Source organism: Nocardioides gilvus, assembly GCF_003194605.1.
Lineage (GTDB): Bacteria > Actinomycetota > Actinomycetes > Propionibacteriales > Nocardioidaceae > Nocardioides > Nocardioides gilvus.
In genome coordinates, this window is record NZ_QHKY01000003.1 from 57363 (window position 1) to 112974 (window position 55612).

At 68.8% G+C, this 55612-nt stretch carries 58 protein-coding genes (2 of these 58 only partly in view); 17 read left to right on the forward strand and 41 right to left on the reverse strand.

Annotated features, from left to right (window positions below; all coding sequences use genetic code 11):
• The 9 genes from DNK52_RS09140 to guaB all read right to left on the reverse strand — a co-directional run.
• Positions 1-1372, reverse strand: the 5' portion of a protein-coding gene (locus DNK52_RS09140) for a GMC oxidoreductase (protein WP_110241172.1). 347 nt of this gene lie to the left of the window's left edge; only the first 1372 of its 1719 coding nucleotides appear in the window; its start codon is at positions 1370-1372; its stop codon lies beyond the left edge, outside the window.
• A complete protein-coding gene (locus tag DNK52_RS09145) occupies positions 1372-2985 on the reverse strand; it encodes a succinic semialdehyde dehydrogenase (protein ID WP_110240711.1) in 1614 nt (537 codons plus the stop codon). The genes DNK52_RS09140 and DNK52_RS09145 overlap by 1 nt, the downstream gene beginning before the upstream one ends.
• A 65-nt stretch (positions 2986-3050) precedes the next feature.
• Positions 3051-4709 (reverse strand): glycerol-3-phosphate dehydrogenase/oxidase, encoded by a 1659-nt coding sequence (locus tag DNK52_RS09150; RefSeq protein ID WP_110241173.1) that lies wholly within the window; start codon positions 4707-4709, stop codon positions 3051-3053.
• A 112-nt stretch (positions 4710-4821) separates the two neighbouring features.
• Positions 4822-5370: a hypothetical protein gene (locus DNK52_RS09155; RefSeq protein ID WP_110240712.1), complete on the reverse strand. Its 549-nt coding sequence runs from the start codon at positions 5368-5370 to the stop codon at positions 4822-4824.
• Between the two features lie 113 nt (positions 5371-5483).
• Entirely contained in the window at positions 5484-6287 is an 804-nt protein-coding gene (locus DNK52_RS09160) for an NYN domain-containing protein (RefSeq protein WP_110240713.1), read from the reverse strand.
• Positions 6288-6315: 28 nt separating this feature from the next.
• Positions 6316-7920 carry a DUF4304 domain-containing protein gene (locus tag DNK52_RS09165; protein WP_110240714.1) on the reverse strand — a complete coding sequence of 535 codons (1605 nt, stop codon included), beginning with the start codon at positions 7918-7920 and terminating at the stop codon, positions 6316-6318.
• Positions 7921-8077: 157 nt separating this feature from the next.
• The gene (locus DNK52_RS09170; protein WP_110241174.1) at positions 8078-9187 is read right to left on the reverse strand and encodes a GuaB3 family IMP dehydrogenase-related protein; all 1110 of its coding nucleotides are present in this window, start codon (positions 9185-9187) and stop codon (positions 8078-8080) included.
• A gap of 13 nt (positions 9188-9200) precedes the next feature.
• Positions 9201-9524 (reverse strand): hypothetical protein, encoded by a 324-nt coding sequence (locus DNK52_RS09175; RefSeq protein ID WP_110240715.1) that lies wholly within the window; start codon positions 9522-9524, stop codon positions 9201-9203.
• A gap of 3 nt (positions 9525-9527) precedes the next feature.
• Positions 9528-11030 carry an IMP dehydrogenase gene (guaB, locus tag DNK52_RS09180; protein WP_110240716.1) on the reverse strand — a complete coding sequence of 501 codons (1503 nt, stop codon included), beginning with the start codon at positions 11028-11030 and terminating at the stop codon, positions 9528-9530.
• Positions 11031-11155: 125 nt separating this feature from the next.
• Here guaB and DNK52_RS09185 point away from each other — a divergent pair, with 125 nt between their 5' ends.
• Entirely contained in the window at positions 11156-12727 is a 1572-nt protein-coding gene (locus DNK52_RS09185) for a hypothetical protein (RefSeq protein WP_110240717.1), read from the forward strand.
• 101 nt (positions 12728-12828) lie between these two features.
• Here the strand turns inward: DNK52_RS09185 and DNK52_RS09190 are convergent, their stop codons facing one another.
• The 4 genes from DNK52_RS09190 to groES all read right to left on the reverse strand — a co-directional run bounded on the left by DNK52_RS09190 (position 12829) and on the right by groES (position 16850).
• Positions 12829-13443 carry an MBL fold metallo-hydrolase gene (locus tag DNK52_RS09190; RefSeq protein WP_110240718.1) on the reverse strand — a complete coding sequence of 205 codons (615 nt, stop codon included), beginning with the start codon at positions 13441-13443 and terminating at the stop codon, positions 12829-12831.
• The gene (locus DNK52_RS09195; RefSeq protein WP_110240719.1) at positions 13443-14561 is read right to left on the reverse strand and encodes an S-(hydroxymethyl)mycothiol dehydrogenase; all 1119 of its coding nucleotides are present in this window, start codon (positions 14559-14561) and stop codon (positions 13443-13445) included. The genes DNK52_RS09190 and DNK52_RS09195 overlap by 1 nt, the downstream gene beginning before the upstream one ends.
• A 220-nt stretch (positions 14562-14781) precedes the next feature.
• Positions 14782-16413 carry a chaperonin GroEL gene (groL, locus tag DNK52_RS09200; RefSeq protein WP_110240720.1) on the reverse strand — a complete coding sequence of 544 codons (1632 nt, stop codon included), beginning with the start codon at positions 16411-16413 and terminating at the stop codon, positions 14782-14784.
• 140 nt (positions 16414-16553) lie between these two features.
• Positions 16554-16850 carry a co-chaperone GroES gene (gene groES, locus DNK52_RS09205; RefSeq protein WP_110241175.1) on the reverse strand — a complete coding sequence of 99 codons (297 nt, stop codon included), beginning with the start codon at positions 16848-16850 and terminating at the stop codon, positions 16554-16556.
• Positions 16851-17046: 196 nt separating this feature from the next.
• Here groES and DNK52_RS09210 point away from each other — a divergent pair, with 196 nt between their 5' ends.
• The 3 genes from DNK52_RS09210 to DNK52_RS09220 all read left to right on the forward strand — a co-directional run bounded on the left by DNK52_RS09210 (position 17047) and on the right by DNK52_RS09220 (position 19715).
• The gene (locus DNK52_RS09210) at positions 17047-18258 is read left to right on the forward strand and encodes a class I SAM-dependent methyltransferase (RefSeq protein ID WP_110240721.1); all 1212 of its coding nucleotides are present in this window, start codon (positions 17047-17049) and stop codon (positions 18256-18258) included.
• Between the two features lie 120 nt (positions 18259-18378).
• Positions 18379-18702: a PadR family transcriptional regulator gene (locus tag DNK52_RS09215; RefSeq protein WP_110240722.1), complete on the forward strand. Its 324-nt coding sequence runs from the start codon at positions 18379-18381 to the stop codon at positions 18700-18702.
• A gap of 5 nt (positions 18703-18707) precedes the next feature.
• Entirely contained in the window at positions 18708-19715 is a 1008-nt protein-coding gene (locus DNK52_RS09220) for a permease prefix domain 1-containing protein (protein WP_162598710.1), read from the forward strand.
• A gap of 213 nt (positions 19716-19928) precedes the next feature.
• Here DNK52_RS09220 and DNK52_RS09225 read toward each other — a convergent pair whose 3' ends face one another.
• Positions 19929-20570, reverse strand: a complete 642-nt coding sequence (locus DNK52_RS09225; RefSeq protein ID WP_110240724.1) for a hypothetical protein — start codon at positions 20568-20570, stop codon at positions 19929-19931.
• 259 nt (positions 20571-20829) lie between these two features.
• Between DNK52_RS09225 and DNK52_RS09230 the strand changes: the two genes are divergently transcribed.
• Both DNK52_RS09230 and DNK52_RS09235 read left to right on the forward strand, forming a co-directional pair.
• Complete coding sequence (locus DNK52_RS09230; protein WP_239455477.1) at positions 20830-21432, forward strand: SigE family RNA polymerase sigma factor; 603 nt, start codon at positions 20830-20832, stop codon at positions 21430-21432.
• A complete protein-coding gene (locus DNK52_RS09235) occupies positions 21429-22655 on the forward strand; it encodes a hypothetical protein (RefSeq protein WP_110240725.1) in 1227 nt (408 codons plus the stop codon). Before DNK52_RS09230 ends, DNK52_RS09235 begins: the two co-directional genes overlap by 4 nt.
• Positions 22656-22708: 53 nt before the next feature.
• Here DNK52_RS09235 and tsaD read toward each other — a convergent pair whose 3' ends face one another.
• The 9 genes from tsaD to glmS are packed head-to-tail and all read right to left on the reverse strand — an operon-like array spanning position 22709 to position 31682.
• Positions 22709-23767: a tRNA (adenosine(37)-N6)-threonylcarbamoyltransferase complex transferase subunit TsaD gene (gene tsaD / locus DNK52_RS09240; RefSeq protein WP_110240726.1), complete on the reverse strand. Its 1059-nt coding sequence runs from the start codon at positions 23765-23767 to the stop codon at positions 22709-22711.
• Complete coding sequence (locus DNK52_RS09245) at positions 23764-24264, reverse strand: GNAT family N-acetyltransferase (RefSeq protein ID WP_239455478.1); 501 nt, start codon at positions 24262-24264, stop codon at positions 23764-23766. Before DNK52_RS09245 ends, tsaD begins: the two co-directional genes overlap by 4 nt.
• Complete coding sequence (gene tsaB, locus DNK52_RS09250; RefSeq protein ID WP_110240727.1) at positions 24261-24896, reverse strand: tRNA (adenosine(37)-N6)-threonylcarbamoyltransferase complex dimerization subunit type 1 TsaB; 636 nt, start codon at positions 24894-24896, stop codon at positions 24261-24263. The genes DNK52_RS09245 and tsaB overlap by 4 nt, the downstream gene beginning before the upstream one ends.
• A 9-nt stretch (positions 24897-24905) precedes the next feature.
• Positions 24906-25841, reverse strand: coding sequence for a tRNA (adenosine(37)-N6)-threonylcarbamoyltransferase complex ATPase subunit type 1 TsaE (gene tsaE / locus DNK52_RS09255; protein ID WP_239455479.1), 936 nt, complete (start codon positions 25839-25841; stop codon positions 24906-24908).
• On the reverse strand, positions 25838-26896 hold the full coding sequence (locus DNK52_RS09260) for an alpha/beta fold hydrolase (RefSeq protein WP_110240728.1): 1059 nt from the start codon (positions 26894-26896) through the stop codon (positions 25838-25840). The genes tsaE and DNK52_RS09260 overlap by 4 nt, the downstream gene beginning before the upstream one ends.
• Complete coding sequence (gene alr, locus DNK52_RS09265) at positions 26893-28038, reverse strand: alanine racemase (RefSeq protein ID WP_110240729.1); 1146 nt, start codon at positions 28036-28038, stop codon at positions 26893-26895. The genes DNK52_RS09260 and alr overlap by 4 nt, the downstream gene beginning before the upstream one ends.
• Entirely contained in the window at positions 28035-29465 is a 1431-nt protein-coding gene (locus DNK52_RS09270; RefSeq protein WP_110240730.1) for a bifunctional ADP-dependent NAD(P)H-hydrate dehydratase/NAD(P)H-hydrate epimerase, read from the reverse strand. The genes alr and DNK52_RS09270 overlap by 4 nt, the downstream gene beginning before the upstream one ends.
• Positions 29466-29468: 3 nt before the next feature.
• Positions 29469-29822 carry a holo-ACP synthase gene (locus tag DNK52_RS09275; protein ID WP_110240731.1) on the reverse strand — a complete coding sequence of 118 codons (354 nt, stop codon included), beginning with the start codon at positions 29820-29822 and terminating at the stop codon, positions 29469-29471.
• A gap of 15 nt (positions 29823-29837) precedes the next feature.
• Complete coding sequence (gene glmS / locus DNK52_RS09280) at positions 29838-31682, reverse strand: glutamine--fructose-6-phosphate transaminase (isomerizing) (protein ID WP_110240732.1); 1845 nt, start codon at positions 31680-31682, stop codon at positions 29838-29840.
• A gap of 45 nt (positions 31683-31727) precedes the next feature.
• Here glmS and coaA point away from each other — a divergent pair, with 45 nt between their 5' ends.
• Positions 31728-32678, forward strand: a complete 951-nt coding sequence (gene coaA, locus DNK52_RS09285) for a type I pantothenate kinase (RefSeq protein WP_110240733.1) — start codon at positions 31728-31730, stop codon at positions 32676-32678.
• Between the two features lie 6 nt (positions 32679-32684).
• Here the strand turns inward: coaA and DNK52_RS09290 are convergent, their stop codons facing one another.
• From DNK52_RS09290 to rplM, 4 genes are all read right to left on the reverse strand, one after another.
• A complete protein-coding gene (locus tag DNK52_RS09290) occupies positions 32685-33161 on the reverse strand; it encodes a hypothetical protein (RefSeq protein WP_110240734.1) in 477 nt (158 codons plus the stop codon).
• 106 nt (positions 33162-33267) lie between these two features.
• Entirely contained in the window at positions 33268-34614 is a 1347-nt protein-coding gene (gene glmM / locus DNK52_RS09295) for a phosphoglucosamine mutase (RefSeq protein ID WP_110240735.1), read from the reverse strand.
• A gap of 138 nt (positions 34615-34752) precedes the next feature.
• Positions 34753-35265: a 30S ribosomal protein S9 gene (gene rpsI, locus DNK52_RS09300; RefSeq protein ID WP_110240736.1), complete on the reverse strand. Its 513-nt coding sequence runs from the start codon at positions 35263-35265 to the stop codon at positions 34753-34755.
• A 26-nt stretch (positions 35266-35291) separates the two neighbouring features.
• Positions 35292-35735 carry a 50S ribosomal protein L13 gene (rplM, locus tag DNK52_RS09305; protein ID WP_110240737.1) on the reverse strand — a complete coding sequence of 148 codons (444 nt, stop codon included), beginning with the start codon at positions 35733-35735 and terminating at the stop codon, positions 35292-35294.
• A gap of 357 nt (positions 35736-36092) precedes the next feature.
• Between rplM and DNK52_RS09310 the strand changes: the two genes are divergently transcribed.
• Together DNK52_RS09310 and DNK52_RS09315 are read left to right on the forward strand one after the other, a co-directional pair.
• Positions 36093-37427, forward strand: coding sequence for a citrate synthase (locus DNK52_RS09310; RefSeq protein ID WP_110240738.1), 1335 nt, complete (start codon positions 36093-36095; stop codon positions 37425-37427).
• A 203-nt stretch (positions 37428-37630) separates the two neighbouring features.
• Positions 37631-38902 (forward strand): S1C family serine protease, encoded by a 1272-nt coding sequence (locus tag DNK52_RS09315; protein ID WP_239455480.1) that lies wholly within the window; start codon positions 37631-37633, stop codon positions 38900-38902.
• Between the two features lie 63 nt (positions 38903-38965).
• Here DNK52_RS09315 and DNK52_RS09320 read toward each other — a convergent pair whose 3' ends face one another.
• Positions 38966-39589: a TetR/AcrR family transcriptional regulator gene (locus DNK52_RS09320; protein WP_110240739.1), complete on the reverse strand. Its 624-nt coding sequence runs from the start codon at positions 39587-39589 to the stop codon at positions 38966-38968.
• Positions 39590-39672: 83 nt separating this feature from the next.
• On the opposite strand from DNK52_RS09320, the gene DNK52_RS09325 reads away from it, so the two are divergent.
• The 4 genes from DNK52_RS09325 to DNK52_RS09340 are packed head-to-tail and all read left to right on the forward strand — an operon-like array spanning position 39673 to position 43535.
• Positions 39673-40425, forward strand: coding sequence for an SDR family oxidoreductase (locus DNK52_RS09325; RefSeq protein WP_110240740.1), 753 nt, complete (start codon positions 39673-39675; stop codon positions 40423-40425).
• Complete coding sequence (locus DNK52_RS09330; protein WP_110240741.1) at positions 40425-41261, forward strand: SDR family oxidoreductase; 837 nt, start codon at positions 40425-40427, stop codon at positions 41259-41261. The genes DNK52_RS09325 and DNK52_RS09330 overlap by 1 nt, the downstream gene beginning before the upstream one ends.
• Positions 41258-42304, forward strand: coding sequence for a phosphotransferase family protein (locus DNK52_RS09335; protein ID WP_110240742.1), 1047 nt, complete (start codon positions 41258-41260; stop codon positions 42302-42304). The genes DNK52_RS09330 and DNK52_RS09335 overlap by 4 nt, the downstream gene beginning before the upstream one ends.
• 1 nt (position 42305) lies before the next feature.
• Positions 42306-43535: an acyl-CoA dehydrogenase family protein gene (locus tag DNK52_RS09340; RefSeq protein ID WP_110240743.1), complete on the forward strand. Its 1230-nt coding sequence runs from the start codon at positions 42306-42308 to the stop codon at positions 43533-43535.
• 33 nt (positions 43536-43568) lie between these two features.
• Here the strand turns inward: DNK52_RS09340 and DNK52_RS09345 are convergent, their stop codons facing one another.
• The 3 genes from DNK52_RS09345 to truA all read right to left on the reverse strand — a co-directional run bounded on the left by DNK52_RS09345 (position 43569) and on the right by truA (position 46485).
• Positions 43569-44954: an FAD-dependent oxidoreductase gene (locus DNK52_RS09345; protein WP_204163473.1), complete on the reverse strand. Its 1386-nt coding sequence runs from the start codon at positions 44952-44954 to the stop codon at positions 43569-43571.
• Positions 44951-45586 carry a class I SAM-dependent methyltransferase gene (locus DNK52_RS09350; RefSeq protein WP_110240744.1) on the reverse strand — a complete coding sequence of 212 codons (636 nt, stop codon included), beginning with the start codon at positions 45584-45586 and terminating at the stop codon, positions 44951-44953. Before DNK52_RS09350 ends, DNK52_RS09345 begins: the two co-directional genes overlap by 4 nt.
• 71 nt (positions 45587-45657) lie before the next feature.
• Positions 45658-46485 (reverse strand): tRNA pseudouridine(38-40) synthase TruA, encoded by an 828-nt coding sequence (gene truA / locus DNK52_RS09355; protein WP_110240745.1) that lies wholly within the window; start codon positions 46483-46485, stop codon positions 45658-45660.
• A 123-nt stretch (positions 46486-46608) separates the two neighbouring features.
• Here truA and DNK52_RS09360 point away from each other — a divergent pair, with 123 nt between their 5' ends.
• The 4 genes from DNK52_RS09360 to DNK52_RS09375 all read left to right on the forward strand — a co-directional run bounded on the left by DNK52_RS09360 (position 46609) and on the right by DNK52_RS09375 (position 48975).
• A complete protein-coding gene (locus DNK52_RS09360; protein ID WP_110240746.1) occupies positions 46609-46974 on the forward strand; it encodes an ArsR/SmtB family transcription factor in 366 nt (121 codons plus the stop codon).
• On the forward strand, positions 46971-47480 hold the full coding sequence (locus DNK52_RS09365) for an SRPBCC domain-containing protein (protein WP_110240747.1): 510 nt from the start codon (positions 46971-46973) through the stop codon (positions 47478-47480). The genes DNK52_RS09360 and DNK52_RS09365 overlap by 4 nt, the downstream gene beginning before the upstream one ends.
• A complete protein-coding gene (locus tag DNK52_RS09370; protein ID WP_110240748.1) occupies positions 47480-48043 on the forward strand; it encodes a TIGR03086 family metal-binding protein in 564 nt (187 codons plus the stop codon). Before DNK52_RS09365 ends, DNK52_RS09370 begins: the two co-directional genes overlap by 1 nt.
• A gap of 155 nt (positions 48044-48198) precedes the next feature.
• Positions 48199-48975, forward strand: coding sequence for a DUF2786 domain-containing protein (locus DNK52_RS09375; protein WP_204163474.1), 777 nt, complete (start codon positions 48199-48201; stop codon positions 48973-48975).
• A 161-nt stretch (positions 48976-49136) separates the two neighbouring features.
• Here the strand turns inward: DNK52_RS09375 and rplQ are convergent, their stop codons facing one another.
• From rplQ to secY, 10 genes are all read right to left on the reverse strand, one after another.
• On the reverse strand, positions 49137-49712 hold the full coding sequence (gene rplQ / locus DNK52_RS09380) for a 50S ribosomal protein L17 (RefSeq protein ID WP_110240749.1): 576 nt from the start codon (positions 49710-49712) through the stop codon (positions 49137-49139).
• 84 nt (positions 49713-49796) lie between these two features.
• Positions 49797-50813, reverse strand: a complete 1017-nt coding sequence (locus DNK52_RS09385; protein ID WP_110240750.1) for a DNA-directed RNA polymerase subunit alpha — start codon at positions 50811-50813, stop codon at positions 49797-49799.
• A 118-nt stretch (positions 50814-50931) separates the two neighbouring features.
• Entirely contained in the window at positions 50932-51540 is a 609-nt protein-coding gene (gene rpsD, locus DNK52_RS09390; protein ID WP_110240751.1) for a 30S ribosomal protein S4, read from the reverse strand.
• Between the two features lie 47 nt (positions 51541-51587).
• A complete protein-coding gene (gene rpsK, locus DNK52_RS09395) occupies positions 51588-51983 on the reverse strand; it encodes a 30S ribosomal protein S11 (protein ID WP_110240752.1) in 396 nt (131 codons plus the stop codon).
• A gap of 73 nt (positions 51984-52056) precedes the next feature.
• Positions 52057-52428 (reverse strand): 30S ribosomal protein S13, encoded by a 372-nt coding sequence (rpsM, locus tag DNK52_RS09400; protein WP_110240753.1) that lies wholly within the window; start codon positions 52426-52428, stop codon positions 52057-52059.
• 199 nt (positions 52429-52627) lie between these two features.
• Positions 52628-52741, reverse strand: coding sequence for a 50S ribosomal protein L36 (rpmJ, locus tag DNK52_RS09405; protein ID WP_028644817.1), 114 nt, complete (start codon positions 52739-52741; stop codon positions 52628-52630).
• Positions 52742-52769: 28 nt separating this feature from the next.
• Positions 52770-52991, reverse strand: coding sequence for a translation initiation factor IF-1 (infA, locus tag DNK52_RS09410; RefSeq protein ID WP_026145687.1), 222 nt, complete (start codon positions 52989-52991; stop codon positions 52770-52772).
• A gap of 249 nt (positions 52992-53240) precedes the next feature.
• Positions 53241-54065, reverse strand: a complete 825-nt coding sequence (gene map, locus DNK52_RS09415) for a type I methionyl aminopeptidase (RefSeq protein ID WP_110240754.1) — start codon at positions 54063-54065, stop codon at positions 53241-53243.
• Between the two features lie 11 nt (positions 54066-54076).
• Positions 54077-54652, reverse strand: a complete 576-nt coding sequence (locus DNK52_RS09420; RefSeq protein WP_110240755.1) for an adenylate kinase — start codon at positions 54650-54652, stop codon at positions 54077-54079.
• Positions 54653-55612, reverse strand: partial view of a preprotein translocase subunit SecY gene (gene secY, locus DNK52_RS09425; RefSeq protein WP_110240756.1) — the 3' portion only. The gene runs 336 nt beyond the window's last position; the window shows 960 of its 1296 coding nt (coding positions 337-1296); its start codon lies off the right edge, out of view — the gene reads right to left on this strand; its stop codon occupies positions 54653-54655.

The following is a 55612-nucleotide window of genomic DNA, read 5'->3' on the forward strand; positions in this document are numbered from 1 at the left end:
CGATGTTGCCGCCCGGGGTCCCGCCGCCCTTCATCAGCGCGCCCATCCGCCGCACGGCGTCGTACGCGACAGGGATGTAGGTGGGGTTCGGCTCACCGTGTCCCTGCACGCTCGACATCCGCCAGCCGAACGGCGACTTCTTCGCAACCGTGGTGATCGAGTTGTCGTGGGTCTGCATGACCAGGGCGATGACGGTCCGCTCCGACCAGTGCTTGAGGTCGTACAGGTCGAGAACCTCCGACTTCTTCGCCCACATCTCCCTGAGCCAGGTCTTCCAGCGGACCTCTCCCGGCACCTCGTCGGCCAGCACCGTCTGCATCAGCGACATGACGTTGCTGCCCTTGCCGAACCGGACCGGCTCGATGTGGGTGAACTCGTCGGGGTGGAAGGAGGAGGTGATCGCCACACCTTCGGTGTAGTCGATGGACCGGTCGGTGCCGATCGCGCCCAGGATGGCCTCGGAGTTGGTCCGGGCCAGCACCCCCAGTCGGTCGGAGATCTGCGGCAGGTCACCGGAGTTCTTCAACGAGTGCAGCAGCTTCTGGGTGCCGAGAGCGGCCGCGGAGAAGATCACCTGATCGGCGGTGAAGGTCTTGACCGCCGTGCGGCGCGACAACTTGGCCTTCGTCCAGCGCGCCTGGACCTCGTACCCCCCACCCTCGCGGGGGCGAACCCTCGTCACGGTGGTCAAGGGATGGACCACGGCGCCCAACTGCTCGGCCAGGTAGAGGTAGTTCTTGACCAGCGTGTTCTTGGCGCCGTGTCGACACCCCGTCATGCACTCACCGCAGTTGATGCAGCTGGTCCGACTGGGTCCGACCCCGCCGAAGTAGGGGTCCTCGACCTCTTGGCCGCCGGGCTGTCCGGGACCGCCGAAGAAGACACCGACGGGGGTGGGGTGGAAGGTCTCCCCCACGCCCATGTCCTCGGCGACCTCCTTCATGAGCTGGTCGGCCGCAGTGTGCACGGGATTGGTGACCACCCCGAGCATGCGCTTGGCCTGCTCGTAGTAGGGCGCGAGCTCGCTCTTCCAGTCGGTGATGTGCGCCCAGGACGGGTCCTTGTAGAACGCGTCGAGGGGCTCGTACAGGGTGTTGGCGTAGACGAGCGACCCGCCGCCCACGCCGGCTCCAGCCATGATCAGGGAGTCGCGGAGGAGGGCGATCCGCTGGATGCCGTAGAGCCCTGCCGCGGGAGCGTAGAGGTACTTCTTGAGGTCGAAGGAGTTCGTGGCGAAGTCGGCGTCCTCGAAGCGCGCACCAGCCTCCAGCACGCCGACCTTGTACCCCTTCTCGCTCAGACGCAGGGCGCTGACCGATCCTCCGAAGCCGGACCCGATGACCAGGACGTCGAAGTGGGTGGAGTTGGCCATCACGCTCGGCCGAGCTTCTTCAGCAACCGCAGGCTGGTCGTCATGATCGCGGCGTACTTCTCCTCCGACAGCCCCAGGGGAGGCGTGATCGGCAGCAGTCGCTGGGTGCCGACGGACTGAGCCTCGGTGTAGCGCCAGATGCCCTCGGCGCCCTGGCGGCGGCCCAGACCGGACTCCCGCATCCCGCCCATCGGGGCAGCCAGCGATCCGAAGGCTGCGCCGAAGGGCTCGTTGACGTTGACGGTGCCGGCCTTGAGGTGGCGCGCCATGGCACGGGCCCGGGCGCCGTCACGGCTGTAGACCGAGGCGTTGAGTCCGTACGACCCGTCGTTGGCGCGCTTGATCGCCTCGGACTCGTCCTGGAAGCGGTAGAGCGAGACGAGCGGGCCGAAGGTCTCGGTGCCGAAGCAGGTCATGTCGGGGGTGACGCCCTCCAGCACGGTCGGCTCGAAGTAGTAGGGGCCCAGGTCCGGGCGGTGCTTGCCGCCGGTGAGGACCGTGGCTCCCTTGGCGACCGCGTCGGCCAGGTGCGCCTCAACCGTGTCGAGCTGGTCCTGGCTGATCAGGGTGCCCATGTCGACCTCCCAGCTGGTCGAAGCACCCAACGACATCGCCTTCGTGCGGGCCACGAACCGCTCCACGAAGCGGTCGTAGACCTGGTCGGCGACGAAGATCCGCTCCATCGAGATGCAGAGTTGCCCCGAGTTCGAGAAGGAGCCGCGCACGGCGCCCTCGGCGGCGCGTTCGACGGCGGCGTCGCGCAGGACGAGCATCGCGTTCTTGCCGCCCAGCTCGAGGGAGCAGCCGATGAGGCGCTCGGCGCACTGGGCCGCGATCAGCTTGCCGGTCTTCGTGGAGCCGGTGAAGCAGATGTAGTCCGCTCCTGCCATCATCGGCGTCCCGATGTCGGCGCCGGGCCCGGACATGACCTGCCACAGGTCACGGGGGAAGCCGGCCTGCTCCATCAGCTCTGCGCCGATCAACCCGGTCAGGATCGTCTGGGCGTCAGGCTTGGAGATGACCGCGTTGCCGGCGGCGAGCGCGGGGATGCCGTCGCAGAGCGCGAGGGTGAAGGGGTAGTTCCACGGCGAGATGATGCCCACGACGCCCTTGGGCACGCGGTTGAGCTCGACGTGGGTCAGTCCGGGGAACATGCCGGGCAGACGCTGCGTGCGCAGGTGCGCCGCCGACGTACGCCCGTAGTAACGCGCCGTCATCGCCAGGTGGGCGACCTCGAGGAAGGCGTCCTTGCGGGCCTTGCCGGACTCGAGACAGATCAGTTCACAGATCTCTTCGCGCCGCGACAGGATCAGGTCGTGCAGGCGCAGCAGCATCTCCTGGCGCTGTGCCACCGGCACCGTCGCCCAGGCACGCTGCGCGGCGCGGGCCCGGACGAACGCCTGCTCGACGTCGGCGGGCTCGCTCTGCGGGATGCTGCCCAGTGGCTGCCCGCTGATCGGCGAGACGTGGTCCACGGTGCGACCGCCGGTGCTCGGGATCCGGGCGGTGAGCTGGGTGACGTACGACCGCTCCAGCGCGTAACTCGCCCCCGGGTCGTGCTCGGGGTCGTGAGGTCCTTCGGTCAAGGGGCCACTGGCCGGACTCGCAGTCATGTACCGAGAGTATGTGACGTGCGCCTCTATGACTACCCCACGGTAGCGATGAGTCCGAGCCGTGATCAGACGATCTCGGGAGCCTGCACGCGGGCCTCGTCCGCCTCGGAGTCGGTGAGCTTGGTCTGGCTCTGTCGCTCGGCCTCGACGCGGCGCAGCCAGTGGTCGACCTCCTTGTCGACGACCTCGCGCGACCACCCCAGCTCCGCACCCATCAGGACGGCGATCTGCGGGGCGCTGCGGGTGCCTCGGTCGAAGCTCTCGATGGAGATCCGAGTACGGCGGGCCAACACGTCGTCGAGGTGCCGGGCACCCTCGTGGGTGACCGCGTAGACAACCTCTGCAGCCAGGTGGTCCGGGGCATGGGTCAGCGGCTGCCCCAGCTCGGGACGTGCCTGGATCAGGGCGAGGAGCTCGTCGACGAGACCGCCGTAGCAACCGAGCAGATGGTCGATCCACGCGACGTCCAGCCCTGACGCCCGGGCCAGGGCGACCCGCTGGTTCGTGCGGGTCTCGAAGCCGTACGCCCCCACCAGCGGCACCCGGTCGGTGATCGAGGGCCGCACGCCGGCGAGTCCCTCGACCGCGACGTCGACCGCGTCGCGCGCCATCACCCGATAAGTGGTCAGCTTGCCGCCGGCAATGAGCACCAGGCCCGGCACCGGGCTGATGGTGGTGTGCTCGCGCGAGAGCTTGGTCGTCTCGGCCTCGGCCCCGACCTTGCGCATCGGCTTGAGCAGGGGCCGCAACCCGGCGTACACGCCCTCGACGTCGGTGTGGTCGAGCGGCACCTTGAGCAGGCGGTTGACGTGGGTGAGCAGGTAGTCGATGTCGGCCCGACTGGCCGCCGGGTGAGCCAGGTCGAGGTCCCAGGGGGTGTCGGTGGTGCCGATGATCCAGTGCTTGCCCCACGGGATCACGAAGAGCACCGACTTGTCGGTCTTGGTGATGAAGCCGCACTCGGAGCGGATCCGACTCCGCGGCACGACCAGGTGGACGCCCTTCGACGCGTCGACCTCGAGCGCACCCTCCCCGCCCATCATCTCCTGGATCTGATCGGTCCAGACGCCGGCGGCATTGATCACGGTGCGTGCCCGGACGGTGAAGTCGAGGCCGTTCTCGAGGTCGCGGGCCTCGACGCCGACGACGCGCTCGCCCTCGCGCAGGAAGCCGGTGACCTGCGTACGCGTGGCGACGTGCGCACCGTTCGCGGCGGCGGTGCGCGCGATCGTGGTGACGAGACGGGCGTCGTCGACCTGGCAGTCGTAGTAGCGGATCGCACCGTGCAGGTCCTCGGTGCGGAGGTCCGGGGCCAGCCGCGCCAGCTCCTTGCGGAAGATGTGCTTGTGCTTCGGCACACCCATCTCGTACTTGCCCGTCATCGCCATCGTGTCGTAGAGCGCGACCCCGGCGCCGACGTAGGGGCGCTCGTACGCGTGCTCGAGCGGATAGAGGAAGGGCACTGGCCGCACGAGGTGGGGTGCGAGCCGGGTCAGCAGCAGACCCCGCTCCTCCAGCGCCTCCTTGACCAGGGCGAAGTCGAACATCTCCAGGTAGCGCAGGCCACCGTGGACCAGTTTGGAGCTGCGGCTCGACGTGCCGCTGGCGAGGTCACGCTGCTCGATCAGACCGACGCTCAGGCCACGAGTGACCGCGTCCAGCGCGGCGCCGGCACCCACCACCCCGGCACCGACCACCAGCACGTCGAGCTCACCGGCCGCCATCGCTGCGAGCGCGGCAGCGCGGGAGTCAGGGTTCAGTGCGATCGGTTGGCTCACCCAGCCAGTGTGTCAGGCGGGGGTTTCAACCCCGTGAACGCATTCGGCCCGGACGGCCTCAGACCGGCGGGAACGCAGTGGGGGTGGCGATGGCGAACGATGAACTCGTGGCCCCGACCCCGACGACAACCGTGAAGGTGCCGAATTGGTTGTCGGCGGCCGTCCCGGCAAACAGACCGTTCACCGTGAGACTGTCGCCTGCGGCGATGGTGGCCAGTGACGTCAGGATCACGTTGGAGAACTCATTGTCGGCAGGACGGTTAGACGACCACCCTGCCGGAGCGGGAAACGTGTAGACCGTCTGGTTGGGATACTGCGAAGTCGCGTTCGGCTGGAAGGTGATCGTCATCGTCACCACGGACGGACCCGTCAACGTCGAGGGGGCCGTGATCTGGGCACCGACGAAGTTCAGGTCCCACACCAGGGGGATGTCGGGTGACGGCACGACCGGCGTCGGGCCGAAGGAGAACTGTGGAGTGGTCGTTGCCCCGGGCGAGTTGGCGAACGCTGGCGCGGCTGAGGTGAGGACCACGGCCGGGACCGACCAGGCGGCCGCTCCGACGACGGCGCGTCGAGAGGGTGATGCGGACGGCAACAGTTCGAACACGGCGGGTCCTTCATTGGGAGGCATATAACCAAATAAGGGTATGCCGCAAAGCGGCGTTTGGCCGGTCTTTTCGCCCGATCGTGCCCTTGTGCCCCCTGCCGGCGGTCCGCCAGTCAGGAACCCTTCTTCAGCTGCCGGATCTCCACTGCACCACCGCTGCTGCCCTTGGGCGGACGTCGGACCTCGAAGAGGCCGATCGTGGTGACCAGGTCGATCAACTTGGCGTAGCCCCAGTTGCGGGAGTCGAAGTCGGGCGACTGCTTGGCGGCGGTCGTTCCGACAGCGCCCAGGTTGGCCCAGCCGTCGTCGTCGGACGCGGAGGCAACTGCACCCCGCAGCAGTTGCACCAGAGCGGAGTCACCCCGCAGTTGCTTGCTCGACTGGCGCGGCGTCGACCGGTTGGACTGCCCATCGGCTACGACCTCGGTGGGCACGGTGGGGTCCGCCTCGGCGTCAGCCTCGGCCTCGGCGCTCTCCACCCCCAGCACGTCGGTGTAGATGAACCGGTCGCACGCCGCCCGGAACGCCTCGGGGGTCTTGCGCTCCCCCACCCCGTAGACGGTCTTGCCCGATTCGCGCAGTCGAGAGGCGAGGCGGGTGAAGTCGGAGTCGGAGGAGACCAGGACGAACCCGTCGAGCCGATCGCTGTAGAGCAGGTCCATCGCGTCGATGATCAACGCACTGTCGGTGGAGTTCTTGCCCTTCGTGTAGGCGAACTGCTGCATCGGCTGGATCGCGTGCTTGTTGGCCGCGCTCTTCCAGCCCGTCAGCTGCGACGTCGTCCAGTCCCCGTAGATGCGTTTCACCGTGGCCACACCGAAGGTCGCGATCTCGGCCATCAGGGCGTCGCTGCGACTGGGCTGGGCGTTGTCGGCATCGATGAGCACAGCGAGTCGGGCGTCCGGGGAGGCGGTCATGGGCCTCACCCTAGTGAGCAGAAGGAGCTCACTCGTGCCCCAGCCCTCGTGCCCGGGCGAGCCGTCCCAGCAGCTCCCGGTGCGCCGGGCTGTTCGGCGCCGCCATCACGCCCGCGCCCCGCGGGGCGCCGGAGCCGGTCACCAAGTGGTCGCGCAGCAGCTCGTGGACCCCCATGGCATCGAGAAAGGGCACCACACTCGCTCCCAGATGAGCAGCGCAACGGCTGAGCCCTTCCGGCGTCACGCTCCACTGCTCGTGAAGTCGGAGATGAGCCTGGTACTCCAGGATGCGAGCACGATCAACCGGCCCCACCCGGTCACCGTCGTGGGCACCGTCGTGGGCGGCGTCCTGGGCGGCGTCGAACCAGACGCCGTAGGAGAGGCTGAGGTTCTCCCCGGACGAACCCAGGTGCACAAGGTCGACCCGGTCGGCGTGCAGGCGGCGCCACGTACGCCCCGAGCCCTTGAAACCGGCGGCTCGCAGGGTGGGAGCCACGTGGGTGCGCAGCAGCGCGTCCACCGCGGCACGCTCCCGCTTGGGAGCAGGGTCGGCCTTGCGACGTACGGCCGCTTCCTTCTCCTTGCGCAGGTGCTCGTCACGGGCCGCCAGCGCCTCGACGTCGCCGAGGGCGTTGCCCACGCGCCGGAGCAGGTCACGCCTCGTCAGCTCCTCGAAGAGCTCGGCCAGGACGACGCGGTCCTGCTCGCCACCGCGCGCAGCCAAGGTGTCCACGGCGGCCCCCGCCACCTTGAGCGCCAGGGCACTGACCGAGCCCGGGTGGCTGGGGGCGGCGCCGCGTCGAGCCAGGACCCCCAGCACTGGGCTGACCCACGGCTCGTCGACCAGGTGGCGGGTCGCAAGCACCGCTGCCCGTACGACGTCGTCGTTGCCCGGCACGAAGAGGACACCATCCACCGGCTCGACCTCGCAGGCCAGCTCGAGCCAGAGACGCACCATGTCACGGGCCGCCGCCGGGGCAACGGCTCCAGCGACCTTGGCCGACCACCGTTGCGAAGGTCTCCGGTTGCCCAGCTCCCCCAGGAGCCGGACGAGCGCCACCACGTCCTCGGACTCCGCCGCGCGGGCAGCGTCGCGCGCGAACGGCGCCCACCGATCCCCGGAGCTGAGCAACGACAGGTCCAGGAGATCGGGAGGGGTCGCCGCGGCCAGGGCACGACGGGCCGCGCGCCGGGACTCCTCCACCCCGTAGCTGTGGGGGAGCGCGTCCAACCATTCGGTGAAGGCGTGCAGCCGGTCGAGCAGGTCCGGGCCGGCGGCTCCCTCGGAGCAGAGTTCTTCGCTGGCCCGCAGGGCCACCCCGACCCGGGACAGGTCGTACTCACGCGCAGCCACGACCTCGAGCGCCAGCCCCGCGGCGGCCGGGTCCCACGGCAACCTGCGGCGGCGCAACCGCTCGATGACCTCGGCAGCGGAGTCGTGGAGCAGCTGGTGGCCACCGTCCCAGGCCTGGATGCGTTGCTCGGGCGCGGAGAGCATCAGCAGCAGCGCCGAGAGGCGGGCTCGCGGGGACCAGTCCGCCGTCGCGGCCACGGCGGGCCAGGCGTCCCAGTCGTGGCCGGAGGCGAGCAGGGCGCGGTTGACGGCCTCGCGTTCGGCGTCCAGGTCGGTCACGGCGGCAGTATTGCCGAGCGCGGGGGTGGTCCGGGACCGATCCGAGGAACTCCCAGCGGGAGCGTTCAGCGCTGGCGGGAGCCCCAGGACCCGAGCCGGGCGGCGTACATCGGGTGCGCCGCCCGGGTGCGGTCCGTCAGGACGCCCTTCCGGGTCGTCACGAGTTGACGACGACCTCGACCCGCTGGAACTCCTTGACGTCGGTGTAACCGGTGGTGGCCATGGAGCGCTTCAGCGCGCCGACGAGGTTCATCGTGCCGTCGGCGACACGGGAGGGACCGAACATGATCTCCTCCAGGGTGCCGACGGAGTCGAACTCGACGCGCTGTCCGCGCGGCAGGTCGGCGTGGTGCGCCTCGTTGCCCCAGTGGAAGCCCCGGCCGGGGGCGTCGGTGGCGCGCGCCAACGGAGAGCCGATCATCACGGCGTCAGCACCGCAGGCGATCGCCTTCGGGACGTCGCCGGAGAGACCGATCGAGCCGTCGGCGATGACGTGCACGTAGCGGCCACCCGACTCGTCGAGGTAGTCGCGCCGAGCAGCCGCGACGTCCGAGACTGCAGAAGCCATCGGGACGGCGATGCCGAGGACCGTACGGGTGGTGTGGGCCGCGCCGCCACCGAAGCCGACGAGCACCCCCGCAGCACCGGTCCGCATCAGGTGCAGCGCGGCCTGGTAGGTCGCACAGCCACCGACGATCACCGGCACGTCGAGCTCGTAGATGAACTCCTTGAGGTTCAGGGGCTCGGCGTTGGAGGAGACGTGCTCGGCCGAGACCGTGGTGCCGCGGATGACGAACATGTCGACGCCGGCATCCACGACCGCCTTGGCGAACTCCTTCGTACGCTGCGGAGACAGCGACCCGGCGACCGTCACGCCAGCGGCGCGCATCTCCTTGAGTCGAGCGGTGATCAACTCCGGCTTGATCGGCTCGGTGTAGATCTCCTGCAGCCGCTGGGTGCCCTCCAGTCCGCGCAGCGAGGCGACCTCCTCGAGCAGTCCGCTGGGGTCCTCGTACCGGGTCCAGAGACCCTCGAGGTTAAGCACGCCCAGACCGCCGAGTCGGCCGAACTCGATCGCGGTCGCCGGGGACATCACCGAGTCCATCGGAGCAGCCAGCACCGGTAGGTCGAAGCGGTACGCGTCGATCTGCCAGGTGACGCTGACCTCCTCGGGGTCACGCGTGCGACGCGAGGGCACGATGGCCACGTCGTCGAAGGCGTAGGCCCGGCGGGCGCGCTTGTTCTTGCCGATCTCGATCTCGGTCACGTGCACCAGTCTCTCAGAACTCTGCCCCGGAGCGCTCCCGCTCCAGATGAAGGCACCCCACTCCGGAAAGTGGGAGGTGGCGGTCGGCGAGCCAGACGACGTCCAGCTCTCCTCCCGCCCGCGGGACCAACCGTGCCACGGCCGGCCCCAGGCGGGTGTTCAGATGCAGCAACCAGGTCTCGTCCTCGGGGACGGCCCCGAGGTAGTCGTTGGTCCTGATCCATTCACCCAGGTCGTGCAGCGCTGCGCGCAGCGGCAGGTGTGCTGCCACCACGTGCGGCGCGCGGATCTCGTCGTCCGTCGCCACCGAGTCACGCGTGAGCTGGACGACGTTCACGGCTCAGAGGCCGGTGTAGTTGGGGGCCTCGACGGTCATCTGCACACCGTGCGGGTGGGACTCCTTGAGCGAGGCAGAGGTGATCCGCACAAAGCGGCCCTTCTCCTGCAGCTCAGGCACGGTGCGCGCCCCGACGTAGAACATCGACTGGTTGAGACCGCCGATCAGCTGGTGCGAGACCGCCCCGAGCGGGCCTCGGAAGGCCACCTGGCCCTCGATGCCCTCCGGCACGATCATGTCGTCGCTGGTCACCTCGGCTTGGAAGTAGCGGTCCTTGGAGTACGACTTCTTGCCGCGGCTCGACATCGCTGCCAGCGACCCCATGCCCCGGTACGACTTGAACTGCTTGCCGTTGACGAAGACCAACTCACCCGGAGATTCCTCGCACCCGGCGAGCAGCGAGCCCAGCATCACGGAGTCGGCACCGGCGACGATGGCCTTGGCGATCTCGCCGGAGTGCTTCATTCCGCCGTCGGCGATCACCGGGACGCCTGCCTCCTTGGCGGCCAGCGACGCCTCGTAGATGGCGCTGACCTGCGGCACCCCGACACCGGTGACAACGCGGGTCGTGCAGATGGAGCCCGGCCCCACGCCCACCTTGATCGCGTCGGCGCCCGCGTCGACGAAGGCCTGCGCGCCGGCCCTGGTGGCGACGTTCCCGCCGATGACCTGGACGTGCCTGGTGGCCGGGTCGGTCTTCAACCGGCGGACCATGTCGAGCAGGAGGTGCACGTGACCGTGCGCGGTGTCGGCGACCAGGACGTCCACACCGGCCTCGATCAGTCGGGTCGCTCGCTCCCAGGCGTCCCCGAAGTAGCCGATCGCAGCACCGACGAGCAGGCGTCCGTCCGCGTCGTACGAAGCCTTGGGGAACTGCTCGCCCTTGACGAAGTCCTTCACCGTGATCAGACCGGTCAGCGTGCCGTCGGGGTCGATGAGCGGGAGGCGCTCGCGCTTGTGGGCCCGCAGCAGCGCGGTCGCGTCGTCGCGGTCGATCCCGGTCGGGCCGGTGATGAGCGGCATCGGGGTCATGATCTCGTCGACCTTGGTCGTGGCCCACTCCGCGAGCGGGGTGAAACGCAGGTCGCGGTTGGTGATGATGCCGATGAGCTTGTTGGCGCCGTCGACGACGGGGAGACCGGAGACCCGGTACTCGCCACAGATCCGGTCGAGCTCCTCGAGCGTCGCGTCCGGACCGATCGTGACCGGGTTGGAGATGATGCCGGTCTGGGTCCGCTTCACGAGGTCGACCTGGTAGGCCTGGTCATCGATCGAGAGGTTGCGGTGCAGCACGCCGATGCCGCCCTGGCGCGCCATGGCGATGGCCATCCGCGATTCGGTGACGGTGTCCATCGCGGCGCTGAGCAGCGGGATCTGGATCGTGATGTCGCGGGTCAGCCGCGTGCTGGTGTCGATCTCGTCAGGAGCGAGGTCGGACTCGCCCGGCAGGAGCAGGACGTCGTCGTAGGTCAGGCCGAGGTTTGCGAACTTCTCCGGGATCTCCACCCGGTCAAGTCTAGGCCCTCGGAGGCAAAGGACTGTCCGGCGGAGGGGAGACGTTGCTCTCGGCCGCCTGCCTCTAGGGTGTGGACGGTCCAGGAGAGGACTTCGCAGCGCAGGAGGGAACCCCGATGACGACGCCCCGGTTCGTGTGGGTCGCCGTGGCGCTGGCCGTGTCAGGTCGGTTCGCCGGCTGCCTGTGGCCGCTGCGCCCGGACGAGGCGGGCTTCCTGCTGGTGGCTCGCGCCTGGGACCCGCAACCCGATGCCCTCTTCCACCCCTACTTCGTCGACCGTCCGCCGTCGCTGGTGGCGCTGGTGCGCCTCGTCGACCTCCTCGGGGGCCCGTACGCCCTGCGGGTCGTCGGCGCGGCGGCCTGCGCCGCAGCGGTCCTGCTGGTTGCTGCTCTGGTCCGTGAGCTGGCGCGCCACCTGTCGGTGCGGGTGGCCGTCGCCCCACTGCACCTCGTCACCGTGGGCGCAGCGCTGCTGACGGCGGCCTTCCTGGTCAACCCACAGATCGACGCGGTCGGGGTCAAGGGCGAACTGCTGGGCGTCCCAGTCGTCCTGGCCAGCTGTCTGGTCGCGCTGATGGCGCTGCGCCGGCGCTCCCTCGCGGCCGCCGCGGCGGCGGGGTTTCTCGCGATGGCGGCCGTCGGCCTCAAGCAGAGCCTCGTGGGCGGACTGGTCTTCGGGGCTGTGCTGCTGCTGGTCGCCTGCGTGACCAAGCGCCTCAGCCTCCTCGACACCACTCGGCTCGCCACTGCTGCGCTGCTGGGCGGATGCGTCCCCGTGGCGCTGACCGTCGGTTGGGCCGTGGCGGCTGGGGTCGAGTTGGCCACGCTGGAATACGCGGTGATCGGCTTCCGTTCCGACGCCTCGGCGGTGATCGTCGCCCAGTCCAACGCAGCCAACGCCAGTCGCATCGGGACCCTGCTGCTGGTCTTCGCCGGCACCGGTATGGCGCTGGTGCTGCTCTGGTGCCTGGCACGGCTGCGAATCGCGCTTCGCCACGTCCCTGCTCCCGTGGTCGCAGCTGTGGTCATGCTCGTCGTCGACCTGACTGTGATCGCGCTCAGCGGCAGCTTCTGGCGGCCCTATCTCTTCCCGCTCGTGGCCCCGCTGATGGTGCTGTGGGCCTGTGTCCGGGTCGCAGACCTGCCCGACCTGCGCCACGGCGACAGCTTGGCACTGCGGGCCTCTGGCACGTGGCGACCGCGCCGCGAGGTGGTGCTGGTGGCCCTCTGCGTGGGGAGCAGCATCGTCTCCCTGGCCGTGTGGACCTCCAACAACTGGCGCAACGGCGACCCCCCGCGGCAGTACGAGGTGGGTCGCGCGATCGCGGAGGTCGCAGAGGCCGACGAGACCTTGGTCGTCTACGGCGGCCGGGCCGACCTCCAGTGGGCCAGCGGACTGGACTCCCCGTACGAGCACCTGTGGTCCCTGCCGATGCGCACCATGGACCCGGAGCTGGCACGACTGCGCTCGCTCCTCGCCGGGCCGGAGGCTCCGGAGTGGTTCGTCACCACCGTCGGTCTGGGCGCCTGGGACGGAATCGGTCAGAAGGCGCTGTCACCCGTGCTGGAGAGCCGCTACGTCGACCTCGGGGTCGAGTGCGAAGGAGTCGTCGTACGTCGCCGGGCCGACGCCCCCGAGGTCGCCACCCCGACGCCGGACTGCGAGACCCCCCTCGGCCGGCGCTGATCCGGACCCAGCTTCGTTCCTGACGCGAATGGGGAGACTTTCAGTCATCCGATGACTGGAAGTCTCCCCATTCGATCGTGGGACAGGGTCAGACGTTTACATCAAGCGAGTCCGATGCCCTCGGCCTCGGCAGCGATGCTGGTGCTGTCGCCGTGGCCGGTGTGCACGACCGTGTCCTCCGGGAGCGCGAACAGCTTCGTCCGGATCGACTCGACGATCACCTCGGCGTCGCTGAACGAGCGCCCGGTGGCCCCGGGGCCACCCTGGAAGAGGGTGTCGCCGGTGAAGACCGCGCCCAACTCAGGGACGTACAGGCAGACCGCGCCGGGTGCGTGGCCAGGGGTGTGGATGACGTGCACGATGGTGCCCCCGACGTCGATCTGCTGACCGTCGACGAGGTCGACGTCCCAGAGGTAGTCGGTGTGCGTGAGCTCCCACAGCGGCTTGTCGTCAGGGTGCAGCATGATCGGCGCCACCACCCGCTCGCGCAGGGCCGGTGCGACCCGGACGTGGTCGTCGTGGGCGTGGGTGCAGACGATCGCCCTGACCGTACGCTCCCCCACCACCGCCATGATCGCGTCGACGTCGTGCGGGGCGTCGATGACGATGACCTCGGAGTCGTCCCCGACGACCCAGATGTTGTTGTCGACCTGGTGGGTCTCGCCGTCGAGGGAGAAGGTGCCGGAGACGACCGCGTGGTCGATGCGGGCGCCCATCAGGACTCTCCGCCCAGGATCACGACGGAGCGCAGCACGTCACCGTGGTGCATCTTGTCGAAGGCGGACTCGATGTCGCCCAGACCGATCTCCTCGGTGACGAAAGCGTCGAGGTCGAGGCGGCCCTGGAGGTAGAGGTCGGTGAGCATCGGGAAGTCGCGGCTCGGCAGGCAGTCGCCGTACCAGGAGGACTTCAGCGACCCGCCGCGACCGAAGACGTCGATCAGCGGGATCTCCGGGATCTTCATCTCCGGGGTCGGGACGCCGACCAAGACAACCGTGCCCGCCAGGTCGCGGGCGTAGAAGGCCTGCTTCCAGGTCTCGGGACGACCCACTGCGTCGATCACCACGTCGGCGCCATCCGCACCGTTGGCCCCGACGATCTCCTTGATGGCGGCGACCGGGTCGGTCTCCTTGGAGTTGACCGTGTGGGTGGCACCCAAGGTGAGGGCCTGCTCCAACTTCCGGGCGTCGATGTCAACGGCAATGATCTTCGCGGCACCGGCCAGGGCGGCACCAGCGATCGCTGCCATCCCGACGCCTCCGCAACCGATGACCGCCACGCTCTGGCCACGGGTCACGTTGCCGGTGTTGATCGCGGCACCGAGACCGGCCATCACGCCACACCCCAGGAGACCGACGGCGGCAGGGCGGGCCGCCGGGTCGACCTTCGTGCACTGGCCGGCGGCGACCAAGGTCTTCTCGGCGAAGGCACCGATCCCCAGCGCCGGGCTCAACTCGGTGCCGGCCAGCTCACCGGTGGCGAGCGTCATCTTCTGCTTCGCGTTGGCGGTGTCGAAGCAGTACTGCGGCTGACCGCGGTCGCAGGCGCGGCAGTTGCCGCACACCGCACGCCAGTTGAGCACCACGAAGTCGCCGGGCACGACGTCGGTGACGCCCTCACCGACGGACTCCACGATCCCTGCCGCCTCGTGACCGAGCAGGAACGGGAACTCGTCGTTGATCCCGCCCTCGCGGTAGTGGAGGTCGGTGTGGCAGACGCCGCAGGCCTGGACCTGCACGACGGCTTCGCCGGGCCCCGGGTCGGGGACGTTGATCGTCTCGATGGTGACGGGGGCGCCCTTCGCGAGCGCCACCACTGCCTGGACCTGCTGCATGTACGAACTCCTTCAACCGGGGTCTCCCACCTTCTCACCCGACGGAAGGGAAATGCACCACGGCCCGCCCCCCTCGCGGGGAACGGGCCGTGGTGGTCACACGGTGAGCTTCAGTCGATCAGTCCTCGATCAGTGACTGTGCACCCTTGCGTCACAGACCTGCGGGGCTCACCTACGGCAGGCCTCGCTGCGCTCGGCCCACCTTCGGATCACTCCTCGATCAGTGACCGTGGCCGTGGCCGGCGGCAGCCGGAGCGGCCGTCTCCTCGACGGGCTTCTCGACGATCAGCGTCTCGGTCGTCAGCAGCATCGCAGCGATCGAGGTCGCGTTGACCAGCGCCGAGCGGGTCACCTTGACCGGGTCGAGGACGCCCTGGGTGACCAGGTTGCCGTACTCGCCGGTGGCAGCGTTGTAACCGAACTCGGGGCCGTGCTCGACGCCACCCTCGCGGACCTTGGTGGTCACGACGTAGCCGTTCTCGCCACCGTTCTCGGCGATCCAGCGCAGCGGCTCGTCGGCGGAGCGACGCACGATACGTACGCCGGCAGCCTCGTCGCCACTCAGACCGAGGTCGTCGTCGAGCACGGAGACGGCGTGGATCAGTGCGGCACCGCCGCCGGGGACGATGCCCTCGTCGATCGCGGCGCGCGTCGCGGAGACGGCGTCCTCGATGCGGTGCTTCTTCTCCTTGAGCTCGACCTCGGTGACAGCGCCGACCTTGATCACGCAGACACCACCGGACAGCTTGGCCAGACGCTCGGCCAACTTCTCGCGGTCCCAGTCGGAGTCGGTGTTCTCGACCTCGGCCTTGATCTGGTTGACGCGGGCCACCACGGCCTCGCGGTCACCGGCACCGTCGACGATGGTGGTGTTGTCCTTGGTGACGACGACGCGCCGGGCCTGGCCCAGCTCGTCGAGACCGATCTGGTCGAGCTTGAGCCCGACCTCCGGCGAGATGACCTGACCACCGGTCAGGACAGCGATGTCCTGCATCATGGCCTTGCGACGGTCACCGAACGCAGGGCTCTTGACGGCCACGGCGTTGAACGTGCCGCGGATCTTGTTCACGACCAGGGTCGAGAGCGCCTCGCCGTCGACGTCCTCAGCGAGGATGAAGAGCGGCTTGCCGGTCGCCATGACCTTCTCCAGCACGGGAACCAGGTCGGCGACCGAGGAGATCTTGCCCTGGACGAGCAGCACGTACGGGTCGTCGAGGACGGCCTCCATGCGCTCGGGGTCGGAGACGAAGTAGGCCGAGATGTAGCCCTTGTCGAACTGCATGCCCTCGGTGAACTCGAGCTCGGTGCCCATGGTGTTCGACTCGTCGACGGTGATGACGCCGTCCTTGCCGACCTTGTCGAACGCCTCGGCGAGCAGGTCACCGATGACGGAGTCACGGCTGGAGATCGTCGCGACCGACGCCATGTCCGACTTGGAGTCGACCTCACGGGCGGCTTCGCGCAGCGCGTCGCCGACGGCCTCGGCGGCGGCGTCCATGCCCCGCTTGAGCGACATCGGGTTGGCGCCTGCGGCGACGGCCTTGAGACCTTCGTGGACCATGGCCTGGGCCAGCACGGTCGCGGTCGTCGTACCGTCACCGGCGACGTCGTTGGTCTTGGTGGCGACTTCCTTGGCCAGCTGGGCGCCAAGGTTCTCGAACGGGTCGTCGAGCTCGATCTCACGCGCGACGGAGACACCGTCGTTCGTGATCGTGGGAGCTCCCCACTTCTTGTCGAGGACGACATAGCGACCCTTGGGGCCGAGCGTCACCTTGACGGTGTTGGCGAGCGCGTCGACACCGCGCTCGAGAGCACGACGAGCGTTCTCGTCGAACTGGAGAATCTTGGGCATTGCTGCTCCTAGGTCGGGGTTGTCATGGCCTGGGGTTCCGCTGAAATGGCGTCCGCCCGGCAGGGCGGGGGCACGCGGACGGCCTCAGGTGGAGCGGGTCGTCAAGCGCACCCGACGCCGCCGGGCGGGAAGCCAGTCCGTCAGGAAACGACGGCGAGAACGTCGCGGGCGACCAGGATCAGGAACTCGTCGCCGCCGAGCTTGACCTCGGTGCCGCCGTACTTGCTGTAGATGACCTTGTCACCGACGGAGATGTCCATCGGGATGCGACCCTCGCCGCTCTCGTTGAAACGACCGGGGCCCACGGCCACGACCTCGCCCTCCTGGGGCTTCTCCTTGGCGGTGTCCGGGATGACCAGGCCGGAAGCCGTGGTCTGCTCAGCCTCGAGGGGCTTGACGACGATGCGGTCCTCGAGGGGCTTGATGTTGACCGACACGATGTCGACCTCCACTTTCTCGACTCAGATCTGAATGACGGATGGGTGCTGCCACTGGGACCAACGCCGTCGCGGGGGTCGAAGGCCTGTGCGGCAGGCTGGCACCCTCACATGGAGAGTGCCAGTGATCACGTTAGCACTCCCCTCCAGAGAGTGCCAACGAGGCATTCCCTTCACGATGAGGGAGGATGCCCACGTGGATCTCGACACCTTCACCTGGTTGCTGACCGACGACGGGCAGCGCCTGCTGGAGCGCGCCGCCCATCTCTACGCCGACGACCACGGCCGCAATGTCGGTGGCAAGCAGCGCACGGACCTGTTGGCGGTGGCGGCCGCCGTACGCAAGGTGGAGCCGGACGCCGAGCGCGCCGCCGCCGCGCTGACCCAGGTGCAGTTGCGGGTCAAGGCGGTCGCGAAGTTCGGCGAGGACGCGTTGAAGATGTACTTCACCCCCGACGGACTCGAGCAGGCCACCCGCCACCGCGTCGCCACCCACCGAGCCGCCCGTCTCGCCGCGGCCCGACCGAGCTCCGTGGTCGACCTCGGGTGCGGCATCGGCGGCGATCTCATCGCCTTCTCCCGGGCCGGGCTGACCACCGCCGGCGTCGACCTCGACCCGGTACGTGTCGCCGTGGCGCAGGCCAATCTCGATGCGCTGGGGCTGGGCGGCGCGACGATGGTCGCCGACTCGACCCAGCTCGACCTTGCCGGCTTCGGCGCCGCCTTCGCCGATCCCGCCCGCCGGGGCGCGCGGGGCCGGGTCTTCGACGAGACCGGCTGGACTCCCCCATGGTCCTTCGTGCTCGACCTGCTGCGGCGTACGTCGGTGGTCAAGGTCGCTCCCGGCATCGGGCACGACCTGGTCCCCGAGGGGGTCGAGGCCGAGTGGGTCAGTGACGACGGCGAGGTCAAGGAGGCCTCCCTGTGGTCCCCCGACCTGGCCACCGCCCGCAAGCGAGCCACGGTGATCTCGGGTGAGGGCCTGGTCTCGATCACCGACGAGGACGACCCCCACCAGGGCAAGGAACGCCCGGTGGTCGAGCTGGGCAAGCACCTGTACGAGCCGGACGGCGCCGTGATCCGCGCCGGCCTGGTCACCGCGGTGGCGGCGGGGGTCGACGGCGGACTCCTTGATCCGCACATCGCCTACGTGACCTCGGACCTGTCCTTCCGCAGCCCCTTCATGAAGTCGTACTACGTCATCGAGGAGCTCCCCTACCGGGAGAAGCAGCTCAAGGCCGCACTGGTCGAACGCAACATCGGCCCGATCACCATCAAGAAGCGCGGCGTGGACATCGTCCCGGAACAACTGCGCAAGCGACTGGCCCTGACCGGCGACGTGGAGGCGACGATCGTCCTGACCCGTGTCGCCGGCGTCGGCCGGGTCCTGCACGTACGCCCCTTCTGAGCCACACCTCGCAAGGTCATCAGGATCTGCACCCCCGGGGCGCGTTCCTGATGACGTCCGCCGGGCTGGGTTGAGGTTGTCGGTGGACAATAGTGTGTGTCACACACTATTGTCCCTGACATGAACGACGACGTCCTCGCCAGCCACCTGCAGGAGTTGCGGCGCGGCACCGTCGTCATGGCGTCCCTCGCGATCCTGCGCGCCCCGACCTACGGGTACGCCCTGCTCGAGACCTTGGCCGATTCAGGTTTCGCCGTCGACGGCAACACCCTCTATCCGCTGTTGCGACGCCTCGAGAAGCAGGGGCTCCTCACCAGCGAGTGGAACACCGAGGAGAGCCGACCCCGCAAGTTCTACCGCTCCACCGACGAGGGCGCCGCCCTCCTCGAGGTCCTCCTCGGCGAATGGACCTCACTCCACACATCGATCGAGAAGCTGAGGTGACGACCATGCACACCACCGACCCGACCCAGACTCCGACCAACACGGCACAGGACACCCTGACGGAGCGTTACGTCCACGCAGCCACTCGGCGCCTCGGTGACGACCAGCGCGACGACGTCGCCCTGGAACTGCGCAGCGACATCGCGGACCGCGTCGAGGCCCTCTGCGCGAGCGAGCCCTCGCTCAGCACCGAGAAGGCCGAGGAGGCCGCGCTCATCGAGCTGGGCGACCCGGGCCGCCTGGCTGCCTCCTACCGCGGGACACTGCAGCACCTGGTAGGCCCCGAACTCTTCCCCACGTACGTCCGGGTCCTGCGCGGCATCCTCGTCGCCGTCGTGCCCCTGGTCACCACCATCGTTGCCCTGGTCGCCGCCTTCCAGGGCGACGACGTCGGAGGCGTCATCGGAGCCTCGATCTCGACCGCACTCAACACTTCGGTCCACATCGCCTTCTGGACGACCCTGAGCTTCGCCATCCTCGAACGGAGTGCCAACCCCACGCAGGAGTCCCTGGGGCTCGCGCCCTGGACGCCGGACAACCTGCCTGCCCTTCCCACGGCACCCCGTGGGGCTCTCGGCGAGACGGTCACGAACATCGTGTGGCTGGGTCTCCTCGCGGGGTTCGTCGTCTGGCAGCAGGTGGCCTCACCACCCTGGGGTGACGGCGAACGGTTCCCCGTGCTGGACCCTGACCTGTGGAGCTTCTGGATCCCGTTGATCCTCGTCGCCCTGGCTGCCGAGGCGGCCTTCGAGATCGTGAAGTATCGAAGAGGGGGCGTCTGGACCCGAGGGTTCGCCACCCTCAACACCGTCACCGGGCTGGTCTTCGCCGCACCACTCATGTGGCTGGCCTCTCAGGACCAACTCCTCAACCCTGCACTGACGTCGCTCGTCCAGGAGCAGTGGTCGGAGTTCGACCCCGGCGTGGCCCACCTGGTCGTCCTGGTGAGCGCCCTGGCGATCTGGCTCTGGGACACCGTCGACGGCTGGCGCAAGAGCACCCAACTCTTCTGAGCAACACCTCGCAACGTCATCAGAATCCGCACCCCTGGCGCGCGTTCCTGATGACGTCCGCCGGGTGGCTTCTCCACCCTGCCCCGCCCACGCACCCGGGGCAGCCGACCCCGGACACGCAGAGAACCCCCACCCGAAGGTGAGGGTTCTCGTCATGCCGTCTTGGCCTTCCGGGCGACCGCCCGCCGAAGCGGGACGGCCGTCCCCGGATCCCTAGGCCTCCGCGCGAGCTACCTTGCGCGAGTGGACGAGGCCCAACAGGCCCAGGATCAGGAAGAGCGCTGCGCCGACGAAGGCGCCGATGGCCGCGTAGCCAGCGATCACACCCATGGTTGCAAAGGCGTATCCGTAGAGGAGCAGGCCGCGCAACGTGTTGCCCTTGAAGAGGCTGTCGCGGTTGCCGCTGACCGCCTCGAGCACCTCGGCCTTGTCCGCGTCGCTGATCTCGGTGTTGGCCTCAACGGCCTTGGCCACTCCGCCGGCCGACTCGTAGGTCAGCGGGAACGTGAACTCGTCGGTGGGAATGCCCTTCTCCTCCAGGGTGGCCTTCACGCCGAAGGTGCTGGCGTTCATGTGCGCCTGGATGTAGTGGTCGGCGTAGGCACGAGCCTTGGGTCCGTCGTTGAGCGTGGTGCCCTCGAACTCCATCAGCGTGTCACGACCCTCGTCGGTGAGGGACTCGTCGGCCTCGAGGGCCTCCTTGGTCGGCATGGTGATGTCCTGGTCGCCGAACTGCTGGTCGACCTGGTCACCGATGAAGACTGAGCCCCAGGTGAGCAGAGCCCCGGCCACCGCGAGCACGAGCGCGAGGAGGATGCCGGTACCTGAGATGAGCTTGTCGAGTGTTGAACGCATGATGGGCTCCTTTGCCAATCACAGAGGCCGGGCCACTTCCGACCTTCTTGAAGTACTACTGACTGTAGTAGTTATCTACGACGAAAGGTAGTAGATGACTCGATCCTCGCAGAGACCCTGGTCACATGGCCAGAACGACTCGCAAACAGCAGGAAAACAGCGCTGACTGCAACCTGCACGACGTCGCTCGCGTCCAGACGATGAGAGAGACGGAGAGCATGATGAAGCACCGACCCATCGCAGACCGAGCAGACAGACCATGACCACCGCGAGCAGCATGGAGATGAGCGTGTCCCCCACCAGGACCAACTCGCGTGACGCCGACTTCGAGGCCTACCTGCACGCGCGCCAGCCGGCACTGTTCCGTACGGCGTGGGCCCTGACCGGCAACCCGCACGATGCCGCCGACCTGCTCCAGACGGCGCTCGCCAAGCTCTACCTGAAGTGGGACTCGGTCCGCGACCGCGAAGCGCTCGACGGATTCGTGCGCCGGATCATGGTCAACGAGCAGAGCTCGCTGTGGCGCAGGGCCTTCAAGCGTCGCGAGCAGAGCTCCGCTGACCTGCCCGACGCCCCGGTGCTCGACGCGTACGACGACGGCACGTCACGCGCACTGTGGGAGTTCGTCCAGACCCTGGCCCCCAGGCAACGGGCGGTGGTCGTCCTTCGCTACTACGAGGAGCTCAGCGAGGCCGAGACCGCGGCCGTGCTCGGAGTCTCCGTCGGGACGGTGAAGTCACAGTGCAGCAGAGCACTGGCGACGTTGCGTACGACGTTGCCCCACGACCTCGATCAGCACGCGGGATCCCCTGACGCGGCGCCCTCACGCCAGCACATCCTGTCCCCCGAGGAGGACCGATGAACGACGACCTGAACGGTCAGCGCCTCGGCGCCGGCCTGCGCGACCACATGGGCCAGAGCCCGTACAGCCCTCTCGACCTGGACGACGTGAAGAGCACCGCGAGCCGGATCCGGCGCCGCCGTACGTTGACGGGCGTCGCGGTCGCGGCCGTGGCGGCAGCAGCGCTCATCCCCGCGGCCTTCTTCACCCCGGGAGGAGAGGACACGAGAAGGCCGATCGACCCGACGACGCAGACGCCAACCCCGACGATGGCCCCGACGATGGCCCCGACTCCCCGAGCCGATGTCACGCTGAGGGAGGACGCACCACGCGGGGACGACCCCGCCGACTGGTCGCACCCGACCTTCACCGACCAGGCCCTGACGCACGACTCGCTGCCCGACAACACCGACCGGGTGGCCCGCATCGGGGAGCGTTGGGTCCTCAGCACCCGCGACGACGGCGAGGGCAAGCGCACGGTGCAGCTGCTCGACGCCGACGGCGACGTCGTCCAGAAGTTCGCCGCGAGGAGCTTCTTCGCGATCTCGGACAACCACGAGTTGGTGGCCTGGACCACCGACGACAGCACGCTCATGCTGATGGACTCCCAAGGGAAGACCCGTCTGCTGGCCAAGTTGCCGGGGGATGGCAACGCGATCGACGTGACCGGTGGAGCAGGGTGCATCGACGAGTCCGTGATCGACGACTGCCGAGTGGTGGTCAGCTACGACTCCCCGGACGGCCCCGCCGTCGTCTCCGGCGACGGAGTGGTGACGCCCATTTCCCAGGACATCACGGGAGTCCGTGCAGCCTTCTCGGACTTCGCGGCCGGGTTCGAGAAGACGACGACGTTCGAGGCTCCACCCTGCATGCGCCTGATCGACGTCACCGACGGCGAGACCCAGTGGAGGAACTGCGATGTCTACGTGACGTCCTTCTCCCCCGACGGCCGGTGGACGACCGTGGTGGACGCTCAGTCTGACGGCTGGGGTCCGAGTCGGGTCGGGATCGCCGACGCCGCCACAGGCAAGGTCTACTTCTGGCTCGACCCGTCCGGTGACAACCGTGCGCTCGGTACCCCCACGTGGGAGGGGTCCGAACACCTGGTGGTTGACAGTTACGACTTCACCGCCCAGGAGTGGCGCCTGTATCGGGTCTCGCTCACCGGCGAGGAGGAACAGGCAGCCGACATGGTGGAGGGCGACGACGTGGCGTTCCCGTTCATCGCACCCATCGAGCCCTGATCCGGAGCTGATCCGGACGGACCGACAGCCAGCCGGTCACCCTCGTCGACGCCTCAGGCGACGACAGTCGTGATCGGCTGGCTCGAGTCGGCGGGCAGGTCGAGCGCGGAGGGCGTACGTCCCCTGGCCACGAGCTCGGCGCCCAGCGCGGCGACCATCGCGCCGTTGTCGGTGCACAGACCCGGACGCGGCACCCGGACCCGGATCCCCTTGGCCTCGGCCCGCTCGGTGGCCATCGCCCGCAGGCGGGTGTTGGCGGCCACGCCACCCCCGATCAGGATGTCCTCGATGCCGTGCGACAGCGCTGCGTCGACAGCCTTGCGGGTCAGGACGTCACAGACAGCCTCCTGGAACGAGGCAGCCACGTCGGCCACGTCGATCGGCTCGCCGGCGCGCTGCTTGGCCTCGACCCAGCGGGCGACCGCAGTCTTGAGGCCCGAGAACGAGAAGTCGTAACGATGCCGCTCGAGGTCTCGCCGCGACGTCAGCCCCCGCGGGAAGTCGATCGCGATGCTGTTGCCGCTGGCCGCCGTACGGTCGATGTGCGGGCCACCGGGGAAACCGAGGCCGAGCAGCCGGGCCACCTTGTCGAAGGCCTCGCCGGCCGCGTCGTCGATGGTGGCGCCGAGGGGGTCGACACCCACCGTCACGTCGGTGACCTTGAGCAGGCTGGAGTGGCCACCGGAGACCAGCATGGCCAGGCAGGGTTCGGGCAGCGGCCCGTGCTCCAACTGGTCGACGGCCACGTGGGCGGCCAGGTGGTTGACCCCGTAGATCGGCTTGCCCAGGCCCCACGCCAGCGCCTTGGCCGCACCGACCCCGACCAACAGCGCACCGGCGAGCCCCGGACCTGAGGTCACCGCGACGGCGTCGATGTCATTGAGCTTGATCCCGGCGGTCTCGCAGGCCCGCTCGATCGTCGGGACCATCGCCTCGAGGTGGGCTCGGCTGGCGACCTCCGGCACCACGCCCCCGAACCGCGCATGTTCCTCGACGCTGCTGGCCACGGCGTCGGCGAGCAGGGTGTGGCCCCGCACGATCCCGACCCCGGTCTCGTCGCACGAGGTCTCGATGCCCAGCACCAGCGGCCCGTGAGCAGATGCGTCCTTCATGGCTCCATCCTCCCTGACCCGGACGGGTCACTGTCCAGCGGCGGCAGGTCACGCTGCAGGACGAGGGCATCCGAGCCGTCACGGTAGTAGTGGCCGCGGCGGTCGATCTCGACGAACCCGCAGCGTGAGTAGAAGGCCAGGGCCGCGGCGTTCGCCACGCTGACCTCGAGCAGCATCCGGTCGGCGCCCGACTCCCGCGCTCCCCTCAGGGCAGCGTCGAGCAGCGTGCTCGCGATCCCGCTGCGCTGGAGGCGCGCGGCCACCCCGATCCGGAGCAGCTCCGCGAAATCGCCCTGCACCCCGGTCAGCGCGTACCCGACCACGGCCCGGTCAGGCTCCTCGGACTCGGTCACCAGGAGGCGGCGTCCGGGCGTGCTGGCCAGCTCGGCCAGTGCCTGCGCGCTCCACGCCTCCGCGCCGAAGAGCGACTGTTCGAGGAGCGCCAGATCCGCCAGGTCTGACAGGTCTGTCGGGCCGACGAGTCGCAGCGCGCTCACGAGACGCGCTTGGGCGCAGGCGGTGCCACCGCGTCCGGGCGGCGCAGGTAGAGCGGTTCGGGGTCGAGCAGCTCGGCACGCTCCTCGGTCACCACCCGCGCCAGCCACCCCGCGCTCGGCCGGGCCGGGCCGACCGGACGGGGGAACGAGTCCGGGTAGAGCAGGGCGCCCTCCCCCACCACCGGCAGGTCGCTGGCGGCGACGGCAGGCTTCAGCACCGCAGGCCCGTCGGTGCGTACGCCGTCACGGTAGGAGGCGATGTAGACCTCCTTGCGGCGCGCGTCGGTGGCGACCAGGAAGTCGCCCTCCACGGCTCCCGTGTCGTAGGCCTCGACCGCCAGCACGTCGAGCGTGCACACCGCGTAGACCGGGATCTCCAGGGCCAACGCCAGCGTGCGGGCGGTGACCAGCCCGACCCGCAGACCCGTGAAGGGGCCCGGCCCGGCGCCGACCGCGATGGCGGTGAGGTCCTGCCGCACGAGACCGGCCTGACGGGTGACCGCGTCGATCAGCGGCGCCAGGGATTCCCCGTGCTTCATCGGGCGGTCGGAGACCTGCTCGGCGATCACTTCGTTGCCGTCGTGGAGGGCCACGGTGACCAGCGGGGTGGCGGTGTCGAAGGCGAGGAGCATTGCTCGAGGCTACTGCTCGTCCACCCAGGCGAACTCGACCACCCGAGGGTCGTGGTCCTCCAGCGAGCCGTCGCCTGTCCCGGTCGTCCCGGTCGCCACGTCGCCACCGAGCGCACGGGTGATGGTGACCTCGAGGCGACGCGTCGACAGGCCCTCTGCCACGCCCGCGCCCCACTCGACCACGGTGACCGCCTCGTCCAGGGAGGCGTCGAGGTCGAGGTCGTCCAGTTCATCGATGCCGCCCAGACGATAGGCGTCGACGTGCACGAGGTCCGGGCCCTCACTCAGGGACGGGTGGACCCGGGCGATCACGAAGGTGGGCGAGGTGATCCCGGGTCGTACGCCCAGGCCGTCACCGAGCCCCTGGGTGAAGGTGGTCTTGCCTGCGCCCAGCTCGCCGCTGAGCACGAGCACGTCCCCAGCCTCCAGCAGCAGACCGACCCGACGCCCCAGGTCGCGCATCTGCTCGGCGTCGGTGACCACGTGCCTGGGCGGCAGCGCGAGTCGCAGTTGCAGGTATGGCGGGCGACCGGGCTCCTGCTCGAAACCCTTGGCGAGCCAGAAGTCGACGGTCTGCGGCATCTCCGCGCGGGCCAGCACGGTGAGGGAACGATGCGTGGGGACCGCCTCGACGGCCGCCTCGACCAGCACCGAGGCAATCCCCTTGCCCTGGGCATCGGGGTGGACGCCGAAACGGCGCAGGAAGACGGTGTCGGTGCGTACGTCGAGCAGTGCCGTGCCCACCGGCTCTCCACCCAGGCGCACCAGCAGACCACGCGCTCGGCCGAGGCTCTTCGCGATCGTCGCCGGGGTCTCCGCGAGGGCGTCAGCCGGCGGGTCCATCGGCGGGCGTGCCTCGAAGGCCGCCCGGACCACCGCGTGCACGTCGGTGGCAGCCTCGGCCCCGACGCGCTCGACCGTGACCGACCCCGCTGCTGAACTCATCCCGCGACTTCCCGGGCCAGGCTCGCGGCACGGTCGAAGAGCTCGTCGAGCTCGGCGTTGACCTCGACGTGACTCTCGAGCATCACCATGTGGCCGGCGTTCACCACTTCGAACAGCTCCGAGCCGGGGATCCGTGAGTGCAGTTTGCGGCTGTGGCCGATCCCGGTGAGTTTGTCGAGCCTGCCGCCGATCACCGTGCAGGGCACCTTGCCCAGGGCAGCCAGTCGGTCGTAGTGGTTCAGCGAGGCGAACGAGGGATAGAAGTCGGCGACCACGTCGAACGAGGTCGCGTCGATCATCTCGAAGACGAAGTCGGCGTAGTTGCGGGGCACGTCCACCCCGAAGGCGAAGTTGTCGACCACGGTCTGGGCGATCCGGGCACCCACCGAGCGGGCGCGGTCGACGACCATGTGCCCGCGGTCGAGGACCCGGACCAGCCGACCGATGGCCCGTCCGCTCAGCGATCCCAACGGGACCATCGGGAAGAGGATCCGACCCGGGTCGAGCCCGCCGGCCGTCGTGCCGATCAGGGCACTGCCGACGACCTTCTCCCCGAAGAGCTCGGGGAACTGCCCGGCCAACGAGATCAGGCTCATCCCACCCATCGAGTGGCCGACCACCACCACGGGGCCGCCCTCGCTGGTGGTCTCGATGATCCGCTTGAGGTCGCGTCCCAGCTGGTCGATCGTGCAGTTGCTGCCCTTGGAGCGCGCGGAACGACCGTGCGAGCGTTGGTCGTAGTAGACCGTACGGACCAGGCCCCGGTAGGCAGCGCGCTGGAAGTGCCAACAGTCCAGGTTGAGGGTGAAGCCGTGCACGAAGATGACGGTGAGGCCGTTGCCGTGCCCGGGGTCGGGCTCGTCGATCTCGACGTGCAGGTCGATGCCGTCGTCGGTGACCACCTTCATGGAGGGGCCACGCAGCTCACCGAAGGGGGTCTCGTCCCCGGCGCCGGGCCGACCCTGGACCTTCTGCACGGCGCGTGCGGTGGCCCCGGCGGCGGCGACGCCCACCAGGCCGGCGGCGACTCCCCATGCTTTGCGTTGGCGACTCACGGTCGGCCCTTTCCGACGTACCGGCGGGTCAGGCGTCCGCCGACACCGGTCACGATCTCGTAGTTGATGGTGCCCACAGCCTCGGCCCAGTCCTGGGCGGTCGGCTCGCCGTCGGCACCGCTGCCGAAGAGCACGTACGTGGCCCCGGGGTCCGGCCGGTCCCCCTGGAGGTCGATGACCAACTGGTCCATGCAGACCTTGCCTCGCACCGGTCGGCGACGCCCGGCCACCCACGCCTCGGCGCCGGGGCTCGCGGCCCTGGGGATCCCGTCCGCGTAACCGACCGGGACCAGCCCCACGGTGGTGGCGGCCGGTGCGACCCAGGCGTGTCCGTAGGACACCCCGGCGCCGGCTTCGATCTCCTTGACCAGGGAGAGGCGTCCCTGCACGGTCATGGCCGGGACCAACCCGATGTCGGGTGTCACCCCGGGCGCCGGATCGAGGCCGTAGACGGCGATGCCGCAGCGCACGAGGTCGTGACGCAGGCCCGGATTCATCACGGCTGCCGCCGAGTTGGCGATGTGACGCACCTCGAGCTCGAGGCCCGCCGCCTCAGCCACCTTGAGCGCGTGGTCGAACCGCTCGGCCTGGGTGGTGTTGGCCGGGTGCTCGGGCTCGTCGCTGGCGACGAGGTGCGACCAGACTCCGACGACCCGGATCGCGCCCGTCTCCTCGACCGCCCGCGAGTGGGCACACAACTCGGGCCACTGCAGCGCGGTGGCTCCCCCACGGGAGAGGCCGGTGTCGATCTTGAGGTGCACACGCGCCGTACGTCCCTGGGCGGCGGCCTCCGCAGCGATCGCGTCGACCTCGGGGATCGTGTAGGCAGCGACGTCGACGTCGGCGGCGAGCACCGCGGCGTACGAGTCACCCGGCGCGGTGAGCCAGCTCAACAGGCGTCCGGTGTCGCCGGCAGCCCGGAGCGAGACGGCTTCTTCGGGGGTGGCCACACCCAGCCATTCGGCGCCTGCGGCGCGCGCAGTGGCGGCAACCTCCACCATCCCGTGGCCGTACGCATCGGCCTTCACGACGGCCATCAGGGCTGCCGGGGCGACGCGCTCCCTCAGGATGGCCACGTTGTGGGCGATGGCGTCGAGGTCCACGACCATCTCGGCACGTGCGGTGGCCGCCCGATCAGTCATGCAGGCGATTCTCTCATTCCCACCGCGAGGTCGCGCACCGAACCCGGTAGGAGGCGTGCCACGTCGCTCGCCACCAAGGGCCCACCTCCGGCGGCCCGCTCGGCAGCGGCACCGTGCAGCCAGGCTCCGACCGAGGCCGCGTCGAGAAGGTCGAGGCCCGCCGCCAGCAGCGCACCGATGAGCCCGGTGAGCACGTCGCCGGCGCCAGCGGTGGCCAGCCAGGGCGTGCCGGTGGGATTCACCCGGACCCGACCCGTCGGCGAGACCACGACCGTCCGGGACCCCTTGAGAAGCACGCAGGCCCCGAACCTCTCGGCGGCGTGGGCGGCGTGGCGCAACGGTGCCGCCTCGACCTCGTCGCGGCCCACGTCGAGCATCGCTGCGAGCTCACCCGCGTGCGGAGTCAGGACGACCCGGTGGTCGTGACCCGGGACCAGGTGTCCGGAGGCGTGGGCCAGGGCATCGGCGTCCACGACGACCGGCACGCCGTCGGCCAGCGCCGCAGCCAGGGCATCGCCCGCCCCTTCGGCTCCCCCGGAGCCGACGGCCCAGGCCTGGACCTGACCGGCACCGACGACCTCGGGAAAACGTCTGCGCACGTCACGCTCGACGTCCACCTGACCGACGTACCTGACCATCCCGACCAGGCCGGTCGCTGCGCCCGCGACACAGAGCGAGGCTGCACCCGGATAGGTGGGCGAACCGGCCCGTACGCCGACGACGCCGCGGGTGTACTTGTGGTCCCGGCGCTGCGGGAGGGGCAGCAGCGCCGCCACGTCCCGGGCCTCGAGGACCTCGATCACGGGCTCCGGCAGTGCCAGACCGATGTCGAGGAGCACCACGTCTCCGCAGGCGCTGGCCGCCGGATCGACGAGGGTGGCGACCTTGTGCGTGCCGAACGTGATCGTCAGCTCCGCGGTGACGTGGGTGGCCGGCGTCTCACCGCTCTCCGTGTCCACGCCGGAGGGAAGGTCCACCGCGATCACCGGCGCCCCGGCCAGGGCGGCCAGCGCCGCTTCGGCGTCGGGACGCAGCCCCGGATGTCCACCGATGCCGACGATCCCGTCGACGACGACCTGCGGGTCGAACCGTCGAGCCTCGTCGAGGTCGATCAGCCGTGCCCCGGCCGCTCGAGCCGCCACCAGGCCAGCCGGATGCGGCGAGTCGCCCAGCGGCAGCATCCGCACCGCGACTCCGCGCCCGGCCAGCCAGGCGCCCGCGAAGAGCGCGTCGCCCCCGTTGTTGCCGCTGCCCACGAGCAGCAGCACGCGAGTGCCGTACGTACGCCCGTGGCGAGCGCGCAGGAAGTCGGCGATGCAATGGGCAAGTCCCGTGGCGGCTCGGGCCATCAGGGCACCGTCATCGAGCTCGTCCAGCAGCACGGCCTCCGCCGTCCTGATCTGCTCAACCCGGTGCGCCGACAACATCCCTCAGCCCTCCAGCACGACCATCGCCGTGGCGATGCCGGCGTCGTGGGACAGGGAGAGATGGAGGTGCGCGACCCCGAGCTCGGCGGCTCGGGCCGCGACCGTGCCCCGGATCTCGAACCGGGGCCGACCCGACTCCTCGGAGACCACCTCGGCGTCGTGCCACGCCAGCCCGGCGGGCGCGCCGAGCGCCTTGGCGAGGGCCTCCTTCGCCGCGAACCGCGCCGCCAGGGAGGCCGGCGGACGCTCACGTTCGGCGTCGGTGAAGAGCTTGACGCGCAGCCCCGGAGTGCGTGCGAGTGACTCAGCGAACCGATCGATGTCCGCCACGTCGATGCCCACTCCGATCACTGCCATGCCGGGCTCAGAGGCTCATTCGACCGTGACGGACTTGGCCAGGTTGCGGGGCTGGTCGACGTCGTGACCCATGGCCGTGGCCAGCTCGCAGGCGAAGAGCTGCAGCGGCACGACAGCGACCAACGGCTGGAGCAGGACCGGGACCTTCGGCAGGCGGATCAGGGCATCGGCGTACGGAGCGATCGTCTCGTCGTCCTCCTCGGCCAGGCAGATGGTGTGGGCTCCGCGGGCACGTACTTCCTGGATGCCGCTCAGCATCTTGTCGTGCAGCTGGTCGCGCCCCCGTGGCGGCACGATGCAGAAGATCGGCATGCCCTGGTCGATCAGCGCGATCGGCCCGTGCTTGAGCTCCCCGGCCGCGAAACCCTCGGCGTGGATGTAGGCCAGCTCCTTGAGCTTCAGCGCACCCTCGAGGGCCACCGGGTAGCCGGCGTGACGGCCGAGGAAGAGCACCGAACGGGTGTCGACGTGGCTGCGGGCGAAGTCGTACACCTGGTCGGCCTGGTCGAGCACCGTCTGGATGTGCTCGGGCATCTCGTCGAGCTGGTCCATCACCGTGTTGATCTCGTCGCCGAACAAGGTGCCCTTGACCTGCGCCAGGTAGAGCGCGAGGAGGTAGACGGCCACCAACTGGGTGACGTACCCCTTGGTCGAGGCGACGCCGATCTCCGGGCCCGCGTGGGTGTAGATGACGCCGTCGGACTCGCGCGGGATGGTCGATCCGTTGGTGTTGCAGATCGCCAGGACCTTGGAGCGCTGGACGCGCGCGTGCCGGATCGCCTGCAGGGTGTCGGCGGTCTCGCCCGACTGACTGATGGCCACCACCAGGGTGGAGTGGGTCAGGATCGGGTCGCGGTAGCGGAACTCGCTGGCCAGCTCGACCTCGACGCTGATCCGGGTCCAGTGCTCGATCGCGTACTTGGCGACCATGCCCGCGTAGAAGGAGGTGCCGGCCGCGATGATGATGATCTTGTCGATGTCGCGCAGTTCGGAGTCGTCCAGGCGCATCTCGTCGAGCTTGAGGAGTCCGGCGTCGTCACGGCGGCCCAGCAGCGAGTCGGCCACGGCACGCGGCTGCTCGAAGATCTCCTTGCGCATGAACCAGTCGTGGCCGTCCTTCTCGGCGGCAGTCAGGTCCCAGTCGACGTGGTACTGCTTGCCCTCGGCAGGCGTCCCGTCGAAGCCGGTGATCTCCACGCCCTCCGCGGTGATCGTGACGACCTGGTCCTGACCCAGCTCGAGCGCCTCGCGGGTGTGCTCGATGAAGGCAGCGACGTCGGAGCCGAGAAAGTTTTCACCCTCGCCCAGGCCCACGACCAGCGGCGAGTTGCGGCGTGCGGCGACCACACGTGAGGGGTCCTGACCGTCGAGCGCGACCAGGGTGAAGGCACCCTCGAGGCGACGACAGACATTCTGCATCGCGACGGTAAGGTCATGGCCGGCCTCCACCTCGAGCTCGAGCAGGTGGGCGGCGATCTCCGTGTCGGTCTCGGAGAGGAAGACGTGTCCGGCGTCCTCGAGCTCTGAACGGAGCTGGGCGAAGTTCTCGATGATGCCGTTGTGCACGACCGCCAGACGACGGTGCTCACCCAGGTGCGGGTGGGCGTTCGCGTCGTTCGGGGCTCCGTGGGTCGCCCAGCGGGTGTGGCCGATGCCGGTGCAGGACTCCGGGAGCCCGGACTCGGCGAGGGCCGCCTCGAGGTTCGCCAGCTTGCCGGCGCGCTTGTCCCACGCCACCGCGCCTTCGTGCGCGAGAGCCACCCCGGCCGAGTCGTATCCCCGGTACTCGAGCCTGCGCAGGCCCTCGACGACAACGCTCTGAGCCTGCTTGGCTCCCACATACCCCACGATTCCGCACATGGGGCGGGAGTCTAGCGGTGATCACGTCACTGCAAGAATACGAGAGTGCCGCCCCCCGAGGAGTCCTCCCCGTACGTCGAACTCGACCGTGCGGCGTGGGCGGCGTTGGCTCCCAAGACCGACAGTCCGTTGACGACCGAGGAGATCAACCAGCTCCGCGGGCTCGGGGACGCGCTCAACCTCGACGAGGTCAAGCAGGTCTACCTGCCGTTGTCACGGCTGCTCTCCATGTACGTGGAGAGTGCGGGCAACCTGCACCGCAACCAGGAGGACTTCCTGCGGCGCCAGCACCCCCCGCGCACCCCGTTCGTGATCGGGGTCGCCGGCTCGGTGGCGGTGGGCAAGTCGACCACCGCACGGGTGCTGCAGCAGATGTTGGCGCACTGGCCCGAGCACCCCAACGTCGCGCTCGTGACCACTGACGGGTTCCTCTTCCCCAACGCCGAGCTCGAGAAGCGGGGGCTGCTGCGCCGCAAGGGTTTCCCGGAGTCGTACGACCGTCGCGCCCTGCTGAAGTTCGTGATCGACATCAAGTCGGGTCGCGACGAAGTGCTCGCGCCGACCTATTCACACCTTGTCTACGACGTGGTGCCCGACGAGAAGGTCGTGGTCAACCGTCCCGACATCGTCATCGTCGAGGGCCTCAACGTGCTGCAACCCGCACAGGTGCGCAGTGACGGTCGTACGGGGCTCGCGGTCAGCGACTTCTTCGACTTCTCGATCTACGTGGACGCAGCCATCCCCGACATCCGTGGCTGGTACGTCGACCGCTTCCTGCGGCTGCGCGAGACCGCCTTCCGCGACCCGGCGTCCTACTTCTCCAAGTACGCCCAGCTCAGCCACGACGCCGCCGTCGACGAGGCGCGCCGGATCTGGGACGACATCAACGGCCCGAACCTCGAGAAGAACGTTCTCCCCACCCGCGGTCGCGCCACCCTCGTGCTGCGCAAGGACAAGGACCACTCCGTGCGCTACGTGCGGCTGCGCAAGCTCTGAGGGGCCTCATCGCTCGGCGACGGTGACGTCCCACGCCAACCATCCCGGAGCGAACAGCACGACGGCCGCCGCGCACGTGACCAAGGCGTAGGCAGCCTCGCTCCCGTCGGCAGCCTGGACCAGCGTCACCAGACCCAGCAGGCCAAGGGCGAAACCCGCGAGCGCACAGGCGACGGCACCGGTCACGAAGGCACCTCGTGCGGCCGTGGGCACGACCGCGGCGATCGCGGTGGCACCCAGGCAGAGCACGAAGACAGGTGCACCCACCATGAAACTGTAGATCGCCGCCGCGAACCCGAACCCGTACAGGCCACCCCCGTCACCCAGCGGTGTGGCATCGACCAGCGCGGCGCCGGCATTCCACACGAAGGCGGCGAGCGGGATCGAAACCGGGCAGAGCCACGACAGTCGCCGCGTGCGCTGGACACCAGGGCCGTGGGGCCGTGTGGGAGCAGCGTCGGGCGCGAAGACAGGGTCGGTCATGGGATCACCCTGCCGGACTCCACCGCGACCACGGCAGAGCCGTCCTACTCAGTTCGCCACCCGTTCGGGCCATGCCCGCACCCCTCGCGGGGCCACCGCGCGGCCCTCAGAGGGAGAGTTGGGCCTTCACGACCTGGGCCAGGCGGTCGGCGACCAACTGCGCCTCCTCAGCGGTGGGGGCCTCCACCATCACCCGGACCAGCGCCTCGGTGCCGGAGGGTCGCAGCAGCACCCGGCCACGCTCGCCGAGGAGTGCTTCCTCCTCGGCCACGGCAGCGGCGACCACCGCGTCGTCGTCGGCGCGTGCCTTGTCCACGTCGGGCACGTTGACCAGCACCTGCGGCAACTGCTCCATGACCGCGGCCAGCTCCTTGAGGGAGAGACCGGTGGTGACCAGTCGCTCCAACAGGTGCAACGCCGTCAGGGTGCCGTCGCCGGTGGTGGCGTGGTCGCTGAGGATCACGTGGCCGGACTGCTCGCCGCCGAGGTTGTACTCCGAGACCCGCATCGCCTCCAACACGTAGCGGTCCCCGACCTTGGTCTGGCGCACCCCCACGCCGTGGGCCTTCATCGCCTGGACGAAACCGAGGTTGCTCATCACGGTCGCGACGACGGTGTCCTTGGCCAGCCGGCCCTGGTCCTTGAGCGCCAGCGCCAGGATGGCCAGGATCTGGTCCCCGTCCACGATGTTGCCCTCGTGGTCGATCGCCAGGCAACGGTCGGCGTCACCATCGAGCCCGAAACCGGCGTCGGCTCCGTGCATGAGCACGTGCTTGCGCAGGTCGTCGAGGTGGGTGGAACCACAGTTGTCGTTGATGTTGGTGCCGTCGGGATCGGCATGGATCGCGATCACCGTGGCTCCGGCGTCCTGGAGTGCCTTCGGCGCGGACTCAAAAGCTGCACCCTCGGCACAGTCCACCACCACGGTGAGGCCGGCGAGCGGGTGCTCGATCGTGCGGACCAGGTGACGGGCGTAGTCGTCGACGGCGGTGGGGTGCACGGTGACGCGACCGACGTCGGCCCCGGTCGGTCGCTCCCACGGCTCGTTGAGACGCTTCTCGATCGCGATCTCGATGGTGTCGTCCAGCTTCTTGCCGCCCCGGGCGAGGAACTTGATCCCGTTGTCGGGCATGGCGTTGTGCGAGGCGGAGAGCATCACGCCGAGGTCGGCGCCGAGCTTGTCGGTCAGGTGGGCGACACCCGGCGTGGGCAGCACCCCCAGCAGCAGTACGTCGACTCCGGCGGACGCGAGCCCGGCCACCACGGCAGCTTCCAGGAACTGACCCGACACCCGGGTGTCACGCCCGACCACAGCCAACGGTCTGTGGCCGCTGAACTCCCCTCGGTCGGCCAGCACGTGGGCTGCAGAGACGGAGAGTTCCAGGGCCAGCTCGGCGGTCAGATGGCCATTGGCCAGACCGCGCACACCATCGGTGCCGAAGAGTCGCGACATGATGACTCACCGTAACGGATGCGGCGGCCCGGGCCGCAACTGACCACTGACCGGCCGCGGCCGCGGTCGGTGCCGTGAATGCAGGAGACCCCGCCCCGGCCGAAGCCGGAGCGGGGTCTCGCTGGTGGAACTCGAAGATCAGCGCTTGCTGAACTGCGGTGCCTTGCGGGCCTTCTTGAGGCCTGCCTTCTTGCGCTCGATGACGCGGGCGTCACGAGTGAGCAGGCCAGCCTTCTTGAGGGAAGGACGGTTGGCCTCTTCGTCGATCGAGTTCAGGCAGCGAGCCACGCCGAGGCGCAGGGCGCCGGCCTGACCGGTGATGCCGCCGCCGTGGATGCGGGCGATGACGTCGAAGCGGCCTTCGAGCTCGAGGTTCGCGAACGGCTCGTTCACGACCTGCTGGTGCAGCTTGTTCGGGAAGTAGCTCTCCAGGGCGCGGCCGTTGACGGTCCACACGCCGGTGCCGGGGACGATGCGCACGCGGGCCACGGCCTGCTTGCGACGGCCGGTGGCGGCTGCGGGGGCAATGGTCGCTGCCTTGAGGGGAGCGTCGGCGGAAGGCTCGGACTCCGAGCTGTAGGCAACGCCCTGCTCGTCGGTCTCGAAGGTCTCTTCAACCTCGGTCGGGTTGTTCTCGGTGGTCTCAGCCACGGTAATTCCTCACTCGTCCTTGAAAATTACTGGGAGACCTGGATGATCTCGAACGGCTTGGCCTGCTGGGCCTGGTGCGGGTGCTCCGGGCCTGCGTAGACCTTGAGCTTCTTGAGCATCTGGCGGCCAAGACGGTTCTTGGGGAGCATGCCCCACACAGCCATTTCAATGGCCTTGCGAGCGTCCTTCTCCAGGATTTCACCGAACGGCGTGGCCGTGAGGCCGCCGGGGTAACCGGAGTGGCGGTAGGCCAGCTTGGTGATCTTCTTGTTGGCGGAGAGCGCCACCTTCTCCGCGTTGACGATGATGACGAAGTCACCCATGTCCATGTGCGGAGCGAACGTGGGCTTGTGCTTTCCACGCAGGAGGTTTGCGGTCTGGACGGAGAGACGTCCCAGGACGACGTCAGTGGCATCGATGACGAGCCACTCACGCTGAATGTCAGCGGGCTTCGGGCTGTACGTACGCACGGCGAGAACCTTCTCGTTCGTAGGTCCCGGACGAAGGTGTCCGTCCGGGTGGGTGGAGCCACGACTTCTGACGAACACGGCCCGGCTTTCACGTCCTCACGATGACCGTGGAGACGCAATGTCCGGATCTGCATCTCTCGCCCGGTGGAAGGTTCGACCGGGGTCAGGACGCGGCAGGAGTCGCGACGCACGATCTTACGCACGGTTGGAGGAGGGGCCAAATTCCCCGCGCTCCGAGCACCCCGCGACAGCGGAGCACGGAGCCCGCCCCCGGACCCGGGTTACGCTGGTCACAGGCGAGCGACTAGTTTGGACCGGTACCCGTATGACGTGAACATTACGTGCTAAGGAGCCGACGTGACCGACGTCCCGGCGACCGATGCCGCGGCCACCGCCGACGCATCCAGCCAGACCCTCACCGTTAGAGACAACCGCACCGGCGTGGAGTACGACGTCCCGATCACCGACGGCACCATCCGCGCCGCCGATCTGGGACAGATCCGTACCGACGACGACGAGCCCGGCCTGGCGGTCTATGACCCCGGCTTCACCAACACCGCATCGTGCCGTTCCGCCGTCACCTTCATCGACGGCGACAAGGGCATCCTGGAGTACCGCGGTTACCCGATCGAGCAGTTGGCGGAGAAGTCCACCTTCCTCGAGGTGGCCTACCTGCTGATCCACGGCGACCTGCCGACCAAGGAGCAGTACGAGGCCTGGGTGCACGAGATCACCTATCACACCTTCGTACACGAGAACGTCAAGGAATTCGTCCAGGGCTTCCGCTACGACGCGCACCCCATGGGGATGCTGATGGCGTCAGTGGGAGCTCTTTCCACGTTCTACCCCGACGCGATCAACATCGCCGACGCCGACAACCGCCACATCCAGATGGTGCGGATGATCGCCAAGATGCCCACCCTGGGCGCCTGGTCCTTCCGGCACGCGCAGGGCAAGCCGTTGGTCTACCCGGACAACGAGCTGAACTACACGGAGAACTTCCTCTCGATGCTCTTCAAGATGAGCGAGTCGAAGTTCGAGGCCGACCCGCGTCTGGCCAAGGCGCTCGACGTGCTGCTGATCCTGCACGCCGACCACGAGCAGAACTGCTCCACCAACGCGGTCCGCTCCGTCGGCTCCTCCCAGGTGGACCCCTACTCGGCTGTCGCGGCAGGCATCGGCGCCCTCTTCGGCCCGCTGCACGGTGGCGCCAACGAGGCCGTGCTCCGGATGCTGAAGCGGATCGGCACGAAGGAGAACATCCCCGAGTTCATCGAGGGCGTGAAGAACGGCGACGAGAAGCTCATGGGCTTCGGTCACCGTGTCTACAAGAACTACGACCCGCGTGCCACGATCATCAAGAAGGCCTGCGACGACGTCTTCGAGGTCACCGGGGTCAACCCGCTCCTCGAGATCGCCCAGGAGCTCGAGCGGATCGCGCTCGAGGACGACTACTTCATCAAGCGTCGCCTGTACCCCAACGTGGACTTCTACTCGGGCCTGATCTACGAGGCCCTGCAGTTCCCGCCGGAGATGTTCACCGTCCTCTTCGCGATCGGCCGTACGCCCGGTTGGCTCGCGCAGTGGAACGAGCTCGTCACCGACAAGGAGCAGAAGATCGCTCGCCCGAAGCAGATCTACACCGGCGAGCGCACGCTCGACTTCGTGCCGGCCGCCGAGCGCTGGGCCTGAGCCCCACCCCGATCCACGCGCGTCACCCGAAGGGCCCGAGTTCTCGTACGAGAGCTCGGGCCCTTCGGTCGTCCACTCCCTGCCCGGCCCAGCCCTGCCCGGCCCAGCCACCCAGCCTCCACAACCACCGGGACGGGCGACTTCACCGGGATCGCACGGCACAGTCTCAGGCAGTTCCTAGGCTTTGTTGGCACAGTGGGAACATGAGCAACGAGAACGAGCCGACGCGACCCACCCCTCCGGCGACCTTCTACGGAAGCGCTGGCTCCCCGTCCGACTCGCCCCGACCACCCCATGCTGCGGTCTCGGACGAGACCGCACGGCTGGCTCCGTTCCTCGAGGCTCCCTCCTCCCCCACGCCTCCGGGGAGGAAGTCGAGCCGTGCCCGCGGAGCCGGCGTGGTCCTGGCCTCCATGGCGCTCGGAGCAATCGCCGGTTACGGAGGCGCTGCCACTCACGCTGCGCTCGACGACGAGGACTCCGGCTCCTCCCGTGACGGCGACTCCACCTCCCAGGTGATCAACCAACCCAAGTCCTCGTCCGAGGCCGGGACCGTGGAAGGGGTGGCCAGCCAGGTGCTGCCCTCGGTCGTGCGCATCGATGTCTCATCAGGCTCGGGCCAGGGATCCGGCAGTGGGATCGTGCTCACCGACGACGGCCAGATCCTGACCAACAACCACGTCGTCGACGGCGCCGGCGACGGGGACACCATCCGGGTCTCCTTCGCCGACGGCACGCGTGCGAGCGCGCGGGTGCTCGGCACCGACCCCCTCACCGACACTGCAGTGATCCAGGCCGCGGACGTCTCCGGCCTGACCCCCGCCACCATCGGCAAGTCCGACAACCTCCAGGTCGGCCAACAGGTGGTCGCCATCGGTTCCCCCTTCGGCCTCGACGCGACCGTGACGAGTGGCATCGTCAGCGCGCTCGACCGCCCGGTCAACGTCGGAAGCACCGGCAGCCAGGGCAACTCCACGACCTATCCCGCGATCCAGACCGATGCAGCGATCAACCCCGGCAACAGCGGCGGACCCTTGGTCGACCTGACCGGCAGCGTGGTCGGCATCAACTCCTCGATCCGCACCGCGGGCTCATCGTCCGGCGCGGCCGGCTCGATCGGCCTGGGTTTCGCCATCCCGATCGACGAGATCCTGCCGATCGTCGAGCAGATGAAGGCGGGCGAGACCCCGACCCACGCCCGTCTCGGGATCACGGTCACCGACGCCACCGGCGCCGGCGAGGCCACGGCCATGGGGGCCCTGGTGCGCGAGGTGACCGACGACGCTGCGGCCGGGTCGGCTGGGCTGCAGCAGGGAGATGTGATCACCCGGATCGACGACGCGATGATCGACAGCGCCGACGACCTCGTGGCGACCGTGCGCAGTTACCGTCCCGGCGACGAGGTCGAGGTGACCTTCGTCCGCGGAGACGACGAGCAGACGCTGAGCATCAAGCTCGAGTCGGACGCATCCTGACCACGGGACTCTCCAGGTGAGTGCCCTGCTGGCGGAGACCCTGGATCGCGGCCCCCACCGACGTCACGGTCGAGGCTCGGCGCCGACCATCCGCAACGCCAGCACGCGGTAGTGCTCGGCGACCTGGTCAGGGGTCCAGCCCCCGCGCTCGTCGTACCAGCGCGCGACGTCGATGCCGAGCGACAACAGGGCCGCTGACGTCATCGCCGGGGACACGACGTCGAAGACTCCTGAGTCGGCGCCGCGCTGGACCAGATCGCGCATCAGTCCGTCCATCTCTGCCCGGAGCTCCATGATCTCGACGCGGTGCTCAGCGTTGAGGGAGTTGAGTTCGTAGTTCACGATCCGCGCCATCGTGTGGTTGCGCGCATGGTGGCGTGCGAAGTCGACGACGAACTTCTGCAGTTGGTCGGTCGGAGCATCGTGCGCAGCGATCGCGTGGCGGCACAGGGCGAGCACTTCGAGGTGCCCGGCCAACGAGACCTGGTGGAGCAGGTCCTCCTTGGAGCGGTGGTGCACGTAGAGAGCCGCGGGGCTCATCTGGGCGGCGGTGGCGATGTCGCGGGTCGTGGTGCCGTGGAAGCCCTTTTCCGCGAACGCCTCCACAGCGGCGTCGAAGAGACGCTGGCGCGCCCTCTCGCCCGGTCCCGCGTCGTCAGCCGAACGCCCATTGACTCCAATTGCCATGTCGGTATCCTAAGCAAGCGCTCACTTATGCGCAACGTGATCACGGGCACCCTGTGGGAGCCCCGACAGCCAGGAGAAGAGCAGTGCGAGGACTCAGCGGCAAGGTCGCCATCATCACCGGAGCAAGTCGCGGGATCGGTCTGGGTGTCGCCCGACGACTGGTCGAGGAGGGCGCCAAGGTGGTCGTCACGGCCCGCAAGGCCGAGGCCCTGGCCGAAGCCGTGGAGACCCTGGGCGGCCCCGAGCACGCGCTCGGCATCGCCGGGAGCGCGAGTGACCCCGAGCACCGTACGGAGGTGGTCACGCGCACCATCGAGACCTTCGGCAGCCTTGACCTGCTCGTCAACAACACCGGGATCAACCCGGCGTACGGCCCGCTGGTCGACCTCGACCTCGACGTGGCCCGCAAGATCCTCGACACCAACGCCGTCGCCGCGCTGGCCTGGGTCCAGGAGGCCCACCGCGCCTGGATGAAGGAGCACGGCGGAGCCGTCGTCAACGTCTCGTCGGTCGCCGGGGTCAAGCCCGCCCCCGGGATCGCCATGTACGGCGCCAGCAAGGCCACCCTGCGCAGCCTCACCGAGTCCCTGGCCGTCGAGCTCGGCCCCGACGTCCGGGTCAACGGCGTCGCGCCCGCGGTGGTGAAGACCCGCTTCGCCAGCGCCCTGTACGAGGGCCGCGAGGAGGAGGTCGCTGCGGCGTACCCGCTGAAGCGGCTGGGGCTCCCTGAGGACATCGGCAGCGCCGTCGCCTTCCTGCTCTCCGACGACGCCGGGTGGATGACCGGGCAGACGCTCGTGCTCGACGGCGGTCTCACGCTCACCGGCGGCGTCTGATGGGAGGCCCCACCTCCTTGGTCGGGCTCGGTGCCGTCGTCACCGGCGCCGGCCACGGCATCGGTGCCGCGCTGGCACGACGTCTGGCCACCGAGGGCGTCCGAGTGGTCGTCAACGACCTCGACGCCGCCGCGGCCCAGCGCGTGGCAGATGAGATCGGGGGCACCGCGGCTCCGGGCGACTGCGCCAGCGAGGAGGGCGTACGCGCCCTGCTGGAGACCGCGACGGACGCGCTCGGTCGCATCGACCTCTACTTCGCCAACGCCGGTCTCGACTCGGTGGCCGGTGACGGCTTCGCCGACGCCGCTCTCGACAGCCTCGCCACCAGCGACGCTGCCTGGCAGCAGATGCACGAGGTCAACGTGATGGCCCATGTGCGGGCCGCGCGAGCGCTGGTCCCCGGTTGGGTGGCAGGGGGCGGTGGGCGTTTCGTCGTCACCGCCTCGGCCGCCGGGCTGCTGACCATGCTCGGCGCCGCGCCCTACTCGACCACCAAGCACGCCGCTGTCGGGTTCGCCGAGTGGCTCTCCGCGACGTACGGACACCGCGGCGTCGTCGTGCAGGCCATCTGTCCCCAAGGCGTGCAGACGCGGATGTACGAAGAGTCAGGCCCCCTCAAGGAGCTGCTCTCCCGCGACGCCGTGCTCACCCCCGACGACGTCGCGAGTGCGTGGGTCGACTCGTTGACCGACGACCGGTTCCTGGTGTTGCCGCACCCGGAGGTGGGCGCCTACTACCGGGCCCGGGCCGGCGCCAACGAGCAGTGGCTGGCCGGCATGCGCCGTCTCCAGGCCCACCTCGACCAGCACCTCGACCAGAAGCAGGAGAACCGATGAGCACCCCCGGTCTCGACCTCGCCGCCTTCGCCGCGTGGTTCCGTACGCAGGTCCCCGAGGGCACCGTCACCGGCGATGACTGGTCCGCCTCGCTGATCACCGGCGGCAAGTCCAACCTCACCTACGAGGTGAGCGACGGCCAGACCTCCTGGATCGTGCGTCGCCCCCCGCTGGGTCACGTGCAGGCCACAGCCCACGACATGGCGCGGGAGTTCACCGTGATGTCCGCGCTCGCCGACACCGAGGTCCCGGTCCCGCGCACCGTCGCGCTCGGCGAGGACCACTCCGTGCTCGGCGCGACCTTCTACGTGATGGAGAAGGTCGCCGGCGTCCCCTACCGCGACGCGGCCCAGCTGGATGCCCTCGGGAGCGACTCCACCGCCGCGTTGACCGGCGAGATGATCGATGTCCTGGCTCGGCTGCACACCGTGGAGCCGGAGGCTGTCGGTCTCGGCGACTTCGGTCGACCCGTCGGCTTCCTGGCCCGCCAGGTGAAGCGGTGGGGCAGGCAACTGGAGGGCTCGAAGACCCGGGAGCTGCCCGACGCCGACCGCCTGTTGGCCCACCTGGTCGCCCACGTCCCCGAGGTCGATGCCCCCGGCGCGATCGTGCACGGCGACTACCGCCTCGACAACCTGCTCGTGGTGTCGGACGAGACGCCGTCGGTCAAGGCGGTCGTCGACTGGGAGATGTCTACGCTCGGCGACCCGCTCACCGACCTGGCCCTGCTGCTCGTCTACGACGGTCTGGCGGCGCTCGCTCCCTCGCTGGGCGTCAGCGACGTCAGCGCGGCCCCGGGCTACCCGGCGCCGAGCGCCCTCATCGACTCCTACGCCGCCGCTCGCGGCCTGGACGCCGACGAGTTGCACGGACACATGGAGTTCCATCTGGGGCTGGCCCACTTCAAGCTCGCCGCGATCCTCGAGGGGATCCATCACCGCTTCGCCGCCGGCCAGACCGTCGGCGGAGGCTTCGACACCATCGGTTCCGCCGTGGAACCGCTGCTGGCCGCAGGACTGCGCGCCGCAGCAGGAAAGGACTGACATGGACTTCGCCTTCGACGCCCGCACCAGCGAGCTCATCGACGAGATGAACTCGTTCATGGCCGAGCACGTGCTGCCGGCCGAGCCCGTCTTCGCCCAGCAGCTGGAGGGGTTGGACGACCGCTTCGCGTGGACCCGGACGCCCGTGGTCGCCGACCTGCAGGCCGAGGCGCGCCGCCGCGGCCTGTGGAACCTCTTCCTCCCTGCCTCGGCCGACACCGAGGGGGTGGGCGGCGGCCTGACCAACCTCCAGTACGCCCCGGTCGCCGAGATCAGTGGCCGCAGCGGCAACCTCGGGCCGGCCGCGATGAACTGTGCTGCGCCCGACACCGGCAACATGGAGGTGCTGCACCTCTTCGGTACGCCGGAGCAGAAGGAGCGGTGGCTCACGCCACTGCTGGAGGCCCGGATCCGCTCCGGCTTCGCGATGACCGAGCCCGACGTCGCCTCCTCCGACGCCACCAACATTGAGACCTCGATCGTGCGCGACGGCGACCACTACGTGATCAACGGACGCAAGTGGTGGACGACCGGTGCGGTCAACCCCGACTGCGCGATCTTCATCGTGATGGGCAAGACCGACCCGGAGGCGTCGCGCCACCGGCAGCAGTCGATGGTCCTGGTGCCACGCGACACCCCCGGGCTGGAGATCGTGCGCCCGTTGCACGTCTTCGGGTACGACGACCACGAGCACGGCGGCCACGCCGAGATGCGCTTCAGCGACGTACGTGTCCCCGTCACCAACCTGATCGGCGAGGAGGGCAGCGGCTTCGCGGTGGCCCAGGCCCGCCTGGGACCGGGTCGCATCCACCACTGCATGCGCTCGATCGGGGTGGCCGAGCGTGCCATCGAGTTGATGTGTGAGCGGGTCAGCAACCGGGTCGCCTTCGGCCGCCCGCTCTCGGCCCAGGGCGTGGTGCGTGACTGGATCGCGGAGTCCCGCGTCGAGATCGAGCAGCTGCGCCTGCTGGTGCTGAAGACCGCCTGGCTGATGGACACCGTCGGCAACCGCGGCGCCCACACCGAGATCCAGGCGATCAAGATCGCCACGCCCCGGGTCGTCCAGGGCATCGTCGACCGGGCCATCCAGGCCCACGGTGCGGGCGGCGTGTCGCAGGACTTCCCGCTGGCGATGAGCCTGGCCGGCATCCGTACGCTGCGTCTGGCCGACGGTCCCGACGAGGTGCACAAGAACTCGCTGGCCAAGGCTGAGTTGGCCCGCTGGTCCTGAGGTGCCGCGGCTGAGCCGGCCCTCGGGGCCGACTCAGCCGCCAGCGGCCTCGTGGTCGATCAGCTCGGCCACCCGACGGGCCGCGATCTGCAGCACCTCCCAGGCGGTGGCGACCGGGGGTGCGTACGAGAGGTCCATCCAGGCGAGGTCGTCGACGGTCCCACCCGCCCACAGCACCGCAGCGGCGGCGTCGATCCGTTTGCCCGCGCCCTGACCTCCGACGATCTCCACGGCGAGCAGCCGCCGGGTGATCCGGTCTGCGCTCACCAGGAGAGTGATCGTGGGGGCGCCGGGCATGTAGCCCGTGATCGTGGTGCCCTCGGTGACCAGGCTGACGCACGTGTCAGCGATGTTGCCCGGGTTGCGGGTCGACACCCCGGTGCGAGCGATCTCGATGTACTCCTCACCCGCCGCGAAGCGCGTGATGGCCGTGCCCAGCACTCCGGGGAAGCGAAGGTCGCCGCCCGCGAGGTTCTCCCCCACGACTCGGCCGAGCTTGTTGGCGTGGGTGCCCAACGGGACGTACACCCACTCCCCGACAGGACGCGCCTGCACCTCGCAGCAGTCGCCCGCGGCCCAGACCCCCGGCGCCACCTGTCCGCGCTCGTCCGGGCGGAGGGCGCCGTTGGGTTGGCGCAGGTCCGTGTGGGCCAGGAAGTCCGTGGCGGGGCGTACGCCCAAAGCGACGACCACGTGGTGGGCAGCGAGCACGTCGCTCCCGACCCGTACGCCGGTGACCACCCCCTCGTGCACCTCGAGCCCCTCGACCTCACTGTCCAGGTGCACCTCGACACCGGCCCGCACCAGGGAGGCGGTGACCCGGGCAGAGATCTCGGGGTGGAAGGTGCTCAACACCCGCGAACGGGTCACCAGGGCGACCTCGAGCCCACGACGCAGCGCGGCCTCCGCCATCTCGACGCCGATGTAGCCGCCGCCGATGACGACGACGCGCTCCCCTGCCCCGTCGGCGAAACGGCTCGCCCACGCCTCGGCGTCGTCCAGGTCCTTCGCCGGCATGACTCCTGCAACGGGTTCGCCGGCCGGGCCACGGGACCAGGCGGGCATGACGGGTGAGGCGCCGGTGGCCACGACGACCTCGTCGAACTCCACCGGGTCCGCGCCCTCGACGGTCGCCACCCCGGCCTCCAGGTCCAGGTGGGTGACGCGGCTCCCGAGTCGCAGGTCGATGCCGGCCGCCCGGTGCTCCTGCGCCGTGCGGGCCACGAGGTCGTCGATGCCTGCCACTTCACCGGAGACGACGTACGGGATCCCGCAGGCCGAGTACGACGTGTGCTGGCCGGCGTCGAGCACCGTCACCGCGAGCTCGCGTCCGCGGTCGCGGGCGGTCCGCAGCATCTGGTGGGCGGCCGACATCCCGGCGCCGTCCGCGCCGATGACGAGGACCCGGTGGCCGGTCACGTCAGGTCACTCCCACGGCGCGTCTCGAGGATCCGGAAGCCCTTGTGACTGGCCAGACGCGTGGTGGGGTATCCCTGCTCCCCCAACCACCGCTGCAGCGAGTCGGCGCCCAGGTGCTTGCCGACCACACTGACCATGCGCCCGTTCGGGGCCAACCGCGGCAGCCAGGTGAGCAGCAACGCGTGGAGGGCCTCCTTGCCGATCCGGATCGGCGGGTTGGTCCAGATCTCGTCGAACCGGTAGTCGCTCGGGACGTTCTCCGGCGTGACCGCGGCGAACGTGCCGGCGACCCCGAGCGCCTTGGCGTTGTCGTTGGCCAGAGCGATCGCGCGCTCGTTCACGTCGACGCCGATCACCCGGGCCAGCGGGACTGCCTTGGCGATCGCCAGACCGATCGGCCCGTACCCGCACCCGAGGTCAAGGAACTGCCCCATCGGCGGCGGCTCCAGCTCGCGGAAGAGGATCGCGGTCGCGTGATCGAGGTGACCGCGGCTGAAGACCCCGGCCCCACTGATCAGCTCGAGTTCGTGCCCCCAGACCTCGCAGGTGTACGTCTCGCGGGCGTACGGCACGCTGGGGTCCGCGTTGAAGTAGTGGTCCTGCTCGTCACTGTCGGCTGGTTCGGTGCTCACCGGGTCCTGTTCCTCTGGGTCCTGTTCCTCTGGGTCTTGGTTGCCTAGATCTCTGCTCACAGGGTCCTCGTTCACAGGGTCCTCCTGGCTCGCGCCCTCGTCGACTGGGCGATCAGTTCTTCACCTTCGGGATAGCCGACCTCCTCGAGGCACAACCCGTGCGCCTGGACGACGGCCACGGCCGGGTCTCGACGCCGGGCCTGCATCACCTCGGCAGCCCAGGCGGGGTCGCGTCGCCCGTCCCCCACCGTCAGCAGGCAGCCGACCAAGGAGCGCACCATGTTGTGGCAGAACGCGTCCGCGACGACTCGGGCCTCGGCAGCGCCGTCGCTGTTGCGCTGCCAGGACAGCTCCAGGAGCGTACGCACGGTGGTGGCCCCCTCGCGCCTCTTGCAGAAGGAGGCGAAGTCCTTGAGCCCGATCAGCAGGTCGGCGCCCTTGTTCATCGCGTCGACGTCGAGCGGGCGAGGCCAGGCCAGCACGTGACGTCGGGTGAGGGGGTCGACCAGATCGGGGCGGTCCGCGACCCGGTAGGAGTAGCGTCGCCAGATCGCCGAGAAACGGGCGTCGAAACCGGGCTCGGCCTGCGTCACTCGGTGCACCCTGATGTCTCCGGGCAGGATCCCGTTGAGCCGACGCAGCAGGGCGTCGGTGGGGGCGTCGGGCGAGCGTCCGGCCGATTCCACGACCGCCGACTCCTCGATGTCGAGGTGGACGACCTGCCCGCGCGCGTGCACCCCGGTGTCCGTACGTCCCGCCACCACCACCCGGGCGGCCGGGATGCGCAGGGTCGTCGCCAGTGCCGCTTCGAGGGTGCCCTGGACCGTGCGCAATTGCGGCTGGGTGGCCCAACCGGAGAAGTCGGTGCCGTCATAGGCGAGATCGATCCGTAGGCGCACGCACCCATCCTCCCAGAGGCCCTCCCAGAAGCCTTCCGAGCATTGTTCTCAACCAACTGGTTGACATGAGGCGGTGCCTGGTCCTACCTTGAAGTCAACCGCACGGTTGACCAAGGAGCTTCGATGACTGACGCACTCTCCCGGGCCTTCTCCGCGCTCGCGGACCCCACCAGGCGCGACATGGTGGCCCGCCTGACCGAGGGCGACCAGACTCTGAGCGAGCTCGCCGAGCCGTACGACGTGAGCCTGCAGGCCGTCTCGAAGCACCTCAAGGTCCTCGAGACCGCCGGCCTCGTCACCCGCAGCCGTGAGGCCCAACGACGTCCGGTCCACCTCGAGGCCGACGTCTTCGACCTGATGACCAAGTGGATCGAGCGTTACCGCGATCGGGCCGAGGCGAGGTACCAACGCCTCGACGCGGTCCTGGCCCGCCTCGAGGACCTTGACCCCGACGCCCCACACGACACCCACGAAGGAGCAGCATCATGAGCACCACTGCCTTGCCGCACCACCCACAGGCCGAGATCACGGCCGACCCGGACGTCCCCGCGATCCGCATCGAGCGGGACTTCAACGCCACTGCGGCACAGTTGAGCAGGGCACACCTGGATCCCGAGATCTTCGTCCAGTGGTGCGGTCCTGACTCCGTGACCGTCCGCGTGGTGGAGTGGGACGCGCGGCCGTTGGGCTCGTACCGCTACCTCTGTGTCGAGAAGGGTGGCGAGGGCGGCGGCGAGCACGCCTTCCGCGGCACCTTCCCCCACGTCAGCGAGAACCGCATCGTCCAGACGTTCTGCTACGAGCCCTTTCCCGAGTCGATCTCGCTCGAGACGATGACGTTCACCGACCTGGGCGGCGGACGTACGCGTCTGCACGCATTCTCCCTGTGCGACTCGTTCGAGGCCCGCGACCAGATGCTCGCCTCCGGCATGGACACCGGGGTCAACGAGGGCTATCTCAAGCTCGACACTCTCCTGGCCCGTGGCGCACTGTGATGGCCACCGGAGCCGGTGAGCGCCATCGCGTGTACGCCGCTCAGTTCGCCGCCCTGGTGGATCACGTGAGCGACTGGGAGGCTCCCAGTCCGGTGGTCGGATGGACGGCCCACTCAGTCATCGACCACCTCACCACCTGGTTCCCGGCCTTCGTCCACGCCGGCTCCCCCTACGGCTGGACGCGGCGCACGAGCGCCACGGATGCGCCGGCGCTGGCCTGGGCCGAGCAGAGCAACGCCGTGCAACTCATCCTCGGCGACCCCGCCCAGGCGGACTCCTCCTTCCACCACCCACAACTGCCCAGCTGCACGCTGGGCGAGGCCGTGGACCGCTTCTACACACCTGACGTCTTCATGCACTCCTGGGACCTGGCCCGGGCCACTGGACAGGAGTTCGAGCTCGACCCGGGCTTCGCCGAGGAACTGCTCAGGGGCATGGAGTCGATGGAGGAGGTGATGCGTTCCTCGGGGCAGTACGGCCCGCGGGTACCGGTCCCCGACTCCGCCCCGGTGCAGGATCGGCTTCTCGGCTTCATCGGCCGGGACCCCCACTGGTCCCCCTGACACCATCGCGTCAGTCACTCTGTCCTTGTGCACGCTTGGCGGCATCGCACACACAGGCTGTGGATCCGGGAGCTCGGACTGTCGGCCACCTCTGGCAGGGTTCACGGCACACGACCCCTTCCACCCCGGAGCCGCCGATGTCCCAGCCTGATCCGATGTCCCAGTACGGTTCGATGTCCCAGTCCGGTTCGATGTCCCAGTCCGGTCCGATGCTCGCGAAGATCCGCAAGTTGCTGGCCAAGGCCGAAGATGCCGCCTCCAGTCCCCAGGAGGCGGAGACCTACACGGCCAAGGCCGCGCAACTGATCGCCGACTACGGCATAGATGCGGCACTGCTCGCGGCGGACGCCCCCGGGAGCGACCGAGTCGCTGACCGCGTGGTGAAGCTGGATGCGCCGTATGCCCGCGACAAGGCCCAACTGCTCTGCGACATCGCCCTCGGGCTGCGCTGCCGAGCCGTGCTGCGCCGACGCAGCGCGCCGGACACGCCGACCGAGTTCTCCGTGCACCTCTTCGGCCACGAGTCCGATCTCGCGCGCACCGATCTGCTCTTCACCAGTCTCCTGATGCAGTCCACGCAACGTCTCGCGACCACTCCGGTGCCCGCGTGGGAGCACAAGGCCGCCTTCCGCCGGTCGTGGCAGGCAGGGTTCCGGATGTCGATCTCGCGCAGGCTGGCCGAGGCCGAGGCCCGCGCCCAGGAGACTGCCGCCGATCGCACCACCCAGGGCGGACGAGCCACCGGCCTGGTCCTCGCTGATCGGTCCGTCGAAGTGGAGGCATCCCTGCGGGGTGCCTATCCACTGGCCCAACAGGCCCGCCCTCGCACCCTCTCGGGCTCCGGGATCCGCGACGGCTACCTGGCCGGCGTCCAGGCCGACATCGGCGAGACCCGGCTCCGCGGGGCGCGGGCAGCCCTGCACTCGGGCTGAGCGCCTCCTGCATCTTGCTGCCTTCTGCCTTGTGCCTTGTGTCTCTGCGCCAACCGTCTCGGTCCTGGCCTCTGGCGTGCGCTCACAGTCTGTTCAACGACGAAGCCCGTCACCTGCAGTGCAGGTGACGGGCTTCGTGACGTGGTGCAGGTGAGAAGGCCTCAGGCCTTGTCGCCCTCCTCGGCCGCAGCCTCGGTCGTCCCAGCCTCAGGGGCCTCGGCCTCGGGGGCGTCAGCCTCAGGGGCCTCGGTCTCCGTTGCTTCGGTCTCCGTTGCCTCGGCGTCGGTGGCCTCAGGGGCCTCCTCGACCGTCTCGACCTCTTCGACCGGAGCCGGGGCAGCAGCCTGGGTCTTCTTGGTCGACGGGGCCTTCGGCGAGTACGCCTCGGTCACGAGCTCGATCACGGCCATGGGCGCGTTGTCACCCTTGCGGGGACCGATCTTCGTGATCCGGGTGTAGCCACCCGGACGCTCGGCGAAGGTCGGAGCGATCTCGGTGAAGAGGTGGTGCACGACACCCTTGTCGCGGATGGTCTTGAGGACCTCGCGACGGTTGTGCAGGTCACCCTTCTTGGCCTTGGTGATCAGCTTCTCGGCGTGCGGACGCAGCACGCGAGCCTTCGTCTCGGTCGTGGTGATACGACCGTGCTCAAAGAGCTGGGTGGCAAGGTTCGCCAGGATCAGGCGCTGGTGAGCGGGGCTGCCGCCGAGGCGGGCGCCCTTCTTCGGGGTAGGCATCGTGTCTACTCATTTCTTCCCGGCCGTGTCAGGTACCGGGACAGATGGTCCCGGGGGCGAATGCCCCCGGGGCGATTGATCTGATCAGTACTGCTCGTCCTCGACGAAGGTGTCGTCGTCGTCATCGCCGTACGCAGCCAGGGCCGCGTGCGGGTCGAAGCCGGGCGCGCTGTCCTTGAGGGACAGACCCATCTCGACCAGCTTGGCCTTGACTTCGTCGATCGACTTCGCACCGAAGTTGCGGATGTCGAGCAGGTCCTGCTCCGAGCGACCGATGAGCTCACCCACGGTGTGGATGCCCTCGCGCTTGAGGCAGTTGTACGAACGAACCGTGAGCTGCAGGTCCTCGACCGGAAGGGCGAGGTCGGCAGCCAACTGCTCGTCGACCGGCGAGGGGCCGATGTCGATGCCCTCGGCCTCGACGTTCAGCTCACGGGCCAGGCCGAAGAGCTCGACCAAGGTCTTGCCGGCCGAGGCGATCGCGTCGCGGGGACGGATCGACGGCTTCGTCTCGACGTCGATGACGAGCTTGTCGAAGTCGGTGCGCTGCTCGACTCGGGTGGCCTCGACCTTGTAGGTCACCTTCAGCACGGGGCTGTAGATCGAGTCGACCGGCATGCGGCCGATCTCGTTGTCGCCACCCTTGTTCTGGACGGCGGAGACGTAGCCGCGGCCACGCTCCACGACCAGCTCCATCTCCAGCTTGCCCGAGTCGGACAGCGTGGCGATGACGAGATCGGGGTTGTGCACCTCGACGCCGGCGGGCGGCGTGATGTCGGCAGCCGTGACGGCACCGGCACCAGACTTGCGCAGGTACATGGTGACGGGCTCGTCGTGCTCCGAGGAGACGACCAGACCCTTGAGGTTCAGGATGATCTCGGTGACGTCCTCGGTGACGCCCTCCACGGTTGAGAACTCGTGGAGAACCGAGTCGATCTTGATGCTGGTGACCGAAGCTCCCGGGATGGAGGAGAGCAGGGTACGACGCAGCGAGTTGCCGAGCGTGTAACCGAAGCCGGGCTCCAGCGGTTCGATGACGAACCGCGAACGGAACTCGTCAACGGATTCTTCCGACAGGGTCGGGCGCTGAGCGATAAGCACTGATTATGTCCTTTCCGGACCCACCCACCATATGACAGGTCCGAACTGCAGTGACGAGGAAGGAGTTGCGTGGTCGTGCCCCGCCGACCGCCCCGGAGGGCGGTCGACAGGTCAAGCATTACTTCTTCGAGTAGAACTCGACGATGAGCTGCTCCTGCACGGGGAGGTCGATCTGTGCGCGGGTCGGCACCTGGTGGACCAGGATGCGCATGCGCGACGGAACCGCCTCGAGCCATGCGGGGACGACGCGCTCGCCGTGGGTCTCGCGAGCCACGATGAACGGGGTGGTCTCCAGCGACTTCTCGCGGACGTCGATGACGTCGTAGGCGCTGACCTGGAAGGACGGGATGTCGACCTTCTTGCCGTTCACCTTGAAGTGGCCGTGAACGACCAGCTGGCGCGCCTGGCGGCGGGTGCGGGCGAAGCCGGCACGGTAGACGACGTTGTCGAGACGGGTCTCGAGCAGCTGCAGCAGGTTGTCACCGGTCTTGCCCTGGCGGCGCGAGGCCTCCACGTAGTAACGGTGGAACTGCTTCTCCAGAATGCCGTACGAGAAGCGAGCCTTCTGCTTCTCACGGAGCTGGAGCAGGTACTCGGACTCCTTGATACGTCCCTTGCCGTGCTGGCCGGGGGGGTACGGGCGACGCTCGAAAGCTTCGTCGCCTCCGACGAGGTCGACACCGAGGCGGCGCGACTTCTTGGTCATGGGGCCGGTATAGCGGGCCATTGTTCAAAGTCTCCTTGGAAGTCTCGTGTAGGTCTGGGCCAGAAGGCTCAGACGCGACGGCGCTTGGGCGGGCGGCAGCCGTTGTGCGGGGCAGGCGTGACGTCCTGGATGGTGCCGACCTCGAGGCCGATCGCACCCAGGGAGCGGATCGCCGTCTCGCGACCAGAGCCGGGGCCCTTGACGAAGACGTCGATCTTCTTCATGCCGTGCTCCATCGCGCGACGGCCGGCTGCCTCGGCAGCCATCTGTGCGGCGAACGGAGTGGACTTCCGGGAGCCCTTGAAGCCGACGGTGCCGGCAGAGGCCCAGGAAATCACCGCACCCGTGGGGTCGGTGATCGTGACGATGGTGTTGTTGAACGTGCTCTTGATGTGGGCTTCGCCCTGAGCGACGTTCTTCTTCTCCTTGCGGCGGACCTTGGTCGCGCGGCTCTTGGGAGGCATTCAGTAACTCCTGTTGAGGTTCTGGTCGAAAAGCTTCGGGAAGACGATCAGCGGTGCGCCTGAGGCGCAGGCGTCACTTCTTCTTCTTGCCGGCGACAGTCCGCTTCGGACCCTTGCGGGTACGGGCGTTGGTCTTGGTGCGCTGGCCGCGGACCGGGAGGCCCATGCGGTGGCGGCGACCCTGGTAGCTGCCGATCTCGATCTTGCGGCGGATGTCAGCCTGGACTTCACGACGGAGGTCACCCTCGATCTTGAAGTTGGCGTCGATCTCGTCGCGAAGCTTGACCAGCTCCTCGTCACCCAACGTGTGCACGCGAGCGTTCGGGTCAACCCCGGTTGCGGCGAGCAGCTGCTGGGAACGGGTACGGCCGATGCCGTAGATGTAGGTGAGTGCGATCTCGATGCGCTTGTCGCGCGGGAGGTCAACACCAGCGAGGCGTGCCATGGTTCTTGGCGATCCCTTCGGGTTGTTCGCAACGGTGTCATTCGTGTCGCGTCCCAGCGCCACTCGCCAGGCGGACCTGACGAAACTGGGCTCCGGCCGCTGCGCCGGAGGTGATTCGCACCTGACGAGTCAGGAGCTAGCGATCACGATTGGTGGTGCTACTTGGTGCAAGAGCGGTGACACGAGGGTCACCGCGTCATCAGCCCTGGCGCTGCTTGTGCCGCGGGTTCTCGCAGATGACCATGACGCGACCGTGACGACGAATGACCTTGCACTTGTCGCAGATGGCCTTGACGCTGGGCTTGACCTTCACAGGGAGGCCCTTTCTTGATTTCGGCTGGTTACTTGTAGCGGTAGACGATCCGACCTCGCGTGAGGTCGTACGGCGACAGCTCCACCACTACCCGGTCCTCAGGGAGGATTCGGATGTAGTGCTGGCGCATCTTGCCGCTGATGTGGGCGAGCACCTTGTGGCCATTGCTCAGCTCAACGCGGAACATGGCATTCGGCAGGGCCTCAGTGATGGTGCCCTCGAGCTCGATCACGCCTTCTTTCTTCGGCATGTCCTCCACAATCTGTTGATCTGTTGTCTACCGTGGCCCGGGAACCTCCCCCGCAGAAGTCCCGCGGGGTGGACCTCGTGAAGCTGCTGCTGGACCCACTTCCCTTCACCCGTTCCGGGCTCAGGACAGCCATCAGGCGCCAGCAAGCATGCCCACGTTGGGCCGATTAACCAGACTAGAGGGTCTGGTCAACATTTCCCAATCGCGGCAGCGGCCGGAGCTCACGCCCTGCGGACCGGGCAGGCTGGGTCAGGAGCCACCGAAGGGAACGCCAAGCTCGGCCAACTTCGATTCTCCGCCGTCCAGGGCGGTCAGCACCCAGGCGCCGGTGGGCGTCAGGGTGAACGTGTGCTCGAAGTGGGCGGCCGGAGCGCCGTCCGCCATCGACACGGTCCACTCGTCGTCCTCGAGCAACGTCTCGGCAGACCCCAGCGCGATCATGGGCTCCACGGCGAGGGCGAGGCCGCGCACCAACTTGGGCCCGCGCCCGGGGCGACCGAAGTTGGGCACGTTCGGCGGCTGGTGCATCTGGGTCCCGATGCCGTGGCCGGTGTAGTCCTCAAGGATGCCGTAGTTGCCGCGGGACCGGACGTACGACTCGACGGCGTGGCTGATGTCGGTCACCCGACCACCCAGACGCGCACTGGCGATGCCTCGCCACAGGCTCTCCTCGGTGACGTCCATCAGCTCCTGGACCTCGTCCGGGATGCTGCCGACGGCAACGGTGATGGCGGCGTCGCCGTGCCAACCGTCCACGATCGCACCGCAGTCGATGGAGATGATGTCGCCGTCGACCAGCTCTCGAGCTCCGGGGATGCCATGCACCACCTGGTCGTTGACCGAGGCGCAGATCGAGGCCGGGAACGGTGGCGTGCTGTACCCCTTGAAGGAGGGCACCCCTCCCCCGGAGCGAATGTTGTCCTCCGCGATCGCGTCCAGCTCACCGGTCGTGACACCGGCGCGCACCGACGCCCGCAACAACTCCAGGGTCTGGCCGACCAGGAGCCCCGCGGCACGCATCGTGGCGATCTGCTCGGGAGTCTTGATCTCGACACCCCGGTCGCGGAAGCCCATGAGTCGCTCCGTCAGCCCCGGCCGGTGTCGCTGATCGCCTCGAGCACGCGCTCGGTGACCTCGTCGACCTGACCCATGCCGTCGACCTCGACCAGCAGTCCACGCTCGCGGTAGACGTCGATCAACGGAGCGGTCTGCTCGCCGTAGATCTCCTGACGGCGTCGGATGACCTCTTCGGTGTCATCGGCGCGGTTCTCGATGGAGGCCCGGTGCAACAACCTCTGGACGATCGCCTCGGGGTCGACGGTCAGCACCACCGCAGCGTCCAGGGCGACGCCTGCGTCGCTCAGCATGCCGTCGAGCTCGGCCACCTGGGCGACCGTACGCGGGTAGCCGTCGAGCAGGAAGCCGGTTGCGGCGTCGTTCTCGGCGATCCGGTTGCGGACCATCGAGTTGGTGACCTCGTCAGGGACGTACTCGCCGGCGTCCATGAAGCGCCTGGCCTCCAGGCCGAGGGGCGTGCCCGCGGAGACGTTGGCGCGGAAGATGTCCCCCGTCGAGATGGCAGGGATCCCGTACTTCTCGGCGATGAAGGTCGCCTGGGTGCCCTTGCCGGCTCCGGGAGGGCCCATGATGATGAGTCGCATTTACTTCAGGAACCCTTCGTAGTTGCGCTGCTGGAGCTGGCTCTCGATCTGCTTCACCGTGTCGAGGGCGACGCCGACCATGATCAGGATGGACGTACCACCGAACGGGAAGTTCTGGTTGGCACCGATCGCGGCGAAGGCGACCAGCGGGATCAGGGCGATCAGGCCGAGGTAGAGCGAGCCGGGGAAGGTGATGCGGGACAGGACGTAGGAGAGGTAGTCCTGGGTGGGCTTTCCGGCCCGGATGCCGGGGATGAAGCCGCCGTACTTCTTCATGTTGTCCGAGACCTCTTCGGGGCTGAAGGTGATCGAGACGTAGAAGTAGGTGAAGAAGATGATCATGGCGAAGTACAGCGCCATGTAGATCGGGTGGTCGCCACCGACGAGGTAGAGACGGACGAACTCCATCACCGGGTTGTTCGAGTTCTCCCCGGAGAACGACACGGCCATCGCCGGCAGGTAGAGCAACGACGAGGCGAAGATGACCGGGATGATGCCGGCCTGGTTGACCTTGAGCGGGATGTAGGTCGAGGAACCGCCGAACATCTTGCGGCCAACCATGCGGCGGGCGTACTGCACCGGGATCCGGCGTTGCGCCTGCTCGATGAAGATGACACCCAGCACGATCGCCAGACCGATGACCAGGACGATCACGAAGGTCACCCAGCCCTGGGTGACCCGCACCTGCCACAGCGACGACGGGAAGGTCGCGACGACCTGGCAGAAGATGAGGATCGACATGCCGTTGCCGACGCCGCGGTCGGTGATCAACTCACCGAACCACATGATCACGGCCGTGCCTGCGGTCATCGTGATGACCAGCATCAGGAAGGTGGCCGTGCCCTGGCTGTGCAGCAGCGGGAGGTTGCACTGCAGGAGGTCACCACTGCGTGCGAGCGCCACGATGCCGGTCCCCTGCAGGACCGCCAGGCCGAGCGTGAGGTAACGCGTGTACTGGGT

Bases quoted from the DNA above. Each gene is read 5' to 3' on its own strand.
- rpsD (WP_110240751.1), bottom strand. From the start codon at position 51,540: ATGGCCCGCTATACCGGCCCCATGACCAAGAAGTCGCGCCGCCTCGGT.
- DNK52_RS09370 (WP_110240748.1), top strand. From the start codon at position 47,480: ATGGCCACCGGAGCCGGTGAGCGCCATCGCGTGTACGCCGCTCAGTTC.
- DNK52_RS09360 (WP_110240746.1), top strand. From the start codon at position 46,609: ATGACTGACGCACTCTCCCGGGCCTTCTCCGCGCTCGCGGACCCCACC.
- DNK52_RS09225 (WP_110240724.1), bottom strand. From the start codon at position 20,570: ATGCGTTCAACACTCGACAAGCTCATCTCAGGTACCGGCATCCTCCTC.
- DNK52_RS09275 (WP_110240731.1), bottom strand. From the start codon at position 29,822: ATGGCAGTGATCGGAGTGGGCATCGACGTGGCGGACATCGATCGGTTC.
- tsaB (WP_110240727.1), bottom strand. From the start codon at position 24,896: ATGCTCCTCGCCTTCGACACCGCCACCCCGCTGGTCACCGTGGCCCTC.
- DNK52_RS09220 (WP_162598710.1), top strand. From the start codon at position 18,708: ATGCACACCACCGACCCGACCCAGACTCCGACCAACACGGCACAGGAC.
- DNK52_RS09290 (WP_110240734.1), bottom strand. From the start codon at position 33,161: ATGACCGACCCTGTCTTCGCGCCCGACGCTGCTCCCACACGGCCCCAC.
- DNK52_RS09315 (WP_239455480.1), top strand. From the start codon at position 37,631: ATGAGCAACGAGAACGAGCCGACGCGACCCACCCCTCCGGCGACCTTC.
- infA (WP_026145687.1), bottom strand. From the start codon at position 52,991: ATGCCGAAGAAAGAAGGCGTGATCGAGCTCGAGGGCACCATCACTGAG.
- DNK52_RS09195 (WP_110240719.1), bottom strand. From the start codon at position 14,561: ATGCAGCAGGTCCAGGCAGTGGTGGCGCTCGCGAAGGGCGCCCCCGTC.
- alr (WP_110240729.1), bottom strand. From the start codon at position 28,038: ATGACTGATCGGGCGGCCACCGCACGTGCCGAGATGGTCGTGGACCTC.
- DNK52_RS09330 (WP_110240741.1), top strand. From the start codon at position 40,425: ATGGGAGGCCCCACCTCCTTGGTCGGGCTCGGTGCCGTCGTCACCGGC.
- groL (WP_110240720.1), bottom strand. From the start codon at position 16,413: ATGCCCAAGATTCTCCAGTTCGACGAGAACGCTCGTCGTGCTCTCGAG.
- DNK52_RS09160 (WP_110240713.1), bottom strand. From the start codon at position 6,287: ATGACCGCCTCCCCGGACGCCCGACTCGCTGTGCTCATCGATGCCGAC.
- DNK52_RS09340 (WP_110240743.1), top strand. From the start codon at position 42,306: ATGGACTTCGCCTTCGACGCCCGCACCAGCGAGCTCATCGACGAGATG.
- DNK52_RS09270 (WP_110240730.1), bottom strand. From the start codon at position 29,465: ATGTTGTCGGCGCACCGGGTTGAGCAGATCAGGACGGCGGAGGCCGTG.
- tsaD (WP_110240726.1), bottom strand. From the start codon at position 23,767: ATGAAGGACGCATCTGCTCACGGGCCGCTGGTGCTGGGCATCGAGACC.
- DNK52_RS09185 (WP_110240717.1), top strand. From the start codon at position 11,156: ATGACGACGCCCCGGTTCGTGTGGGTCGCCGTGGCGCTGGCCGTGTCA.
- glmS (WP_110240732.1), bottom strand. From the start codon at position 31,682: ATGTGCGGAATCGTGGGGTATGTGGGAGCCAAGCAGGCTCAGAGCGTT.
- rpsK (WP_110240752.1), bottom strand. From the start codon at position 51,983: ATGCCTCCCAAGAGCCGCGCGACCAAGGTCCGCCGCAAGGAGAAGAAG.
- DNK52_RS09365 (WP_110240747.1), top strand. From the start codon at position 46,971: ATGAGCACCACTGCCTTGCCGCACCACCCACAGGCCGAGATCACGGCC.
- DNK52_RS09230 (WP_239455477.1), top strand. From the start codon at position 20,830: ATGACCACCGCGAGCAGCATGGAGATGAGCGTGTCCCCCACCAGGACC.
- DNK52_RS09235 (WP_110240725.1), top strand. From the start codon at position 21,429: ATGAACGACGACCTGAACGGTCAGCGCCTCGGCGCCGGCCTGCGCGAC.
- DNK52_RS09145 (WP_110240711.1), bottom strand. From the start codon at position 2,985: ATGACTGCGAGTCCGGCCAGTGGCCCCTTGACCGAAGGACCTCACGAC.
- rpsM (WP_110240753.1), bottom strand. From the start codon at position 52,428: ATGGCACGCCTCGCTGGTGTTGACCTCCCGCGCGACAAGCGCATCGAG.
- DNK52_RS09420 (WP_110240755.1), bottom strand. From the start codon at position 54,652: ATGCGACTCATCATCATGGGCCCTCCCGGAGCCGGCAAGGGCACCCAG.
- tsaE (WP_239455479.1), bottom strand. From the start codon at position 25,841: ATGAGTTCAGCAGCGGGGTCGGTCACGGTCGAGCGCGTCGGGGCCGAG.
- DNK52_RS09375 (WP_204163474.1), top strand. From the start codon at position 48,199: ATGTCCCAGTACGGTTCGATGTCCCAGTCCGGTTCGATGTCCCAGTCC.
- DNK52_RS09190 (WP_110240718.1), bottom strand. From the start codon at position 13,443: ATGGGCGCCCGCATCGACCACGCGGTCGTCTCCGGCACCTTCTCCCTC.
- rplQ (WP_110240749.1), bottom strand. From the start codon at position 49,712: ATGCCTACCCCGAAGAAGGGCGCCCGCCTCGGCGGCAGCCCCGCTCAC.
- map (WP_110240754.1), bottom strand. From the start codon at position 54,065: ATGGGCTTCCGCGACCGGGGTGTCGAGATCAAGACTCCCGAGCAGATC.
- glmM (WP_110240735.1), bottom strand. From the start codon at position 34,614: ATGTCGCGACTCTTCGGCACCGATGGTGTGCGCGGTCTGGCCAATGGC.
- DNK52_RS09215 (WP_110240722.1), top strand. From the start codon at position 18,379: ATGAACGACGACGTCCTCGCCAGCCACCTGCAGGAGTTGCGGCGCGGC.
- DNK52_RS09320 (WP_110240739.1), bottom strand. From the start codon at position 39,589: ATGGCAATTGGAGTCAATGGGCGTTCGGCTGACGACGCGGGACCGGGC.
- DNK52_RS09335 (WP_110240742.1), top strand. From the start codon at position 41,258: ATGAGCACCCCCGGTCTCGACCTCGCCGCCTTCGCCGCGTGGTTCCGT.
- DNK52_RS09150 (WP_110241173.1), bottom strand. From the start codon at position 4,709: ATGGCGGCCGGTGAGCTCGACGTGCTGGTGGTCGGTGCCGGGGTGGTG.